Source organism: Sphingobacterium yanglingense (genome assembly GCF_004363245.1).
GTDB classification, from domain to species: Bacteria; Bacteroidota; Bacteroidia; order Sphingobacteriales; family Sphingobacteriaceae; genus Sphingobacterium; species Sphingobacterium yanglingense.
On record NZ_SNYV01000011.1, the window covers coordinates 230,687 to 288,357 of the forward strand.

General features: G+C 41.3%; 48 protein-coding genes (2 of these 48 running past the window's edge). 38 read left to right on the top strand and 10 right to left on the bottom strand.

Annotated elements, in window-relative coordinates:
• From CLV99_RS03130 to CLV99_RS03155, 6 genes are all read right to left on the bottom strand, one after another.
• On the bottom strand, positions 1 to 277 hold the 5' end (the start) of the coding sequence (locus CLV99_RS03130) for a TlpA family protein disulfide reductase (protein ID WP_162849997.1). The gene continues 836 nt to the left of window position 1, outside the view; only the first 277 of its 1,113 coding nucleotides appear in the window; it begins with the start codon at positions 275 to 277; its stop codon lies off the left edge, out of view.
• Positions 278 to 287: 10 nt separating this feature from the next.
• Complete coding sequence (locus CLV99_RS03135; RefSeq protein ID WP_133583029.1) at positions 288 to 1,706, bottom strand: RagB/SusD family nutrient uptake outer membrane protein; 1,419 nt, start codon at positions 1,704 to 1,706, stop codon at positions 288 to 290.
• Positions 1,707 to 1,710: 4 nt separating this feature from the next.
• Positions 1,711 to 5,214, bottom strand: a complete 3,504-nt coding sequence (locus CLV99_RS03140) for a SusC/RagA family TonB-linked outer membrane protein (protein WP_162849998.1) — start codon at positions 5,212 to 5,214, stop codon at positions 1,711 to 1,713.
• Between the two features lie 220 nt (positions 5,215 to 5,434).
• Positions 5,435 to 6,586, bottom strand: a complete 1,152-nt coding sequence (locus CLV99_RS03145) for a FecR family protein (protein WP_133583031.1) — start codon at positions 6,584 to 6,586, stop codon at positions 5,435 to 5,437.
• 118 nt (positions 6,587 to 6,704) lie between these two features.
• On the bottom strand, positions 6,705 to 7,295 hold the full coding sequence (locus CLV99_RS03150; RefSeq protein ID WP_133583032.1) for an RNA polymerase sigma factor: 591 nt from the start codon (positions 7,293 to 7,295) through the stop codon (positions 6,705 to 6,707).
• A 125-nt stretch (positions 7,296 to 7,420) separates the two neighbouring features.
• Positions 7,421 to 7,990: a helix-turn-helix domain-containing protein gene (locus CLV99_RS03155; protein ID WP_133583033.1), complete on the bottom strand. Its 570-nt coding sequence runs from the start codon at positions 7,988 to 7,990 to the stop codon at positions 7,421 to 7,423.
• A 646-nt stretch (positions 7,991 to 8,636) separates the two neighbouring features.
• Here CLV99_RS03155 and CLV99_RS03160 point away from each other — a divergent pair.
• From CLV99_RS03160 to CLV99_RS03170, 3 genes are read left to right on the top strand one after another with little or no spacing between them, the layout of a single operon-like run.
• Positions 8,637 to 12,044: a SusC/RagA family TonB-linked outer membrane protein gene (locus CLV99_RS03160; RefSeq protein WP_133583034.1), complete on the top strand. Its 3,408-nt coding sequence runs from the start codon at positions 8,637 to 8,639 to the stop codon at positions 12,042 to 12,044.
• 17 nt (positions 12,045 to 12,061) lie between these two features.
• Complete coding sequence (locus CLV99_RS03165; RefSeq protein ID WP_133583035.1) at positions 12,062 to 13,417, top strand: RagB/SusD family nutrient uptake outer membrane protein; 1,356 nt, start codon at positions 12,062 to 12,064, stop codon at positions 13,415 to 13,417.
• A 3-nt stretch (positions 13,418 to 13,420) separates the two neighbouring features.
• Positions 13,421 to 13,972 carry a TlpA family protein disulfide reductase gene (locus CLV99_RS03170; protein ID WP_133583036.1) on the top strand — a complete coding sequence of 184 codons (552 nt, stop codon included), beginning with the start codon at positions 13,421 to 13,423 and terminating at the stop codon, positions 13,970 to 13,972.
• Positions 13,973 to 14,029: 57 nt separating this feature from the next.
• On the opposite strand, the gene CLV99_RS03175 is transcribed toward CLV99_RS03170, so the two are convergent.
• From CLV99_RS03175 to CLV99_RS03185, 3 genes are all read right to left on the bottom strand, one after another.
• Positions 14,030 to 14,368: a hypothetical protein gene (locus tag CLV99_RS03175; RefSeq protein WP_133583037.1), complete on the bottom strand. Its 339-nt coding sequence runs from the start codon at positions 14,366 to 14,368 to the stop codon at positions 14,030 to 14,032.
• A gap of 10 nt (positions 14,369 to 14,378) precedes the next feature.
• On the bottom strand, positions 14,379 to 14,867 hold the full coding sequence (locus tag CLV99_RS03180) for a MauE/DoxX family redox-associated membrane protein (protein WP_133583038.1): 489 nt from the start codon (positions 14,865 to 14,867) through the stop codon (positions 14,379 to 14,381).
• A 228-nt stretch (positions 14,868 to 15,095) separates the two neighbouring features.
• Positions 15,096 to 16,097 carry a helix-turn-helix domain-containing protein gene (locus CLV99_RS03185; protein WP_133583039.1) on the bottom strand — a complete coding sequence of 334 codons (1,002 nt, stop codon included), beginning with the start codon at positions 16,095 to 16,097 and terminating at the stop codon, positions 15,096 to 15,098.
• A gap of 311 nt (positions 16,098 to 16,408) precedes the next feature.
• Between CLV99_RS03185 and CLV99_RS03190 the strand changes: the two genes are divergently transcribed.
• The 17 genes from CLV99_RS03190 (at position 16,409) to CLV99_RS03265 (ending at position 31,515) form a co-directional block, all read left to right on the top strand.
• A complete protein-coding gene (locus tag CLV99_RS03190) occupies positions 16,409 to 16,588 on the top strand; it encodes a hypothetical protein (RefSeq protein ID WP_133583040.1) in 180 nt (59 codons plus the stop codon).
• Complete coding sequence (locus tag CLV99_RS03195; RefSeq protein ID WP_133583041.1) at positions 16,585 to 17,607, top strand: lysophospholipid acyltransferase family protein; 1,023 nt, start codon at positions 16,585 to 16,587, stop codon at positions 17,605 to 17,607. Before CLV99_RS03190 ends, CLV99_RS03195 begins: the two co-directional genes overlap by 4 nt.
• A gap of 139 nt (positions 17,608 to 17,746) precedes the next feature.
• Entirely contained in the window at positions 17,747 to 18,796 is a 1,050-nt protein-coding gene (locus CLV99_RS03200) for a sensor histidine kinase (RefSeq protein ID WP_133583042.1), read from the top strand.
• A 30-nt stretch (positions 18,797 to 18,826) separates the two neighbouring features.
• Positions 18,827 to 19,546 (top strand): LytR/AlgR family response regulator transcription factor, encoded by a 720-nt coding sequence (locus CLV99_RS03205; protein ID WP_262708274.1) that lies wholly within the window; start codon positions 18,827 to 18,829, stop codon positions 19,544 to 19,546.
• A gap of 4 nt (positions 19,547 to 19,550) precedes the next feature.
• Positions 19,551 to 20,138: a hypothetical protein gene (locus CLV99_RS03210; protein WP_133583044.1), complete on the top strand. Its 588-nt coding sequence runs from the start codon at positions 19,551 to 19,553 to the stop codon at positions 20,136 to 20,138.
• A 30-nt stretch (positions 20,139 to 20,168) separates the two neighbouring features.
• Positions 20,169 to 20,486, top strand: coding sequence for a MerR family transcriptional regulator (locus CLV99_RS03215; RefSeq protein ID WP_133583045.1), 318 nt, complete (start codon positions 20,169 to 20,171; stop codon positions 20,484 to 20,486).
• Positions 20,487 to 20,504: 18 nt separating this feature from the next.
• The gene (locus CLV99_RS03220) at positions 20,505 to 20,711 is read left to right on the top strand and encodes a hypothetical protein (protein ID WP_133583046.1); all 207 of its coding nucleotides are present in this window, start codon (positions 20,505 to 20,507) and stop codon (positions 20,709 to 20,711) included.
• A 265-nt stretch (positions 20,712 to 20,976) separates the two neighbouring features.
• Entirely contained in the window at positions 20,977 to 21,618 is a 642-nt protein-coding gene (locus CLV99_RS03225) for a DUF6266 family protein (protein WP_133583047.1), read from the top strand.
• A gap of 74 nt (positions 21,619 to 21,692) precedes the next feature.
• On the top strand, positions 21,693 to 22,226 hold the full coding sequence (locus CLV99_RS03230; RefSeq protein ID WP_133583048.1) for a DUF6266 family protein: 534 nt from the start codon (positions 21,693 to 21,695) through the stop codon (positions 22,224 to 22,226).
• Positions 22,189 to 22,662 (top strand): DUF5675 family protein, encoded by a 474-nt coding sequence (locus CLV99_RS03235; RefSeq protein ID WP_246032686.1) that lies wholly within the window; start codon positions 22,189 to 22,191, stop codon positions 22,660 to 22,662. The genes CLV99_RS03230 and CLV99_RS03235 overlap by 38 nt, the downstream gene beginning before the upstream one ends.
• A gap of 152 nt (positions 22,663 to 22,814) precedes the next feature.
• The gene (locus CLV99_RS03240) at positions 22,815 to 22,994 is read left to right on the top strand and encodes a hypothetical protein (protein WP_133583049.1); all 180 of its coding nucleotides are present in this window, start codon (positions 22,815 to 22,817) and stop codon (positions 22,992 to 22,994) included.
• 89 nt (positions 22,995 to 23,083) lie between these two features.
• Positions 23,084 to 23,248 carry a hypothetical protein gene (locus CLV99_RS23120; protein ID WP_162849999.1) on the top strand — a complete coding sequence of 55 codons (165 nt, stop codon included), beginning with the start codon at positions 23,084 to 23,086 and terminating at the stop codon, positions 23,246 to 23,248.
• Positions 23,249 to 23,521: 273 nt separating this feature from the next.
• Entirely contained in the window at positions 23,522 to 24,124 is a 603-nt protein-coding gene (locus CLV99_RS03245) for an RNA polymerase sigma factor (protein ID WP_133583050.1), read from the top strand.
• A 69-nt stretch (positions 24,125 to 24,193) separates the two neighbouring features.
• On the top strand, positions 24,194 to 25,342 hold the full coding sequence (locus CLV99_RS03250; protein WP_133583051.1) for a FecR family protein: 1,149 nt from the start codon (positions 24,194 to 24,196) through the stop codon (positions 25,340 to 25,342).
• 222 nt (positions 25,343 to 25,564) lie between these two features.
• A complete protein-coding gene (locus CLV99_RS03255; RefSeq protein WP_162850000.1) occupies positions 25,565 to 28,831 on the top strand; it encodes a SusC/RagA family TonB-linked outer membrane protein in 3,267 nt (1,088 codons plus the stop codon).
• A 22-nt stretch (positions 28,832 to 28,853) separates the two neighbouring features.
• Positions 28,854 to 30,230, top strand: coding sequence for a RagB/SusD family nutrient uptake outer membrane protein (locus CLV99_RS03260; protein ID WP_162850001.1), 1,377 nt, complete (start codon positions 28,854 to 28,856; stop codon positions 30,228 to 30,230).
• Entirely contained in the window at positions 30,223 to 31,515 is a 1,293-nt protein-coding gene (locus CLV99_RS03265; RefSeq protein WP_133583054.1) for a redoxin family protein, read from the top strand. The genes CLV99_RS03260 and CLV99_RS03265 overlap by 8 nt, the downstream gene beginning before the upstream one ends.
• Before the next feature lie 87 nt (positions 31,516 to 31,602).
• Here the strand turns inward: CLV99_RS03265 and CLV99_RS03270 are convergent, their stop codons facing one another.
• Entirely contained in the window at positions 31,603 to 31,974 is a 372-nt protein-coding gene (locus CLV99_RS03270) for a hypothetical protein (RefSeq protein WP_121123215.1), read from the bottom strand.
• Positions 31,975 to 32,555: 581 nt separating this feature from the next.
• Here CLV99_RS03270 and CLV99_RS03275 point away from each other — a divergent pair.
• The 18 genes from CLV99_RS03275 to CLV99_RS03360 all read left to right on the top strand — a co-directional run.
• On the top strand, positions 32,556 to 33,155 hold the full coding sequence (locus tag CLV99_RS03275) for an RNA polymerase sigma factor (protein ID WP_133583055.1): 600 nt from the start codon (positions 32,556 to 32,558) through the stop codon (positions 33,153 to 33,155).
• Positions 33,156 to 33,222: 67 nt separating this feature from the next.
• Positions 33,223 to 34,374 carry a FecR domain-containing protein gene (locus tag CLV99_RS03280; protein WP_133583056.1) on the top strand — a complete coding sequence of 384 codons (1,152 nt, stop codon included), beginning with the start codon at positions 33,223 to 33,225 and terminating at the stop codon, positions 34,372 to 34,374.
• Positions 34,375 to 34,595: 221 nt separating this feature from the next.
• The gene (locus CLV99_RS03285) at positions 34,596 to 35,105 is read left to right on the top strand and encodes an STN and carboxypeptidase regulatory-like domain-containing protein (RefSeq protein ID WP_211348400.1); all 510 of its coding nucleotides are present in this window, start codon (positions 34,596 to 34,598) and stop codon (positions 35,103 to 35,105) included.
• A gap of 92 nt (positions 35,106 to 35,197) precedes the next feature.
• Positions 35,198 to 36,478 (top strand): TlpA family protein disulfide reductase, encoded by a 1,281-nt coding sequence (locus CLV99_RS03290; protein WP_162850002.1) that lies wholly within the window; start codon positions 35,198 to 35,200, stop codon positions 36,476 to 36,478.
• Positions 36,471 to 39,578 carry a SusC/RagA family TonB-linked outer membrane protein gene (locus tag CLV99_RS03295; RefSeq protein WP_133583059.1) on the top strand — a complete coding sequence of 1,036 codons (3,108 nt, stop codon included), beginning with the start codon at positions 36,471 to 36,473 and terminating at the stop codon, positions 39,576 to 39,578. Before CLV99_RS03290 ends, CLV99_RS03295 begins: the two co-directional genes overlap by 8 nt.
• A gap of 16 nt (positions 39,579 to 39,594) precedes the next feature.
• On the top strand, positions 39,595 to 40,929 hold the full coding sequence (locus tag CLV99_RS03300) for a RagB/SusD family nutrient uptake outer membrane protein (RefSeq protein ID WP_133583060.1): 1,335 nt from the start codon (positions 39,595 to 39,597) through the stop codon (positions 40,927 to 40,929).
• Between the two features lie 179 nt (positions 40,930 to 41,108).
• Complete coding sequence (locus tag CLV99_RS03305; protein ID WP_133583061.1) at positions 41,109 to 41,675, top strand: RNA polymerase sigma factor; 567 nt, start codon at positions 41,109 to 41,111, stop codon at positions 41,673 to 41,675.
• A gap of 85 nt (positions 41,676 to 41,760) precedes the next feature.
• Positions 41,761 to 42,882, top strand: coding sequence for a FecR family protein (locus CLV99_RS03310; RefSeq protein ID WP_133583062.1), 1,122 nt, complete (start codon positions 41,761 to 41,763; stop codon positions 42,880 to 42,882).
• A gap of 139 nt (positions 42,883 to 43,021) precedes the next feature.
• A complete protein-coding gene (locus CLV99_RS03315) occupies positions 43,022 to 43,618 on the top strand; it encodes a secretin and TonB N-terminal domain-containing protein (RefSeq protein ID WP_133583063.1) in 597 nt (198 codons plus the stop codon).
• Positions 43,619 to 43,747: 129 nt separating this feature from the next.
• The gene (locus tag CLV99_RS03320; RefSeq protein ID WP_133583064.1) at positions 43,748 to 45,088 is read left to right on the top strand and encodes a peroxiredoxin family protein; all 1,341 of its coding nucleotides are present in this window, start codon (positions 43,748 to 43,750) and stop codon (positions 45,086 to 45,088) included.
• Positions 45,085 to 48,132 carry a SusC/RagA family TonB-linked outer membrane protein gene (locus CLV99_RS03325; protein WP_133583065.1) on the top strand — a complete coding sequence of 1,016 codons (3,048 nt, stop codon included), beginning with the start codon at positions 45,085 to 45,087 and terminating at the stop codon, positions 48,130 to 48,132. Before CLV99_RS03320 ends, CLV99_RS03325 begins: the two co-directional genes overlap by 4 nt.
• 5 nt (positions 48,133 to 48,137) lie before the next feature.
• On the top strand, positions 48,138 to 49,493 hold the full coding sequence (locus CLV99_RS03330; RefSeq protein WP_133583066.1) for a RagB/SusD family nutrient uptake outer membrane protein: 1,356 nt from the start codon (positions 48,138 to 48,140) through the stop codon (positions 49,491 to 49,493).
• 633 nt (positions 49,494 to 50,126) lie between these two features.
• Positions 50,127 to 50,732: an RNA polymerase sigma factor gene (locus CLV99_RS03335; RefSeq protein ID WP_133583067.1), complete on the top strand. Its 606-nt coding sequence runs from the start codon at positions 50,127 to 50,129 to the stop codon at positions 50,730 to 50,732.
• A gap of 85 nt (positions 50,733 to 50,817) precedes the next feature.
• Positions 50,818 to 51,954, top strand: coding sequence for a FecR family protein (locus tag CLV99_RS03340; protein ID WP_133583068.1), 1,137 nt, complete (start codon positions 50,818 to 50,820; stop codon positions 51,952 to 51,954).
• A 140-nt stretch (positions 51,955 to 52,094) separates the two neighbouring features.
• A complete protein-coding gene (locus tag CLV99_RS03345; RefSeq protein ID WP_133583069.1) occupies positions 52,095 to 52,670 on the top strand; it encodes an STN and carboxypeptidase regulatory-like domain-containing protein in 576 nt (191 codons plus the stop codon).
• Between the two features lie 203 nt (positions 52,671 to 52,873).
• On the top strand, positions 52,874 to 54,040 hold the full coding sequence (locus CLV99_RS03350) for a TlpA family protein disulfide reductase (RefSeq protein ID WP_162850004.1): 1,167 nt from the start codon (positions 52,874 to 52,876) through the stop codon (positions 54,038 to 54,040).
• A gap of 65 nt (positions 54,041 to 54,105) precedes the next feature.
• Positions 54,106 to 57,204, top strand: coding sequence for a SusC/RagA family TonB-linked outer membrane protein (locus tag CLV99_RS03355; protein ID WP_162850005.1), 3,099 nt, complete (start codon positions 54,106 to 54,108; stop codon positions 57,202 to 57,204).
• Positions 57,205 to 57,247: 43 nt separating this feature from the next.
• A protein-coding gene (locus tag CLV99_RS03360) for a RagB/SusD family nutrient uptake outer membrane protein (RefSeq protein ID WP_162850006.1) crosses the window boundary here: on the top strand, positions 57,248 to 57,671 show its 5' portion. Its footprint extends 908 nt past the window's final position; only the first 424 of its 1,332 coding nucleotides appear in the window; the start codon lies at positions 57,248 to 57,250; the stop codon falls past the right edge of the window.

The following is a 57,671-nucleotide window of genomic DNA, read 5'->3' on the forward strand; positions in this document are numbered from 1 at the left end:
TGACTCCTACAAAAGTGACCTTTCCGTTGTACCGTTTCTGTAATTCCGTGAGATGAGGCATTGCTGCTTTACAGGGACCACACCATGTTGCCCAAAACTCCATAACATATACCTGTTGAGGATCAAAGTTATTAAATTGAGGACCTTTTAACCACTTTGAAAAGCGGATTTCAGGAGCGATATCACCGACACCTAGTTTACCATTGTTTTGGCCAAAAGTGGTATTTAAAAATAGTGTGCAGATTGACACTATTAAAAGCATTATTTTATTTGTCATTTTTGTTGTTTTAATAATTCTGGGTAAGTGTTTCATTAAATTGAGTCGCGCTCTGCGGGAATGGTAAAATCCATAATGGGGAATTCGGAGTTAATGTATACGTCTTTCCATTAATTGTCCTACGGATTGTTTCAGCATATGTACCTTCACTGTTCCATCTTTTTATGTTGACAAAATTTCTCCAGGTGAATAGGAACTCAATCCTGGATACCTTTTTGAGATGAGCCATAGCTTGTACTTCGTCACTCGCTGAGAGATGTACATAGACTGCAGGATCAATGCGCCGTACGCGGATTTTTTCAATTTCTGCCATACCCTCAGCTATCTTATTTGTCCTTATCAAACACTCCGATTTCATCATAACTAGATCTGAAACAGTCAATCCCGCACTGTTCGACTCGTATAACTGAGCTATCCAAGCAGGAATATTTTGTAGACCTACGTATAGAAATCCAAACTGATAATTGTAGACGTTAGTTCTATCTTTAATAATATTTCCAGGCTCGTAATAGTCACTGAGAATTTCATAGGTGGGCGTGAGTATTGAAGGGTCAAAGGTATTCGAAAAGGCATAAAATAGGTTATCTGGAGCTTTTAAGCCAGAGCGAGTTAAAGTTCTTTTCTCTAGTACAGGCTCAGCTAATAAGGGTCTATGATCTTCTAAAGTACTATTATACTTTAGCGCTTCATTTGTGGCTATGAGCGCTTCACTGTAGTTGCGCATAGATAGCAGTATCTTGGCCTTCACCGCATAAGCAAATCCTTTACCTACTCGCATACTGTTCTTGGGTTGGTCGGGCAACGTATTTAATGCCAAGGCAGCGTCTACATCTTCTAAGAGATTATCATACACCTCCTTGACGGTATTTTTAGTATTAACCTCTTCAAAGTTTATGTCTTTGACATAGGGGATGCCACCATCAGTGGCTGCAGTACTTGGATCATAGGCCTTAGCATACATATTGACCAAGAGGTAGTGCATGAAAGCCCTTAACACGTAAGCTTCAGCTTTCAGTTGTGTTAATAATTTTTGATCACCTTTTGCACTATTTGCATTCGTCAATACAATATTAGCGACCATGGCGATGTTTTTGTAAAGACCATCATAGCGACCATCGGTCGGGGTCAGTGCTGCCCGATCAGCAGTTTCATCATAGGTCAGCAATACCTTGTCCATAGTGACTACATTCGATGATATCACATTTGGGACATTGTAAGCCAGAAGATACATGTCATTTGCTATCAGTGAAAGACGATTCATATTAAATGTACTCCCAGAATACTGTACGTTGAGCAATTGGTCAAGATCCTCTACCCGATCCAATAGGTTCTGTCCCTTTGGTACAAAGTCCGTGTATTTTGCACAGCTGATAACTGTACTTAGTAGCAGTATGCTACATAAACTATATATATATAATCTTGTTTTCATTTTTTTAAAAATTAGCGTTAACACCAAATACAAATGAAGTCGGAATAGGTGAGCCACCTGTCTCCGGATCTATATGTACATCGTTCTGTTTTATCCATATTGATTTGGGGTTATTAAGTTGGAGACGTATCCTTAAGTTATTAGCTCTTACTTTCGAACTAATCTGTTGTGGGACTGTATAACCAAATACAATGTTTCTGATTTTTATGAAATCGGCCTTACGAATCAGATTGTCCGAATAATAGTATTGGTTAGTAGCAGGGATTTGATAGAATTCACCACTTCCCGGTACATCTGTATCTTTATTCGTAGGCGACCAACTTTCCAATAGATAGGATGGCAATGAACCATAATTAGGCATCTGATAGGGTAGTGGGACAGGTCTAGCTCTAAAATGATGCCCTCCATAATATATGGCATATATACCAATATCAAAGCCTTTGTATGAAAAATCGTTGTTAAATCCGATATTGACTTTAGGGTCTTCACTACCCGAGTATGCGATAGCTTCAGCCTCTGTAGGGCCGAGGGTTGTTTTTGTAGGAATACCAGCTGTATTAAACCACTGGGCCATACCCATATCATCCAATCCTGCGAAGCGGAAAGAAAATATTGAGTTTACCGGATATCCAACTTTGTAAGAGCCTCCCCCAGCCAATGTAATTGGATTTCTGGTCAATTCATCCACTTCGGTAATTTTGTTTTTATTCCATGCACCGGTGAGCTGAGACGTCCATCTAAATAAACTTTCTGATCTCATCCAATCATAACTAAGACTGAATTCAAGTCCTTTGTTTACCATGCTTGCATTGTTAATAATCATTGAATTGAAACCTTCTGAGGGGTCCATTCTTTTTACAGCAAATAGATCTGTTCCTTTCCGATGGTACCAGTCTAGTGTCCCTTTTAGACGGTTGTCAAATGTTGAAAAATCAACACCGACATTGGTTGTTGCCGTTTTTTCCCAGCGCAATTGATCATTAGGTGGGTTTGATACTGTAGCGTTCGGAAGTTGCGTCAGATTATTCGTTCCCGAGGTCGCGGCTAAGCGCGCTGTTACATTTTTAATATTCCCTGTTAAACCGTAAGATGTTCTAAGCTTTAAATAGTTAATCCAAGTGTGAGACTTTATAAAATCTTCATTGGATACGACCCAAGATGCCCCCATTGACCAAAGGGGTTTTCCTCGATAACGCTCGTCTCCACCAAAAAGGTCTGCATAATCCTTGCGCAGAGATCCAAATAGATTATATTTCTGTTTGAAGCTATAGGTGAGATTGGCATAACCTGAGGCAAATCGATGCATTTCGTCCCGCTCTAATCCCATAGTAGATAGTTCTTCAAAGAAGTGGTATTGTCTTGTTGGGTAGTTCATATTCCAGAATGTCCCCATGTTTCTGTTGAAAAGGTCATTAAAGTTCACATTGTTTGTAAACTGAGTCTGAAGCTGGTCATCATATCCCAACAAAATTCCATGTTGGCCATAATTACGAGTCTGACGTATCTCAAAACCTGCTAAAGCTATAATTCGGTGATCGTCTAGGCTACGATCATAATTAGCTTGCATACGAGCAGTGTAGTTAGGACTTCTTATCGCTGAGGTATTCAGTTTACCTCCTTTAGGCAGCATTGCACTATAGGTTCCGTCAGTTTTAGTGTACACATTTTGTAGCCAGCGCATGGTATAACTTTCCGCTTCCGAATACCCCGATATATCCGTTCGAATATCTTCATACTGAAACATAGGACTCAATATAAGTCCTTTTATAGGTCTGATATCCATGTTTACATAATAACGAGTATGAAGAGAAGAGGTGTTCTTAAAGTCACGTTCCAGTTCATCTAGATGATTAAAATCTGCCGAATACAGTCCTGGAATAGTCTCAAATATATTGTTGTATGCGTTAAATCTATTTGTAGTGTAATATGCCCGGCTACCATCATCGTTTAATAATCTATAGTATGACGGAACATTAAATGGAGTAGTTGCAAATTGGCTGTTATGTGCTCTGGTTTTTCCAATTACGCTATTCACACCATAATTGATATCAAGCCATTTATCAGGTGTATACGTACCTTTGTAATGAAGATTGATCCGTTTATCAAAAGCATTGATAATGCCTTGATTATTGGAAGTATAGTTGATGACTAAATTATTTTGTGTTCGTCCATTGTTGGTTCGCAAAGCCAGATTATACTGTTGCCCAATTCCCTTTAATAAAGCATGCTCCCGGTATTCTTTAGCAAAATCATTTTGCCTGTAGCTGTCTAAAATAGCGTCCAATTGTGTTTGTGAAATTTCATTTTTGGTTAACTGGTAATAGCCATACCGTATAGGCGATATGGGATTACCTGTGTTTATATCGCTTTCCAATTGATTTATGGGGTTAGCAACAGAGCCATTACCTCCCGAAAACCACCACTTATAATAGTTACTTTCCCATTCTACTTGTTGACTGGGGGTCATATAATTATTGTAGCTATAATCAGGTTTTTGCGTTAAAGTCAGGTTTGCGGCAGCTTCCACAACGGTTTTTCCTTTTTCCTGAGCATTTTTAGTAGTGACTACAATGACCCCATTAGAAGCTCGGGCACCATAGATCGCGGCGGCGGCTGCATCCTTCAGTACGCTTATACTCTCCACATCGTAAGGGTTCAGGTCGCTGACAGATCCTTCAATAGGGAGTCCATCGACAACGATCAATATATTTGCATTTGCATCTAGTGTGCTTACACCGCGTATGCTGGCTTTGCCCTGATACTGCACCAAACCGGGTACCACTCCTTCAAGATTTTCCATGATATTCACGGCGTTTCTTCTGCCAAGTTCTTTGCTACCTATAGTGGTCACCGATCCGGTTACGTTTTCTCGGCTTATTTTCTGATAGCCTGTATTTACAATGGTGATTTCCTCCAGGTTTTCCGTCAGTGGCTTCATGTGTATTATGAAATACTCTTTCTGCGCGAGTTGGCCGCTTGTGACAGCAGTTTCATTTATTTTATATCCAACATAAGTTATTTCCAGAATATCACCGACTTCCCGTCTTTCAAAGCGAAAAAATCCTTTGTTATCTGTAACGGATGCCAGAGTGCTGCCTTTCACTTTTACGGTAGCTCCAATAAGAGGAGTTCCTTTCTCATCGATGACAAGACCTGCTAATCCCTGTTGGCGAACGTTGTTATTACTATCCAAGTTTTTGGTGGACGAAGCCATTATACGTTTAGTTATCACAACAGATTTGCCCTCTAAGGTGAAGCTTAACCCATGTTCTTTCGAGATGAGTTTTAATACCTCTTGTAGGCTTACATTTCTGACTTGGATATTTATTTTTTTTGATACCGAGAGTGCCTCCTTGTCCAAAAGAAAATCAAAGCCTGTTTGTTGCCTTAGTTGTTTTACAACAGTCTCGAGAGTGGCATTTTTTTCCATTATAGTGACGTTCTGTCCATAAGAGCTTGCATAGCTGTGAACAAATAAAACTGTCATGAATAAAAAAGTAAGTTTCATAATTAATAACATTTTAGGGAGCCATGGTCTATAGCGCCGCAAGTGCATCAAAGCATTTTTTTTCATACTTTTGTTTTGGGGTTTAATGATTAGTAATAATTCAGATTAATTTATCAGAACAGGTGAATAAACTGATAGCGGTATTTAACCCTACTAGCCGTAAAGTGGTAGCACACTTTGCGGTTTTTTGCTGTCAGGAGTCAATTTAAATGCGTGTTTTCTAATTTTTCATATGGATAGTATTTATATTAGGTAAGACCCTTACTTTTCTGCCTTGTATTTCAAATTTGATCTTATTGGTTCTTTCCAGCTGCTTTAGAACAGATATTAGATCATTGGATCTAGAAACATAACCCCATAGACTTAATTCTCTAGGTACGTTTTCATCGTAGCTAATGTCTACATTATACCACCGACTTATGGACTGCATCACGTCTGCTAGCGTACCATCAAATTTGAAGAAACCATTTTTCCAGGCCAGTACGGCTTCTAGATCTTCCTTTCGCATAGTTAACTGCCCATTGTTGTTGACTGCCTGTTGGCCAGGAGATAATATTTTTTCACCCATCTTGGATTCTACCTTTACTTTGCCTTCTGCAAGCGTTGTTTTTATTAGGCCATGTTTTTCGCCATATGCATCGATATTAAAATGTGTGCCCAATACTTCAACCTTCTGCGATTCTGTTTCAACAATAAACGGTTTGGGTGATTTTGCAATTTCGAAATAGCCTTCACCCTTGAGTTTGACATTTCTATAATTTTCACGGCCTATATTAGAATCAAAACTTAAGCTAGAAGCAGAGTTTAACCATACTTTTGAACCATCGGGAAGTAGGATCTGATAGGTTTCTCCATTTGATGTAGCCAATATGTTATATCTTGAGGACAATTTGTTCGTATTATCTTGTATTATGCGGTATTCCAAAAAGCCATCTTTAGATTTTGAGATAGAGACACCTTCTTCTAGGGCAACTTGTCCAACATTTACATTCGTTAAGTTAATATTGGATCCATCAGCCAATGTCAGGGTCGCACCCGACTTACCTGGAGCTATAACGCTACCAGCATAATCTTGGACAGTATAAGTTTTAACAAAATTTTTGTAGACGTAAAGGCTCGAAATACCACACACAAAAAGTATAGCAGCTGCATAGGCAAACCATTTCGCTTTTCGTATCCTAGGCCGATAAATGTTTGGTTCTAAAGAAGTCCACATTTCAGATTTGATACGTTCATAGTTTTCCTCCTGGTTTTTATCCGTTGGAAATATGGTTTTATAGGCATACCATTCCTCAATAAGTCGTCGTTCCTTGGGGGTTGCTTTGCCCGAAAGGTATTTATGTATAATTTTTTTTACGTAATCTTTATCCATCTCACTTCATTACTTGGTTAGTAGTCCGATATACTATATATACAGATGAGAGGATGTTTGGGAGTAGATTAAATTAAATAAATTTTAATTTAATCTACTATTTTAGGTTATGAAAGGATTATTCTCTAATAAAGATTAGAAGAAGTAATCCATATGAACTGAATTTTGATAGTCTATCCCTTAATATCTTTAAAGCGTTTTGTACTTGCTTTTTCACTGTTGTTTCACTGATATTTAATCGTTCTGCAATTTCTTTATGGGATAGATCCTCAATTCTGCTAAGTTGAAATACTTCACGCATTTTCTCTGGAAGTTTAGCAATTTCTGAAGCTACCAACAGAAAGAGTTCTTTCTCATCAAGTTTTTCAGTAGTTTCATCCGTTATATTGTCGCTATAATTAGCTACTTCCGTCAAATAATCGCTCCTGGTATTTCCTTTTTTTATTAAATTAAGGACGCGACTTCTAGATGCAATGTAAAGATATCCAGATAGGTTTTGGTCCTCTTTGAGTTTGTCAGACTTTTCCCATACATACGTAAAGAGTTCTTGAATTATATCTTTCGATGCTTCTTCATCTCTGAGAACTTGATTCACTTTATAATAAAGTATCATCGCATATCTTTCATAAATCTGCGCAAAGGCTTCTCTATCACCTGTTTTTAAGAGAGAGACAAGGTCCCGATCAGCGAGATTTTTGTAATTATACATCTATTAGTGTTTATTAGTCGATAAAAATAAATTTTTTTTTATAAACGAAAGACAGATAGGATTAATAGCTAATACCAATCAAACTCAATATATAGAAATGGTTATGGACTCTAGAATTATCGTTTCTATTTTTCCGATTCCATAATCTTTTTCCCCTGTTCTGTAATGATGTAGTAGGAAAGGAAACCTTCTTCTGTGTTTTTTTGTCGCATTTTTAGCCAACCTGTCTCGACGCAGGCTTTTATCGATGCGGTCATTCTTGAACTTTTACGCTTTAGTCCTAAGTGAGAAAGGATTTCCGACTCTACCCTCTCTTCTTGGCAGAAAGGAAGAAGCTCTGATATACGTTTGATATCTTGGGCAGTAAGACCAAGCTGACTTATTATTTTCTTTTCAGTAAGCTCTTTTGTAATGTTATTGATTACATTCTCGGAAGGAGAAAATTCTTCTTTTAGTTTTAAGTGACCGTAAAGGTCTTTGTGCATTTGAGTTGGTTCAACGTTTATGGCTAAAGCTATTAATTGTAGTTCATATGATCTTAAATATGTTTTTTCATCATAGCACAATCTATTTATTCGTGTAATGCTAATGCCCACTTTCCTCGCCACGTCAGACTTGTTTACAGATCTTACTGCTAGATATTCACCAAATGCCGTTAATTTCTTTTGCTTAGCAACTTTCTTTTCTATAGACATGATTCTATTTGTGATATTTCTAAAAATATTTAAATAGAATGTTTTAATACATTTTGTTGTTTATTTGATACATAATGTGTAAATTTGATGAAATTAAGGTTTTGATATAAAGTAGTATACAATATGTAGATATTTTATCCGAAAGAAATTGTGGGGAAAAGTAGGACATTCGAACACAATGAGTAGGAAAGGACTTTGTCTTGTGCTATCTTTGCATAGTCATAAGACGGGTCATCCTGCTTGCTCTGTGTTCGGCTGTCGAAAGACAGTGGCTGTCCTACGCCTTCTCGGCAGAGCAAGCAAAAGGGTGGCTTTTTTTATGCCCGCTTTTATGTTCTGCTGATTTCTCCCCGAAATAGAAATATAAAAGCAATGAAAACAAAAAGAGAACAGTACAAAAACATCATTAAAGGTCCGGAGTAGCTTCGTTAACCTTAGTCATCTAGCATGACTTTTCTATTCTTGTGATGTGTATTATATACCGATTATACAAACTTAAATTACCTTCTTAGCACATCCGAGATAATCATTTAATCAATTTTTTATTAAAACGTGTGGCCTGATCAAGGATCAGGTACCTGTAGATTGTTGATAAAAGAGACGCTCTGATCCGCCCTCATTAGGCCACACCTAATGAACCAAAAAAATGAGACAATTTTTTAGGGGTGGGAGAGGACTGCCCTTTGGGAAAGGTGAACAAGTTAACGTGTTAACGAGTTATCAAGACCGTTCTGGTCGCCCAATAGAAGAAAGTAAAAGTAGATTGCGAGATAGACTGCTTCTACCGCTAGGGCGGTATTCCCGAAGTAAATTCGGGACACTGCGCAGTGACGTATTGTTAATAGTATTCTGTGTGTTGTTTAGTAGCCTTTTGGCTCCTCCTGCTCTCGGGCAGGAGGCCAAAGGCCTAACTCAAACCTTGCTTCGTGGTGAGATCCGCTCGGCTGCCGATGGGCAGGCTATCGAAGGAGTTTCGGTCTCTGTAGATAAGAAGCATACGCGCACGGATAAGCAGGGGAGGTTTACGATCAGCGTAGATAAGCCTACAGGGGTATTACTAATAAAACACATCGGATACAAGGAGCAACGCGTTGCCTATGAGAATACGTCTACTACATTAAATATCGCCCTACAGACTGGTGAAAAACAGATCGAAGAAGTGGAAGTGGTATCTACCGGATACCAGAAGATACCAAAGGAACGAGCTACGGGGAGCTTTTCTCAACCAATAAAACAGATTTTTCAAAATCGTGTCACTCCTGATGTGTTAACTCGACTTAATGGAATCTCCAATGGTTTAATTTTTAATGCAAACTCATCTAATACCGTAAATGGAAAACTGGATATAAATATTAGAGGAAGAAATAGTATTAATACCGATGATCAACCATTAATCATTGTGGACAATTTTCCTTATCAAGGAGATATCGCATCTATAAATCCAAACGATGTCGCTGATGTAACTATATTAAAAGATGCATCGGCAGCATCTATTTGGGGGGCGCGGGCAGGTAATGGTGTAATTGTTATCACAACTAAGACTGGACAAAAGGACAGTAGGTCAAAGATAGGGTTTAATGCAAATAACTCTTTTTCGTCAAAGCCAGATTTGTATTACAATCCGTACTTCCTCTCTTCGAAGTCTTATATTGAAGTCGAGAAGTTTTTATTTGATAAAGGTAAATACCAATCGGCCCTTAATAATACTATTACATATCCTGTCGTTTCCCCTGCTGTTGAGATTATGAATAATGGACTTATCTCATCAAATGATTCACTACGGATGCTTGCTGAACTAAGTAATATGGATAGTAGAGATGGATTACTTAGGCATTTTTATCAGCCCTCTAGAGCGCAGCAATATGCTTTAAATATATCTGGTGGAAGTGGAAAGTCATCGTATTACGTATCTGTCGGTTTTGATAGAAAAGAGAGCGAAAAGAAATTTAATAGTAACAATCGTTCTACTATAAGCTCATATATAGAGCAAGATGTATTCAATTGGCTACGTGTCAAGAGTGGGGTTTATTTAATAAACACCAAAAAAAATGTAGACAATACCTTGAATTCCATTATCCAACGAAATGAAAGTAATTTTTCCTATATGTCTTTTGTAGACGCGTCTGGTACTCCACAGACTATTGATTATTACTATCGTAAGAGTTTTGTTGATGATGCAGTGAATCATAGTTTTGAAGACTGGTCATTTGTCCCTCTTGACGAATTAGGGCTAACAGAAAACCTGACGTTTGAAAACAATTCCCGCTTTTTTGCTGGAGCTGACTTTCGTCTTGGAAAAGGATTTGGTTTTGAGGCCAAATACCAGTTCCAAAAGTCTAAATCTGATGGACGCATACTGCATCCAGAGAATTCATTTTTTACAAGAGATTTGATTAATAGGTTTGCGGTAACCAATGATAATGGTGAAGTCGTAACGTACAATATTCCTAAAGGTGCCTACCTAGAGAAGCTCTTCAATGATCAGCAAGGGTATAATTTGAGGTTTCAATTGAATTATGATCGGACTTTTGGTGCTCACAAGATAAATGCGATAGGAGGGTTTGAACTTAATGAGCAGACAAACTCCAATGATTATTACGTTCATTTTGGCTACGATGATAATCTAGCAACTTCCATTCCTGTAAATTCAACCGGTTTTTTCAAAGTTAACCCTTCTGGTTATGCTTCAATACCTACTAATATGTTCTTGGGTGGCGGTATTGATCGTTTTCGTTCTACATTTGCTTTAGCATCGTATGTATACCATGATAAATATGTGTTTACAGCAAGTGCTAGGGCCGATGGCTCTAATTATTTTGGTATTAATGCTAACCAAAAGACTGTGCCACTATGGTCTATCGGTAGTAAGTGGAAACTAAGTGATGAAAGGTTTTACAATTTTGATGCTATCCCTAAACTTCATCTTGTGTTGAGTCATGGCTTCAGCGGTAACCTGGATAAAGGGTCTACCGGCATAAGTACTTTTTCATATGTCAGTTCTGCAAGATATAGTGGCCGCAATTACGCTAGTTTACGAACTGTCGGCAATCCAGATTTACGATGGGAAAAGTTAAGGCAAACTAAATTTGGACTCGAGTTTTCGGGTAAAGAAAATTGGATTACTGGTGTCATAGATTTCTGGCAGAAAGAAGGAATAGGACTAATCGGAAATGCTGTCTTTGCACCTAGTTCAGGAGTTACGAGTTATAGAGGGAATTATTCCAGTATGAAAAGTAACGGTTTGGATTTACAGTTAAATATGAATGCCAAGCATAATAGTGTTTCATGGACAGGAAATTTATTAATGAGTTTCGCTAGAGAAAAAGTGACTGATTATGATCTGCAGTTGAATAACAATCTAATTCTGTCATCAGATGGTCTCAATGGAAAAGGAATAATACCAATAAAAGGGAGACCTCTTTATAGTGTTTACGCTTTGCCTTTTGCTGGGCTAGATCCCGAAAATGGTGATCCAGTTGGGTATGTAGATGGTCTCAAAAGTAAGGATTATAACAGTATCATGAAAACAGAGATAGAAGATCTACAGTATTATGGTTCGGCTACGCCTACATCTTTTGGTAGCTTCATAAATACGATAAGCTGTTTTGGCTTTTCTCTATCCGCAACAATTTCATATAAAGCTGGATATTATTTTAGGCGGAATTCTATTCATTATACCAATCTATTAGGCGCAAATATTATCCCGCATCGGGATTATGATTTACGATGGAGGAAAAGTGGTGATGAACTACAAACAAATGTACCATCAATCCAGTATCCGATAATTCAAGGTCGAGAAGACTTTTATAGGTATTCGTCGGTTTTGATAGAGAAAGGAGATCATGTCCGGCTTCAGGATATCTTATTAGCTTATGATATACCAAACTTGAAGAGGTCAAAGTATGGCCACTTAAATGTCTATATGCAATTAAGCAATCTTGGTATACTTTGGAAGGCTACTAATACAGATTTAGATCCAGATTATATACCGTCACACGGTAATTCATATCCTACACCTTTACAGGTTTCTTTTGGGATCAAAGGACAATTTTAAACTTAGAATATATTATTATGAAAACTGATTTTTACTGGGCGGCTTTGCTGCTTTTAATGTTGGTTTGCTCTTGTAGTGAATCCTGGCTTGATGTAAAACCTTCCAAGTCATTAGTAGATGCGAGTTCTTTAAACGATTTACAAGCTATTTTAGATAACACATACGTAATGAACGATATGACTGGTTTACAGGAAATTTCTACAGGAGATTTTTTCTTAGAAAATGATGTCTGGAAAAACTTAGATCTTTATTCGGAACGGAATACTTATTTATGGTTAAAGGATATTTACAATACTGAGAAAATTAATTTTGACTGGACGACAACTTATGAAAAGATTCTACTTTCTAATATAGTACTTGAAAAAGTAGAAGCTTGGGAAAATAAAAATGGTGTAACCGATGAAAGCAAGAATATAAAAGGGCAGGCACTGTTTTTTAGAGCATTTGATTTTTTTAATCTTGCTCAGCTGTTTTGTATGCCTTATGGGATGGTAGAATATGAGAGTTATGGTCTTCCTTTACGTCTGAATGCAAACGTAAATGATCTAGCAAAAAGGAGTACAGTATCTGAAACGTATAACCAGGTGCTGACAGATTTGAAAAAGTCTTCAGGATTTCTATTAACTTCTGATGTTGATAAACTAAGACCTAACAAAGCCGCAGCATTTGGAATGCTCGCAAGAGTAACTTTGTCTATGCGAAAATACAATGAAGCTAAATTGTATACAGATTCTTGTATAAGGATACAGAAGGAATTGTTAGATTTTAATAATATACCTTTCAAATCAACGGGCTATTGTATTCCCTTGTTTAATAAGGAAGTGCTTTTTCACTCTGAGTTGGGATATTATAGAGCAACTTCTGGAGATAACTTAAATGTGGCTCCTGATCTTTATGCGTCTTATTCTATAAAAGATTTAAGGCGTAGTCTTTATTTTCGAGAGGCTGGAGACCTCGTGAAGTTTAGAGGAAGCTTCTCTGGTGGACGTCCGCTCTTTGGAGGAATAGCACTGGGTGAGGTTTATTTGACAAGGGCTGAATGTAGTGCAAGGTTGGGGATTCCTAATGAAGCTACTGAAGATCTTGGATACTTTATGCTGCATCGCTATACCGAGGTTGATATTCCTGCTAGTCTAGATGGAACTGATCTAATTGAGTTTATCAAAGAGGAAAGGCGAAAGGAACTTGCTTTTAGGGGGATTCGATGGACAGATATCAGGCGATATAACATGGAGGAAGCCCACGAACATGTTTTTCAGAGAAGAGAGATGGAAGGAGTTGGTTATGAAATTGAGCCGAATTCAAGTCGATACATGTTAACGATTCCTGAAAATGAACTTTTAATAAATAAAATACCTCAAAATCCAAGATAGCGTATGAACTTTCTAAGTAAAATAATAATAACCCTTTTTATGGGGTTTCACTCATTTGTGTATGGGCAATCTGAAAATTTTCCCTCAAAAGATACTATTGACTTTTCGAAATATAAACTAGAAGATGCAACAGGGAAAATTGTTCGAATCTCAGATTTTAAAGGTAAGGTTGTCTTTTTAGATTTTTGGTTTACGGGCTGTGCAGGCTGTAGTATGTTTTATGAACAAACATTTCGCAGGCTTAAAATGAAATACAATAATCAAGTAGTTTTCGTTTCTATATCGATAGACAAAGATAGGGAGAAGTGGCATCGAAGTGTAGCATCTGGAATCTATACCGATAGCTTAGCAGTCAATCTTTACACAAGAGGAGAAGAAGAAGAACACAAGTTGATACAAGACTTGGGTATTAGGTATTATCCAGCACTATTTATTCTAGATGAAAATCAAGTGTTTGTGAGTAAAGATGAAAATAATGAACTCAGAAAATTAGAAGGTAATAAAGCGGAGCAACGGCTGTTGGAGGCTTTATTACCTTCTGAAGAGAGAGATTAAAAAGTAATTTTATGAGCTGTCTTACATAAATAAAGACAGCTCGTGAATTAAAAGTGTTTAGTTACTTGGTATGTATGTGCCAAGGTCGTCAGCCGATACTTTCGCTCCATTTGGATGCATGCCATTTGTTGGAGTACCTGTATGTGTCCATTGAGCAGAACAAGCTTTTTCAGATCTTTCACATCTCCCGGATGTGTCATATACATAATCTAAGGGATTTGTACTTAATGGATTCCCTGATATGTTGAAAAACCGATGTTGCTGTTGGGTAGTTTCTTTTTTTTCTACAGGCTTATTGTCCTGTTTTTCAGTTGTAAATGCCGAACCAACAACAGCTAGTCCTAATAATAGTGCACCACCTAGCACTTTGACCTTGTTTTTAAATGAATTTTCCACGTCAATATATTTAATGGTATATAATAATGTTGTTTTTTTGTCGGATAGACCAGAGCCCTAAGATTAACCATAGTATATTAAAAGCTAAATGGGTGTTCCATCCCATACTTTCGATTACTCCACCACAACTACATAAGTGGTTAGGGACAAAGTACATCATGAGCGCCAGATATAGGGTGAAAATCCCTATGAGCATGGTGCTGCCCAATAATGCTCTTCTTTGAAAACGCGGTATTATCAGACCAATAGCCAATAAAATCTCCAACTGTACGACATCCCAGCCGATTGGCTGTGCATAGTTACCAATATAAGGGACATCTGCTATTCCTTTAATAAAGTTTTCCATATCCCACAACTTACTGGATGCAGTGTACATATAGAGTACGGCATAACCATATACGGTAAAATTATAAATAGGTATACTTAGGTGCGAACGATACCAAGTTGAAAACCTAATTGCCCGATTGATTTTTGCCTGCTTATTACTGTACGTTATCATGTTTCTCTTTACTTATGTTTAGCGTTATCGTGTTCGAAAGCATTCTGTGCTGCGTAGTGTCGCTCTGTCGATTGTCAGCTACAATTCTTTCGTGTCTCACGGACTGGCCGGAATAAGGCGTTTTTCATTTTTATCTTTTTCATTTCTTTTCTGTCATTGTCTACGTCAAAGTTAGGCCAAGATGAAAAGGTGCAACTGATAGAACACGGATTTTTGAACTGATAGCGATTAGGGCTTGGAGCGTTGTAGATATTGTGTCGCTGTCATACCTGATGCGTCTTTGAAAAAATGGTAAAAGGCTTCGGGCGAGTTGTACCGCAGTTCGTAAGCACAGTTCTTGGGGCTTACTCCCTTGTCAAGTTCTTTTTGTGCCCGTGTCAATAGTAAATCCGTACGGAGTTCGCGAAGGCATTTGCCAAAATGTTGCTTATGATAGCGGTTTACGGTGTCTAGATCTAGCTTTAGGTCATCGGCTAGCAGATTGATCTGCGTTTCCTGGCCCTTCTCCTCGATGTGCATGGCCAGTAGCTTGCGCGCCTGTATCGCTATCTTGAGATCATAGCTCATTTTGGTTTCCTCTTCGGATATCTTCTCGGCCGATAGGTCAATAAGATCGTGGATAATACCGAAGACGAAACTTTCATTTTTCAGTTTTCTTTTTTTTAAGCCACGGCACAGTGCATGTATGTACATCCAGGTGCGTTTACCAACCTTAAAATCTCTGCTTACCACCACTTCCTCCAGTTGTGTTCGCCTAGCCCTCAATAGGTCGTGCAAGAATACATAGGGCTTTTTGTTTTTCTTGCGAAATGTTTTGCTCTGGAAGTAATAGCCGAAGAGCTGGCTTTTTCCGGCCGGTATCTTTAGGCTATAATGACCCGGAGGAAGGTAGTAGTACATACCACGACCGCAGGCTTGTTGGCTGATCAGGTGGCCATTTGTATCGTATAGACGGATGGCTGCGCTGGCCTCAAGGACGTATAGTACATGGATGTCGTACAGCTTCACTTTGATCGGAATCGTACGCTCTTCATGGAATAGCGTGTCCAGACAGCTCAAAAACACTTCCAATGTATCAAACTCTTGTAGTATGGCCTCATCTGTACCGTGCTTCCAGTAGCTGGTTTGACTATCACGGAGTATCATGTTAGGCTTAAGGCGCTCCAGACAATTAATGCTCGCAACTTTGTCCAGGATATGCCGAAGTTTGGATGTCACGGATCGCTTCATAGTTCTTTAGGTTTAAACTTTGGTCTTTGCTGTTTAAAACCTACAAATAACACGGGTTTGTCTACCGCTGTCAAGTGACGGCGGTGACATCTGCCGTGCACTTTGACCTATACAGCGACCAATAATGCCGTCTATCTGAATAGTAAGGGGGTGACTTGTGGTGCAAAAAGAGATATAAAAACTATCGTTCGTGGATTTTTGATGGGCATTCGTGGATAAATTCTTTGAATCACGTAAGCCGTTGCTAGTTTGGCTTTAGATCTAAAAAACGGTTGAGCGCTCAACTTTTGGTTAATTAAAACTTTTAAGTAATGAACAAAGTAAAGTTAAATGCACAGCAAAGAGTGGTTGGAGCTATCATCAGAAAGACCACCGCGTACGGGGAAGGCTTATCCTTATCGTTGGGGTCAAGGCCTACATTGTTTATGGAGAGTGACGACATCTGCGACGTGATTCTGCCGGGGATGGATCCGATACCTATGGATCGATGAGCATGCAGATCGGCAATAAAGGTTTGGGCTATGGGTCCAAACCTTTAACAGAAGCAATAGACTGGGATAATCCCAAGAACCTGAACAGCTATACGATGATGTCTGCCAATTTATTTAATTTCTTGCCCAATATGCCACCCCATAGGCATCTGTCATTGTACCAACAGTATAAAGGACAGCAGTACCTGAATGGAAATGATATCCACCTATTCGAAGGGGACTACCCATTGCCCATAGATGGTCTACAGGATTTTGTAGATAGGATATCGAGGGAGAAGGGGATTATTGCTACCTACCATTTTGGACCGTTTCAATTGATCAATTATATCCTGATCAATGCGAATATCCCTTATGTGCTATTGGTGGGGCCGCAGTCGCTCAAAGAATGGCAGTATAGATACCCCGCATTGATGAAGCGTATGGAGCAGGCTGCGGAAAATAACCGCTTTCAGCTACTGAATGCGCAGCAGCCGTCTTCCTTGCGCAAAATGTATCGCCTATTGGATGAAGGATACCAGCTGTTGCTATACATTGACGGCATGGAGGGCATCGACTTATCGGTGCCGGAGCGCAGCATTCAGGTGAGTTACCTAGGCCAGGAGATCCGTGTGGCAAAGGGGGCAGCAACTTTAGCCAGCTATTATCAACTGCCTATATATCCCGTGCTCTTGCGTCGTGGTGCCGACAGCATAGCCGTCGAGATGGATAAACCGATCTATGCTGCGCTCTTTAAAGATAGACATACTTTTATACAAAGTGCTTCCGATCGGCTTTTCGCTTTTCTAGGCAGGTTTGTCCTGCACTGGCCCGAGCAATGGACCAACTGGAATATGCTGCATCGGTTTTTGGCTGCAGAGCAACCAGTTGGAAACAATGCCTTCTTAGACGGTTTGGAATTGCACGAGTGCTACGGTTTGCTCCAATTAGAGTCGTCGGGCTATCTATTGGAGAAGTGGAGTTATAAACTTTATCCAATGGTGATAGAAGAGTTTAATGTATTAAAACGTAGTTGGTTATAGGAATTTTATTTGGGTTTATTTTGGTTATTTGTTATCTTCTGATTTTATACCTAACCAAATCTTACGAAATACTCATGTTTGGCGAAGCACAAACCCCATGAGTATTCCATATGACAGATAAAAGTCAAATTATTTACATATGAAACTTAAATACCTGTGGGCGAATAGTCTCCGTTTGCAAAAGCAGATTATGCCTTTCTATATCCTGCTGACGCTTGTAATGAATTATATGGCGAATGATCAAAACAATGTCATGTACCAGCTTATACATCTGGGCTTATTGTGGTTCTTTTTGAATGTCTTATTGTTGGTGTATCACTATACGGTGGAGACCGCAAATAAACTATTGAAATTCGCAATCATCCTTGCCTCTACGGCGGTGTCTTTACTCTTGGTAATCTGGATTTTGTACCTCATAGCGCCTGAGTCAAGAGCCTTTTTGTACTGGGAAGATAATGTGACAGTCCCTCTACGCACGGTGCTGTTAATATTTAATAGGTATTTGGGCATTATGATTTTTGCTGGCTTTATCTATTACCATATACGTTACAAAAATGCACAGGAAGAATTATGGCGAGAGAAAGAAGCAAAGTATCAGCAAGAGATAGCTGCGAGGGATCTTGAGATAGGCTTTCTATCGGCACAGATGAATCCACACTTTTTACATAATACGTTAAACAATATGGTAGGGGCAGCATATCCTGCAAATCCTGACCTAGCCACACAATTGACCAATTTGTCTTATTTGGTACGTTACAAACTCGAGAGTACGAAAAGCGAGAACGCGATCATGGATGAGGCAAAAGAAATAGAAGCACTAAACGCCTACTTAGAGATTATGAAATGGCAACAACCGCATGCGGATATTCGATTCACTACAGAGGGGCAGGCGCTGGGACAGCGGATTGTACCCGCGGTACTGCTGGATCTGGTAGAGAATATGTTTACGCATGGTATGTACCGAAAGGGGATAGATCCTATTATCATCCAACGTAAGCTGGCTGAAGGTCATGTTGTCTATTATCTGAAAAACAAAATAGATCCACAGTCGCAGCGAAAGAAACGGCAGGGGATCGGATTGATCAACTGCAGGCGTCGTTTGGAATTGCTCTTTGCCAATAAGTACAAGCTCAATACCTGGGCAGATGACGGAAACTGCTTTAATGTAGATTTAATTATTTATCAATAACGGGATACGGAAAAAATACGAACCTTTATACTGGATGACGAAGCAATGGCGATAGCCATCGTACAGCAACATGCGGAGCTCCGAGACGATCTATTGATCGTGGGGACTGCTACTGATCCGTTGGATGCATTGGATATGATCCCCGATCTGGATGTCAAACTCATATTTGTAGACATGACGATGGAAGGAATGAGTGGGCCGGAGTTTATAAAATTGCTAGGTCCATCTTACCACTATATCTGTTGTTCGGCATATAATGATTATGTAGACCAGACATCAATGCTGAATGTACCGAACTATATCCTCAAGCCTTTTAAGCCAGAGGAATTCAAGATCAACGTGGACCTCCGGTTGGCATCGATTCGCGATCAGGAGCTGGCGCAGAAGATCCGAGAGGACGAGATTAAAATGAAAGAAGGAGGCTTGTGCGTGTATTTCCGTAACGATAAAGTGTCTAAGTACATCCCATTTTATACGATAGAGGTATTGAAAGGCGATTCGGACGAAACCCTGTTTTATTGTACGGATGGTATTTATAAGGTGGCTGGCCGGTTGAGTGATTTTGAAGCTGAGCTTCCGCCGGGCCGGTTTGTCCGTACCCATCGCTCGCATATTGTGGCTAGAGAGAAAATAGATAAATATCAAAGCCCTGGCACACTCATCCTTGTTGATGGATGTCAGTTGCCCGAGGCGCCACTATCGCCAACTTATAAAGATCAGGTCTTGAAGGACCTTAATTTACTAAAATAGAACTATGAACCATTTGACAAACCATCACTATAAATTCATGCAGCTACGTAAGCAATGGCAGGAATTAGAACTCTTGTCTATAGCCGACGGAGATGCTATTGTTCAGATTTTTGAGACGGGTATTAGGTATTTGGAGGACTTTAAAAAACACCTCGAAGACGAGGTGAAATTGTTGAATGAGCGGCATCAAATGAACCTTTATTTTACAACGGTCGCGACTGATGGGCCTGTACAGTTGCATTTTCTTAAGGATCAGTTTGTTTTTTTGAAAGACTGGTTTGTGGATTTCGAAAAGGTCGTTTTCCCGTTTGCTGATCGATGTCAGCTAAATCTCTCTGTTAGGGAAGTGTTGTATCTGATTCGCCTGCTAAGGGATGCTGGGCTGCTGGAAAAAGAAGAGTTAAAATATACCTATCGTTTTCTAGGGAATAATTTTAGAACCGCCCAGCAAAAGCTGCTCTCGGTCGAAAGTCTGCGTAAAAAGTATAGCCAGCTGGACAAAAGGGTAATGCACAATACAACGGCCTTATTGGCGCGTCTGGCAGAACTCAATAAAGCGTATTTATTGGCTGCAAAGGCAGGTACAGTATAAAATGGATTACTAATTTTTAATTATATAATTATGAACGAACATGCAAATTTTGGTAGGGGAAAGCTTCCGCCAGGAGGGGAGTTTTTATGGCGTATTATTCATGCAGAAATCGGTAAGATGCGCACAGATGTGACCCGGCTTCTGGACGCATGGGGTCTTCAGGTAAAGACTCCTGAGCCTGTACTGCGTGACAATAACTATGTCATGGGTAGAATAGGCGTAAGTAGCCGTACCCTAAGGCGTTTTATCCAAAGAGGTGAACTGAAGATTCACGAAACCGTTAACAAAATGAACTATTATTTGGATGCAGATGTCGAATCCTTACGAAGACGATACCGCGGCAATTGAAGACGCTGCTGATCGATTGTGAAAGCTACCTCGGATAATGATGGTAGCTTTCTTCTTTTACCTACCTGGTACTGCCTTAGTTCTGCCTTGGTTCTACCTTGGTTCTGCTTTTTCGTGATGCGGCTCCGATGGTTCTCCGATGCGGCTATGATGGCCATCGGAGCCGCATCGGAGCATCGTCAGGTTGGCATCGGAGCGCCATCGGACCAAGGCGGGCCACAGTAGGGTGTTGGGCAGGTCTTGGTAGGTACTTAGTGGGCACTTTTATGATGTTATTTTATCTTTTTTCTGCCCTGTTACTGCTATTCCGTACTGCCGATGTGGCCGGTATAGGCCAATCGGTCGGAGGATAGCGGCCAGATAGCGGACAACAGTTCTGCAGCTATAGTTTTCTGTTATTTAGCTTTTTATGTTTGTTGTGTCAGAGCGAAGATATACCGGTATGAATACTTTGACTTAACAGATTTATAAACATAAAATAGATAAAAAAATGGGAAGTATACGACAAGGGGCAAACGGAGGATTCAGCGGTAAGGCTGGGTCGGTAGTGGGTAGCAGCTGGAAAGGGGTAAATTATATCAAAGGGTTGCCCAAGAAAAGCAACAAACCGCCTACACAGGCCCAACTGGAAACGCAGGCCAAATTTAAACTGCTGATGCGGTTTTTGACTTCGGTCAATGTGTTCCTGCAGATTGGCTTTGGACAGAAGCAGAACAACAAGAGTACACCGGCCAATTCGGCCTTTCAGTTTAACCTCAAAAAGGTTATCACCGGAACTTATCCCAACTATGCATTGGATTATGCAAAGATGACTTTTTCCGATGGGGCACTGTATAATGCGGGTACTGTAACGAAGCTGTTTGACACGGACAAGATAACGGTTACCTGGGATACCGTTAGTTTGGAAAGGATAAAGAAGATGGAAGATGATGAGCTCTTCATCCTGGGGTATCATCCCGAACAGGATGAGTTTATGACTACCGATGATGTGCCGCAACGGCAGGATGGTACAGTGGATATGGCTGTGCCAGAGCATTTGCGTACGGGAACGATCCACCTTTGGTACTTTATGGCGGATAGGACAGGGGCTTTGGTCTCAAAGACTTCTTACCTTGGAGAGATTACGAACTAGGATCGTTCGTACAGCTTAAATAGTTTTAATCATAGGGTGGGGCTGCCGCTCCACTCTATAACAAACGATAGGTTATGCTTACTACACAAAAAAAGGAATCTATCGCGCAGCTTGAGGTAAGGCTACGCTTTAAAATGGCAACCCGATTAGTGAGATCGCTTATGCCTTTTTTTAAATTGGGTTATCAAGCTAGATGCAGACGCAAAAAGAAGCTAAAGCCACATAATGTGGCAGTTGCCCGGGTATTCAAAGAGGTAATTAAAGGCAACTATCCCGACCTGCTGATTGATTATTCAGCGCTGATGCTATCGGAAGGATCAGTCCATAATCTGTATAATAGTGCAATTTTGGTGACTACGGGCCAGATTGAGTTAACACACGCTTCAAGTCTGGATTATAGATGGAACTACTACGACGACAAAGTCATCTGGGTGCTATACTGCCCTACACTGGAAGAGAGTATTTCGGTAGAGGGTAAGCGGGAGGATCCAAGTTTTACGATGACTGTCCCTCCTCGGTTTGACGGTCTGGAGTGTCACCATTACCTAATGGTGTGCCGTCGGGATTACAGTGAATTTTCGAAGTCAAGTTACCTCGGCAGAAGTTAATAAACCAAAAGCTATGTTAGATATACATGTAGATCGGCAGGTGCATATCCTGCTGTTGCGGCGGAGCTATGCCGCCGACGGAACGAACGGCACACTAACGTATCGGGGCAAACACATCTGCCATACGATAGAACTGGCTGATAAGGCGAATGCCAAGCGTGTAAGCTGTATTCCCGAGGGACGCTACAAGCTGACGAGATACCATTCAAAGCGCTTTCCCAATGCTATTGGGGTTTCGCAGGTGCCTAACCGTTCGGGCATTCTCTTTCATGCCGCCAACGATGCACTTAGCGAATTGCAGGGCTGCATAGCACCGGTAACGACGCTAACAGGCGCTGGTCGAGGATCCGAGAGCAATAATGCCCTGAATGAGCTTAAAGCCTTGGTAAACTGCCTATGGGATATGGGCGGGGAAGTGTATTTGTTAGTCAAGTGAGGGAGTTATCTAGTTAACAAGTTATCGAGTTAACTAGTGAGGATGCGTAGTGAAACGAGGTCCCGATGAAAATCGAAAAAGGCCAGTCTTGATAACTAGATCACAGGATAACCCCGATGAAAAATCGGGACAGGCACGATAACAGTAAAAAAATGCACAAAATCATAAAAAAAATAAGCCAGGCGGTGCAGGTGTTGCTGCTGGCTCCGGTAAAGCTGCCTGGAAAGGCGCTGAATATTATCAAGTATGTAGCCGTAGGATTGGGTATTCTTGAGGCAATGACAAATGATAAAGGTGAGGATAGTGATGAAGTAAAGAGTAAAGAGAGTTAGAAAGAGGTTATCAAGTGAACGAGTTATCTAGTTAACAAGTAGTAAAACTCGATAACATGATCACATGATCATATGATAACAACAGAAAAATGAAAACAAACGAAATCCGTGCAGGTACCTTAGGTGGTACTTTATGTAGTCTTTGGGCGTCTATTACCCTCGGAGATCTATTGCAGACCGTGATCATGGCCGCATTGGGTACATTGGTGAGCTACGCGATGTCGCAGTGGTTGCAGAAGCGAGCGAAAAAGTGATGGCTTACAGCTTCCGGTCTACAGTCCACAGTCCACATAAAGCCTATAGCTTAAAGCCTAGGGCTTAAAACTTAAAATAAGCGTTAGCTGACATCAGAACAGGCCTCGAGGTGATCGGGGCCTGTAAACCTATCTTTAATCGGTCGGGACCGATCGTTTCTTTCGTTTATTTCGGCTTTTGATTATCGTGAAGTTTGACAGTAGCTGTTCTACGCATTTGTTATTCGCTGAATAAATAATTAGTTTTGGAGCTTTACAGCCAAAAACGAAATTATGGAGCAACAACCTCCTATTCATGAAATCAATCTCCTACAGCGTTTAAAAGCCGGGGATGAGGCGGCTTTTGATGAGGTATATACGAGCTATAGCAGACGTATTTATCTGAAGGTGAGTCGTATGGTCAAGGTGAGCGAAGAAGTAGAGGAACTTATTCAGGAGCTTTTTGTCCGGGTCTGGGAGCGCCGTGATCAGATTGATGTTCAGAAACCTTTTGCCGGCTATCTATACCGTATTGCTGAAAATATGGTCTATGATTTTTACCGTAAGTCTGCACGTAGCGAGCGCCATCGAAATGCTATTATGAACGTGTCTGTAGCTAGCTATGAGCATATCGAAAAGGACTTGTTCCAAAAAGAAACCGATGAGTTACTGGATAAAGCTATAGCCAGCTTACCTCCCCAATGCAGACAGGCTTTCATTCTTTGCAAGATAGAGGAGAAGAGTTATGAAGAGGCGGCAGCTATCATGGGTATATCACATCATACGGTACACCGCCATATCGTAAAAGCCTCGCAAAACCTCAAAATGTACTTGCAGCAACACAAAGATATTTCCTCCACTTTATTGTTGCTACTGGCACTCTCGGACATGCCATAATTTTTTTTTATTCCGACTAGCCGATATTTCTTTCTTACGCGTATACCCTATTAAAGACGTGTATGAATTATGGACGCTAACACAAACATTACCAATTTATATCACCGTTTCCTTGATCAGACGGCGACGCCCGAGGAGATAACTTTGTTACTGGCCTATTTTGACCAGTCATCAGAGGAAGACTTGATGGCGCTTATTCATGCGGAAATGGCGCAACCTACTACTGCCGATGTACCAGAGGTGGAGTTGGCATTGGCACGTATCCATACCCAGGTAAAATCACGAATCAAAAAACCAGTGTTAGAGGGTAAGCCTGTCAAGTTACGTAGGCTTTGGCTTCCGTATGCCGCCGCTATCTTGCTGGCTTTGACCTTTGGAGGTTACTGGTATATCTTTCGCGCGCCATCGGGCAAGCTACCTAGTTCGGCTTCCATTTCGAATGATATTACGCCAGGAGGCAACCGAGCCTACATTAGCCTATCTAATGGACAGCGTATAGCGTTGGATTCGACACAATCTGGCTTGTCCAGTCTAAATGGAAAGCATCGTTATGCCGATGGAGAAGAGCTTTTAGACGCTGCTGAGGCTGATTATGCGACTGTCAGTACGCCTTTGGGTGGGACATATGAAGTTACATTGCCCGATGGTACCAAGGCTTGGCTAAATGCGCAGTCTGCGGTTCGCTATCCCATTCGTTTTTCAGGTGATGAGCGGCAAGTGGAGATCACCGGTGAGGTCTATTTGGAAGTTGCGCGGGATAAATCACATCCTTTTATTGTTACTTGCGGGACACAACGGATCGAGGTGCTCGGTACCGCATTCAATGTGCGTACTTACGGGAATGCGATTATTACGACCCTGGTGCATGGTGAGATAGCACTGTCTAATCAAAGTACGCATGAACGAGTATTGCTTAAACCGGGAGATCAGGCATCGACAACTACAGGCAAGATAAAGATTACAGAGGTGAACCCTTCTGAGTATACCGCCTGGATGGGAGGGATTATCTATGCGAACGATTTAAGTCTGGTGGATTTTTGTCAGGAGTTGGAGCGCTGGTATGGCGTACATTTTGTGTTTCCGGCGGGGTATGATAATAAGGAGACGGCGCTGATCAGTGTCGATCGGCGGGAGATGCTCTCTACGGTATTGGCTGCACTAGAGAAGGCTTATTTAGTCAAGTTGACGCTAAAAGGAAAGGAGGTGCATGTTCAGTAGAGATTAAGGAGTTAAATACTTGTCAGCAAACAAAAAACCGCCCCATACTGCTACATAGGGACGGCCAAATGTTGAGTAAGTAACAGGATTTTATGAATACGATTAAATAATCAACACAAAACAAAAATAATGATTTCTAACCTTTATTACAAAGGTATGCGGGAGCATTGGCGATTGTGGCCAGTTTGCTCAGCACGTATGCTTTTTAAAATACTTTGCATAATGAAGTTGATCGCAATGTCTATACTCGTGCTGTGCACTTGTACATTTGCCAATGTAAACGCCCAGAAGGTAAGTCTTGCTGTCAAGAATGCCAGTTTTAAGGATGTGGCAATGCGCATTCAGAAACAGACGGGCTACTCCTTTATCATCAATAGCAGGCTGCTGAAAAGCGCCAGGCCAGTTAACCTCCAAGTGGACCAAGTGGAGCTAAAGACTGCACTGCAGGAGTTGTTCAAGAACCAACCGTTTGACTACGATACGGATGGTAAAGTCATTACGCTGGTAGAACGTAAGAAAAAAGTAAGTTCAGTGTCGGTGCAACCCACTGTAGTTGATGATGTTATTGAGCAAGAGTACGTATTGTCCGGTGCTGTTGTATCAGCAGTAGACGGTAAACCAATAGCGGGTGTATCGGTCAGCATAGCCGATGAAAAGGGTAGAGCATCCACCAAAGGTGATGGCTCCTTTACCATCGAAGTGAAAGCTAAGAAAGGCAAAATCTTATTCTCCCATCTTGGATATAATGCCCAGTCATTGAATTATACTGCAGGGGTATCATTCAATGTGCAATTGATACCTATGGATAATAGACTGGATGAAACCGTCGTTATCGGTTATGGAACCACTACCCGACGGTTCTCCACGGGTTCTGTCACCAAAGTCACTAGTAAGGATATTCAAAATCAACCAATCTCTAACCCAATGTTGGCACTTCAAGGGCTTGTACCAGGTTTGGAGGTTACGCCAAGCAGTGGAATCAGTGGGGCCGGGGTGGACCTTAAAGTGCGCGGAATCAGTTCGCTCACGCAGGGTAGTGAACCGCTAGTACTGCTCAATGGCAATCCCATTGCGACTAATGGGCAAAATATCGCCGAACTTTCGAATGCGACAAAGTCGGGATTAAGCTTATTCAACGCCATCAATCCAGCTGATATCGAAAGTATCGAGGTACTTAAAGATGCCGATGCCACAGCAATATATGGTAGTCGTGGTGCCAACGGCGTTATCCTCATTACGACAAAGAAAGCTTTTGCGGAAAAGGGACAGCTCAATTTTTCATCCAATATCGGAGTTTCCCGGGCGGGAAATATCATACCGCTGTTGGATACTAAGGGTTATCTCGCCATGCGCCGTGAAGCGTTTGCCAACAGTGGAGTGGCGCTGACGGAAGCAAATGCACCTGATCTGCTACTGGCAGATACCACGCGGTACACGGATTTTTCAAAATACCTTGTCGGTACCAATAACTTGACACAGGATTATAACCTCGGTTATGTGGCAGGTGGTGAGCTTACGTCCTTTCGTCTAAATGGTAATCTGCGACGCGAAGCATTTCAGTTTGACCGTTCAAAGTCTTCGGATCGGTATAACATCGGATTCAACGTCAACCACCGATCTGCAGACCGTCGGTTTACGCTAGACATGGCCGGTAACTTTGCGCAAAACAGTTCTAATCTGACGGTGTATGATCCGGCCTCGTACCTTTACTTGATGCCTCACTTGCAACTCCGCAATGATGATGGTTCGCTAAATTGGAAGATTGGCCCATACTCATTTTCAAGTCTCGGTTTTACAAATCCGCTCGCGCAGCTGGAAAATAGCTTCTCCGGGAAGTTCAAAAATCTATTTGCCAATATCGGCCTGCAATATCAGCTTTATCCGGATTTAAATCTTAAGATTACGGGCGGCTATTCTTTTGGTAACAACAATGAGAAAGCCCGCTATCCCTCGACAGGAATAGATCCATCGACCTCGAATTTGCCCTTTGCAAATTTTTCAAACGGGAGTAGATATAGCTGGATCGTAGAGCCGCAACTGGCCTATAATAAGCAGATTGGATTGCATAACCTCAGCTTTTTGTTGGGTAGTTCGATACAGCAGGACGGAAGTGAAAACACCTTGCTTGCAGGAACGAATTATAGCGATGACAACCTATTGGGAACCATTGCCGCTGCCGGAAAAGTATTGCCCAGCTATACGCAATCGCGGTACAAATATGCTGCCCTGTTTGCAAGGCTGGGATACCGGTACAATGCGCGCTATCTGATCAATATCGCTGCGCGTAGGGACGGTTCCTCACGCTTTGGCCCCGGTAAACAATTCGCAAATTTTTATTCAATCGGAGCGGGCTGGATATTCTCAGAGGAAAAATGGATGAAAGCGCACAGCGCCTGGCTATCCTACGGGAAACTGCGCGGCAGCTATGGCATCACCGGAAATGATCAGATCGGCAACTATAAATTTTTAGATACCTGGGCCTCGAATGCGCTGCTCTATAACGGGGTGGTGGGAATGGATCCCAGCATGTTGTACAATCCTGATTATGCCTGGGAAGCCAATAAAAAGCTGGAACTGGCAATGGATATGGGCTTTTGGAAAGACCGCATACTCCTTTCATTCGCTTACTACCGCAATCTGAGTGACAACCAGTTGATTGCTTACTCGCTGCCTTTCCAAGCGGGATTTAGTAGCGTAAACCAAAACTTAGATGCCGAAATTGAAAATAAAGGATTAGAAATTACCTTGGATGCGAACCTGATACAGGGCAGGCATTTCGGCTGGTCCACCAAATTCAATATATCGCGCTCTAGAAACAAATTGCTCAGCTTTCCGGGGCTTGAAAACTCGTCTTACGCCAATAAATATGTGATCGGCCATTCCATACGTACGCAAAAGTTTTACCGCTATACGGGCATCAATGCACAGACAGGCCTTTATGAAATTGAGGACAACAATGGGGATGGCAAATACACGATTCAGGATAGAACGGTGCTCGTCGATTATTCACCAGACTTTTTTGGTGGCTGGAACAATACCTTTTCGTATAAACGGTTGCGTATGGGGTTTCTGGTAGACTTTAAAAAGCAAAGGGGCAATAATGCGCAAGCAGCAAATCCAAATGCGCCGGGACTTGGTCTGGTTAATCATGCAACACTGGTGATGGATCGCTGGCGGCAAGAGGGAGATGTGGCCGATTATCAGCGTTTTATCGCATCGCGGACGGATAAGGGCTACAGCGCTTTTCAGAATTTTCTCAATTCGAATGGAAAAGTAACGGATGCCTCGTTCATTAAATTGCGCAATATATACCTCAGCTATAATCCCGATGTGGCTGCCCTGAAGTCAATAACGGCTTTGGAACTGTTCTGTCAGATTCAGAATCTATGGACCTACAGCCGGTATAAAGGCGGTGATCCGGAGATTCAGAATTACTTGACTACACCACCCATGCGCATCATGATGTTTGGCCTGAAAATCAGTTTATAAAATGAAATTAAATTTTAAAACGATGAGAAATAGCATACTACATATTTGTATCTCTAGCGTTATAGCAGCTAACCTCTTGTTGCAGTCTGCCTGCAACAAGCTGGTGCAGGTGGACACACCGGATCATCTGGTCGATTCGGAGGTACTCTTCCAGTCGAAAAAAGGTTATGAATCGGCGATGGCCGGTATCTTTATTCAGATGCGGGCACTCAACCTTTCAATGACCAATGGTGGGCTCTCTGTGTATATGGGGATGGCTTCCGATGAGCTGTCGCCGACACTCTTGGGTGGTAACTACGATGAATTCTCCCAAAACCAATTGTTAAGTTCCAATTCGGTGGTGAATAATTTTTGGGTATATGCCTATCGGAGCATATACCGCGCTAATCTGGTGATCGAAAATGCCGAGCGCGATCAGCTGCTTTCACCTACTGATCGGGATAATTTTTTGGGTCAGGCGCTCTTTGTGCGTGCATTTTTACATTTTTATCTGACTCAATTATTTGGCGATGTTCCCTATATCTCTTCATCCGATTATAAGGTCAATGCTACTAAAGGAAGAGATAATAGGGACTTCGTTATGAATTGGCTATTAGATGATTTAGAAAGGTCCGTAAAATTGCTACCTAAAGAGGCCAGTACAGACCGAACAGCTCCGAATTATTATACCGCACTTGCCTTGATGGCGAGGGTGAACCTTTACCTGGGAAATCATGAGCAAGCCATTGCAAATACGGATGAAATATTGAAGAATACCAGTTACATGTTAGAAGCGGATCTCAATCAGGTGTTTAAAATAAAATCCAGGGAGATCTTGTGGCAACTGGGCAACACAGTGAGCAATACGGCAGAGGGCGTAAGTTTTATTCCGTTCAACACCAGCACGAAACCCACGTATGTACTACGAGAAGATCTACTGCAAAGCTATGTAGCTACTGACTTACGAAAACAGTCGTGGATCAATTCCAATACGATTTCAGGAACGACTTATCACTATCCGGTGAAATACAAGAGCCGGCTGATGACTCCTATTGAAGAATACAATGTGGTCTTTCGATTGGCCGAAATTTATCTGATCCGTGCCGAATCATTATATGGAATGAAGCAATATGAGGAGGCGACAGCGGCTTTAAATGTGGTCCGAAAGCGGGCTGGTTTATCGGAATATCAATTTGCAAACGCTTCTTTACTTTGGGACGCAATCAAAGGGGAGCGCCAAAATGAGTTTTTTGCCGAATGGGGACATCGCTGGTTTGACCTGATTCGCTGGAATACCATTGACGCAGTACTCGGTAAAGCAAAACCGACATGGCAGCCTTATGCCATATATTTACCGATCCCCAGCAAAGAAATATTATTGAACACTTATCTAACACAAAATCCCGGCTATAATGAATAAACAGATTATTCTTCTCATGGCAATGGTCATCTTCATGAAGATGGCCGTTGCACAGACGCTACAAGTAGGCGATAAGCTGCCTGCATTGAAATTTAAAGAAGTATTGGCTCCAGATCAGGAAGTCGGCTTGGAACCGCATAACTATAAGCTAACTATTCTTGATTTTTGGGGGCATGGCTGCTCTTCATGCATTGAATCTTTTCCTAAAGTTGAAAAGCTACAGGCAATGTTTGGCGATTCCATACAGATTATCATGGTTAATAGGGAAAGCAAAGATTCGACAGAAAGCCTTTTCGCTAAGCGTGACTGGATTAAAAAACCTCAGGTAAAAATGATCTCGGGCGACACCTTATTACACAAGATGTTTGATGTACGGGCATTTCCACGTATTGTATGGTTAGATGAAGAGCTCAATGTAAAGTATATAGCGCATGCGATCTCAATGAACGCTGCAAATATCCGTAAATTCCTGAGAGGCGAGCATTTGAATTCAAAACCCGTTATACAAACCGACGTTAGGACCTCCTTGTTTGATAAGGCGTACGAATCTGACTTGCAGTCTTTCAGTTATCTAGCGTTAACTATTAACGGGCTTCGGTTTAGCGGCGGGGACTGGGGGACTGCCCGAAGTATCACAGCGCGGAATGTAACGGTACTTTATTTGATACAGTCCGCTTTTGGTGGCTCTGGCTCTGTGAACTGGCGGCTGCCCTGGAAGACTACCCTGAATGTGCGAAATCCCGATCTTTACCGTCGTCCCGAGCATCTCGAGAACCCCGAAGAATGGTATTACAAACATACGTATGTATATCATCTGCTGGTTCCCAAAGGAAGGGAGCGGGACAAATATGAATTTATGAAAAAAGACCTCGCCAACTACTTCTCCTTAAAATTCTCTTGGGATACCATTTCAATGGAAACCTTGGTGCTTAAACGCACTGGGAATAAAGATAAACTGAAATCGAAAGGCGGAAAGGGCTTTAGCACCTTTAGGCGCAGAAATGAATCTGCCAAAGGGAGCTTGTTTGCCGACGAAAAGAGAATCTTGAGAAATCAGCCCTTTGTCGCTTTTTTGAATACCGTAGGTGGAATGATAGAGGGTACCTTACAGAAACCTTTTGTAAATGACACGCATTACGACGGAAATGTTGATATGGAGTTTGACGGCATGACGCTGGATTTCTTTACGCTAGAGGGGTTGAACGAAGAGCTGGAACGCTACGGGTTAAAAGTAGTGCCGGAGATACGTCCGATAGAAACATTGGTCATTAGTGATCAGTATTAAGTAGATGAAAAGGAAAGCCCAGCGTAATAATATTTACGGCTGGGCTTTTACTGGGTGATGAGATGATCTTTATATTAACGGCATGTATTATTGTGCAGTTTTTCTGATACTATGCTCTTCATCCGGATTTGTTGGAAGCGGCGTATTCGGACTTTGTGGTGCTTCAAATCCAACGAGACACAATTCAGCTGTTTGATCCTCGCAGTCAGTGATTTGATTTGATCCTCCGGGCATTGATTCTGACTTCGTTTGTGGTGAAGTGTTCACTTGATTTCCGATGGTATTGTTGACCAAATCGGCCTCATACCAATACAAGGCTGGTTCTGCTTTTTCAACTGGTGTTACAGCTTTACTGTTTTCGGTACCTTCGGATGTGAGCGACCAAGCTGACAATCCGATTATCATAGCCATACCTAGTACAGCTACGATATTTTTTTTGATGTTGTGAATTAGGTTCATAACCTTAATTTTTAAAATTGATTCATTTATTATTTTCTTGCTATCCGTTCTGACCGATTTTCTGTGCGTTGCCGTCGGTAGGGGGATCTAGCTTCATACCTGTCTTTTGGCAGACTCGCCCTTCCTTCTGACAACCTGGCATCAGAATTCCGCTGTTGTGTTTTGTGTTATTATTTAGCTAATGCTTATGCCGTATTACAGTAATTTTTAAATCTGTTTCTAAGGGCCGTTTACTATTTCAATCAGCTGTTTTATCTTTTATTCGTCCTTATTGAGATAACTTTTTCTTCTCTCTTACTCTTGATAACTAGTTGATTATTAACGTTGTGCTTCTGTTTTTAACATCTTATACCAAAGTTCGGGAGTAAAAAGCAGGTCAACTTGGCCGAATCTGGAGTAAAGTATGCACTGATTTATAGATTGGGATTCCGAAATAAGCGTTAGCTAACATCAGAACGCGTTCCTCTAATGGGGAACGCGTATTTTTGCGCAGCGCTTTTACGGTTTTGCTTGAGAATTTGCAATTCTATAAAAGTTTTTCTTACTTCGCTAGCATACTAGCCGTAATTCCAATCTCGATTATGAATAATAAGCTTAAAGATACCGATGAAGAAGAGCTTTTGAACCAATTGCGACAGGGAGACCATGCTGCCTTTAGAGCTATATATGATCTGTATGCTGATACATTGGTGTATAAACTGCACAAACTGATCAAGATAGACACGATTGTAGAAGAATTGCACCAGGATACCTTTATGCGGTTATGGAATGCCCGAGAGCAGCTTCAGGAAAATACGCAGCTGAAGGCTTTTCTTTTTACCATTGCCCGAAACCTAGCTATCGATTTTTATCGTAAGGCTGCCAAAGACAAAGAACTACAGCGTAATCTCGCCCTACACATCCAGTTGGATTATGACCATATAGAACCGCTGCTTCAGCAGAAAGAGACGCTTTTGCTTTTAGAGGAACTGATATCAAAGTTGCCACCCCAGCGACAGAAGATATTCCGCCTGATTAAAATGGAAGGAAAATCCTACGAGGAGGCAGCCCGGCATTTTGATGTGTCGATGAGTACCATAAAAGATCATATGGCGAGATCCAGCCAGTTTTTAAAGCAACAATTAGCCCAAAATTATCCCCATATAACCTTCAGTCTACTGGCGTATATTATTTTTAATTAATTTTTTTTGTCGGCAGAGCCGAGAATATTTTTTTTTCCTTCGTTCGGTATAATAAAGAAGCATTGCTATGGCATATATCGACGACATATTCAGGCGCTATCAAGATAATACCTGTACAGAAGAGGAGCTGGCGTTTATCTTGCGTCATTTTGAACAGGAAGAGAATAGGACAGAAGTACAGGATCTTGTACAACGGGAATTGTTGAAAGATGAACCCCCAGAACTGCTTTCGTCCAGCTTACAGCGGATCGTATCAAGAAATAGGTCGGTGGTTTATGAAATATCTGAAGGTAGCGTCAATAAAATACCAAGCAGGAGAATGGTTCTGCTCAAATGGATGTCTATCGCTGCTTCCTTACTTCTAGTTGCCGGAATATCGACCTGGTTATATTATGGCAGTAACACAACACCTGTTGAAAAGCAACATGTGGCTGATATTGCTCCGGGGACCAATAGAGCTACGCTGACATTGATAGGAGGACAGTCGGTGATATTGAGCGAAGGACAGACCGAGCTGATAACGGGTGAAAATGGGCTAAGTTATGGCGATGGCACTCCTATACTAGAGAATACTTCGGTACAGATGGCCTCCTTAATTACACCTCGCGCGGGGCAATATCAGGTGAGACTACCGGATGGTAGCCGTGTCTGGCTGAATGCAGCCAGTACGCTGCAATATCCAACTCGTTTCTCGGGAGAGACTCGGCGGGTGGAGCTGAAAGGTGAGGCTTACTTTGAGGTGGCGAAACAGAAAACTCCTTTTATAGTTGCTACAGCAGGGCAGGAAATTACCGTGTTGGGTACGCACTTTAATGTGACGGCTTATCCGGAAGAAATGACCACTAAGACGACATTGGTCGAGGGAAAAGTACGCGTGTCGACCTCTTCTGGAGATATAAAAGAATTGTCCCCTGGCCTACAGGCCAATCTGGATAGAAATGGATTGCATGTTCAACAGGTCAATATCGATGATTATACGGCATGGCGCGAGGGTATCATTGTCTTGGAAAGACAACAATTGTCGCAGGTGTTACGACAGATCGAGCGTTGGTATGATATCGAGTTTGATATAGACGTAAATGTACAGTTGCCTTCTGAGACATTGTCGGGAGATGTGTACCGGGATCTGCCGTTGGCAGCATTGCTTCAGACTTTGTCACAACAGACGGGACTTCGTTTTGAACGTAAAGAGAGGAGGGTGATGGTAAAGGGAAGCTAGACAATATAGTGTGTTTGTCCCTGACATAAAAAAGCCGTAGGTGCTACTAACACCTGCGGCCGATGTCAGGTACAAAAAAATAAATCGCGAAATACATTTTTTATGAACTAACCTAACAAGACAAAGGTATGAATTTTAACCATCTTGCCAAGTCGTGCTATGCTCCAATGAGGGAGGCTAGAAGACTTGATAAAAGCATATCCATGACAATCTGGATTATTATGAAGCTTATCTTATTTTTTACATTGGCTCTGACATTGCAGGCATCTGCCGATGCACTTGGGCAACGTGTATCGCTATCTGCCAAGAATCAATCGCTAAAACAGGTGTTGAAAGAATTGCGGAAGCAAAGTCGGTATTCTTTTATTTATCAGGATAAGGATCTCGAATCTGTAAAGCGTATAAATCTAAAAGTCGATGAACAGGAAATCCTCGAGGTACTGCCTCGACTTTTTAATGACCTTCCGCTTACGTATACTGTAAATGGCAGAATAATTAGTATTCAGGAAAAGAAAGATCCTATACTGCCTAAAAGTAAAATCGAAATGACACAATACGAAGATCCAAAAACAAAGGATCTGATTATTGAGGGAAGGGTGATTGATGCAGAGACGAAGGAGCCTTTGGAAGGAGTTACTATTGAGTATTTGGATTTTGGAGTTATGACTCAAACCGATAAATTCGGTAGATATCGCCTTTTAATTCCGCAAAACAATGGAGGTAATAAATGAGAACATGTTTTAAGATTTTAATACTTCCTTTTCTTGTGTTATGCGTTAACGCTTTTTGTCTGTCGAGTTATGCTGGAGAAGGAAAATTTAATATGGAGGCAAGAGACAGCATTAATCCGCTCAAAATAGGGGATACAATACCTGAGTGGTTATGGGATCTTCCCTTAGAAGTAGCGGGTCACCCTGCTGCCAGAACCAAAATATCTCTCCAAGACTATCGAGGTGAAAAGTTGATTATTCTTGATTTTTGGGCTACATGGTGCGGTGCCTGTATCGCGATGATGGACAAAACCGATCAGCTTCAGAAAGCCAATGACAATACTATTCAGATTATCCCAATCACCTATGAGCCTGCATCAAAGGTAAACCAGTTTGTGAGCCGGCGTAGTCAAAATGATAGTAATAAAAACAAACTGTTTACGGTGTACAACGAAAGAATATTACAACAGATATTTACGCATAAACTTTTACCACATTATGTATGGATTAGCAGTTCTGGCGTCTATCTAGGTGCCTCAAATGGAGACCAGCTGACGCAAGAAAATCTATCAAAAGCGATAGATGGTACTGCCGCCTTTAATCAGAAGATTGATTATCGTATACCTTATCAAAAAACAAAAGGTTTTCTGCAGGCGACTAATGGCTTAGAAGATAGCGATGTAAAAAGCTATACCATATTCGGTGCTTATAAGCCTGGAATGCCTCCGGGAAGTCAGGCCGGTAAATTGGGGAATGGTATGAGTAGACTCACTTATACAAACGGCACATTGACATCTTTGCTAGCTATGGCTTACTCTAGATCTGATCTATACTTTGGCAGGAATAGAATCAAATTTTTGACGGAAGATAGTACACTCTATGTGGTTCCGGCTAATGAAGCCCCCCTAAAAGAGGAATGGAGGAAAAGAAACCTTTTTTCCTATGAGCGTGTTGGAAAAGTCTCTGTGAACGAGCTCCGAGAAGCTATGCAACAGGATTTAAAGCAGTATTTTCCAGCGCTGAATATAGAGATCAAACATATTGATCATTTGTGTTGGGTGATGAAGGGAAATACAAATAATCCAAAATTACGGACGAAAGGTGAGTCGCGGAAAAGCATTGTTGATAGGGATGGATGCTCTCTAGGGAATACTTCGTTGTTTGATCTGTACTTCTTTATGAACTTTTACCTGTACCAAACTTCTGAGATTCCATTTGAATGGGAGATCGAAGACGATTATCCCATAGATCTCGAATTTTTTACTGATATGACCGATATGGATGCAGTCAATGGTAAACTGGAGCCTTATGGGATTCAATTCGTATTGGAACGGCGTCCAGTTGAAATGGTTGTTGTGACTGATAAGAAAAAGAAAGGAACCAACGATGACTAAACTAATCAAATGGCTTTATATTTTTTTGATGATAATGACTATGTCGCCAAGTTTATTTTCCCAAGATAGGAAAGTTGTTGAGGGACAAGGGAAACTCGTCATTCGTCTTCTTGGATACAAGACTGATACGATATTAATAACCGATAGAAAATACCAAACAAAAAACATCTATCTCAAACCTGAAAGTAGAGAGATTGAGGAAATTCAAATCAATACGGGCTATCAGAAGCTGTCAAAGGAAAGATTGACCGGGGCAGTTAGTAAAGTGGATGAAGGTATTTTGAAAACTGTAGTTTCCACCTCCATTATAGACCGTCTAGCTAATAATGTTCCTGGACTGGTATTTAATAAAACAGGTGGTAATCCATCCAATCAGACACAGATAAGTATCCGTGGGCAAAGCACCTTGTTTTCGCGTCCTGATCCATTGATCGTACTCGATAACTTTCCGTATGATGGTGATCTGTCGAGCATCAATCCCGATGATATCGAATCCATCAGTGTTTTGAAGGATGCCGGGGCTGCATCTGTCTGGGGCGCCCGGGCAGCAAACGGCGTGATTGTGCTAACCTCCAAAAAAGGCAGTGCATCGTCTGGGCTGAAAATAGATTTGACTGCACAGGCAACAATTGGTGACAGACCGAACCTAAAATATGAACCGCGCATTTCATCCGCTGATTATATTAAGATCGAACGGGACCTGTTTGATAAAGGATTGTATAAAACGCAGGAGACAAGTGCCAATAAAACTGTATTGACGCCTGTGGTAGAATTACTGATTGCCAATCGGGATGGCTTGCTCGCTAAGGAAGATCTTGAGGCGCAGCTGCAAAGTCTTGGTCAGATTGACCTCGATAGCGAAATGAGCAAATATTATCAGCAGCAGTCGCTCAATCAGCATTATGCGTTGAGTATAAATAAGGCAATCACTGGGGGAAACTGGCTATTATCGCTGGGAGCGGACAAAAATAGGGAAAACTTGGTCAAAAATGGCTTTGAAAGATTAAATGGACGACTATTTATAGAGCAAAAATTTTGGAAAGATCGATTGACTTTTTTTGCCAATATCGCCCGAAATAATACAAATCTTTTTACACCGAATCCGGGAATGCTCTATATGACAAATCTAAAGCAGTTATACCCCTATGCGAGATTAAAAGATGATCAGGGGAATAATGCTGTGGTCAACAAGGATTACAGAAGCACTTATTTAAATAGTGTCATGCAGCAAAATATTGGCCTGTTGGATTGGTATTACCGACCGCTGGATGAAGTGGATCTCTGGGACAAAAAGCGTCAGGATAGGGAATACCGCATGGATTTTAATCTTGGCGTGAAGCTGACCGATGGTCTACTGCTTAATACTTCTTATCAATACGTAGACAGAAACCTCGAAGACTGGGACAATCAAAGCCTGAACTCTTATGGCGTCAGGAGCCTGATCAACCAGTTTACTACGGTATTGGATGACGGAAAAATCCTCCGGAATATTCCATTGGGCAATATATTGGATGTAGAGCGTCAGACCATGGCCACGCATCGCTTTAGGCTGCAGGCGACTATCGACAAAACGATGGCCAAGGTATTTAACATCCAATCGGTAGTAGGAGCAGAGGTAAACAGGACAGCAACGGCTGGTCTGCAAAATAGATTGTATGGCTATAATGCAGAGCGGGCAGGAATCAGCAGTGTGGATTATCTTACGCTTTTCCCAAGCTTTGTGAACCCCGCGGGTACCAATCTGATTCCATTCAAAGATGATGTCTCAAAGTTAACGGACCGTTTTGTTTCTTATTATCAAAATTCAAGCATATCCATTGCATCCAAATATGTGCTCACTGCAAGCACCCGATTTGATCAGAGTAATATTTTTGGTGTGCGTACCAATCAAAAGGGTGTACCGCTCTGGTCTGTTGGCCTGGCTTGGTCAATTAACAAAGAAAACTTTTTCAAGGCTGATCTATTCTCGCAATTGAAGCTAAGGACCACGTATGGTCTCAATGGTAATGTGAATAGGAACTTGAGTGCTTTCACTACGGCATCCTATATGGGCTTGGCTCCTTTTTCAAGATTGCCTTATGCTACGATCCAAAATCCCCCGAATGCTGAACTGCGATGGGAGAGGACGAAGGTGTTTAATGCGGGGATAGATTTTGGTTTCCTCAATAACCGAATTAATGGTTCATTCGATTATTTTCAGAAACGAGGTGTTGACCTGATTGGAGATGCGCCTTATCCCGCATCAAGCGGGGTGACCCGATATCGCGGTAATGTTGCGGCATCAAAAGGCCATGGCTATGAACTCCTGCTCAATGGACTTATCGTGGATCAAGCTTTTCGATGGAACAGCACTTTGATGTTGAGCCAGGCTAAAGATATCGTTAGTGATTATATGGATCTGACCATATCCGGTTTAAATATGATTCAAGGTACCAGCATAAATCCCCGTGTAGGTAAACCGCTGTATAGTATGTATAGTTTCGATACAGAGGGTTTGGATCCAGCGACAGGAGATCCCATCGGGATACTAAATGGCGAACAAAGTACTGACTGGAATGCGGTCATATCGAAAACTAAAATTGAAGATCTGCTCTATTATGGATCATCAAGACCAACGACAAATGCTTCTTTCCGAAATACCTTTAACTGGAAGAATTGGAACCTGACCACCAACATCAGTTACCGGGCGAACTATTTCTATCGGTTAAATTCGATTAGGTATACAAATAATAACCTATTGGATAATGGACTGGAGTCACGGCATAGCGATTATTTACGACGATGGATAAATCCTGGAGATGAGCAGCAGACCACAGTACCCAGTATTCCTACTGCTGCAAACTCGAATCGCGATAACCTCTATCTCTATGGTGAATCTCTGATCCGGCGTGCCGACCATATCCGTTGGGAAGATTTGGCAGTATCGTATCGTATGGCTATGGCTAAGGATTGGTTAAAGTCAGTTGAATTCTCTTTCTATGTCAATAATCTCGGTCTGATCTGGCGGAAGTCAAAGGAGAAAATAGATCCGGATTTTACTGGAGTTGGACAACGTCCTATGCCGCGGACATATTCTTTTGGCGTTCGGTTAGGTTTTTAAAATAGAAATATACACAATGAAAAAGATAACGATGTTAATGCTTTCCTTACTTGTCTTTTGCGCTTGTTCGAAGGGTTTTTTGGAAGAAAAGAGTAATCAAAAACTGCTGGTACCCAATACGCTGGAAGATTTTCAGCTGCTCTTGGATAATAATGGGATCATGAATAGGACTCCCGGACTGGGACAGATCGCGAGTGACGATTTTTATATTACAGCAGCTGGTTTTACAGGTTTGGACGAATTGAACAGATTAGCCTGTACCTGGCAATTACATAACACTAATGCGCTGGTCAGTTCGGATTGGAAAATGCCCTATGAACAAATTTTTTATAGCAATATTGTTCTTGATGGTTTGGTAACATTGGGTGATAATTCGGAGGCTGCATCACTGATTAGAGGACAGGCTTTGTTCTTTAGGGCATATGCGCTGTTTGGCCTGTTGCAGGAATTTGCGCCGATTTATACAGCGGAAAATAAGATCAAAGACGCGATCTCCGTACCACTTCAAAGCGATATAACCGCAGGTAGGCCCGTTTATAAGCTTGAGGATGCCTATGGTCAAGTCATCAATGATCTATTGGAAGCTGAAAAGAAGCTGCCTAGGAGCCAAGATATAAAAACAAGACCTTCGGCGTTGGCCGCATTATCCCTATTGGGGCGTGTTTATCTCGTTATGGGGGACTATGCTCAAGCTGAAATTTATCTGGAAAAGGCAAATAGAGACTACAGTAAACTGATCGACTACAATTCGCTTTCAGCTACTTCTAAAAGACCATTTCCAACAGATTATCCGTCGGGATCTGGCAATGAAGAATGGATTTTTTATAGCCCACTGGTAAACTATTTATTTCTCTCCTATAGTAATGCCGAAGTAAGGGTAGATAGTGATTTTGTTAATTCATACATTCCAAATGATTTACGTAAAGCACTTTATTTTCAGGACAATGGCAATAATGGGTATAGCTTTAAAGGGTCTTACAGCGGGTCTAAGTTAACGACAATGTTTGCCGGTCTGTCTACGGATGAAAACTATTTGAATTATGCGGAGGTACTTCTGCGAAATGGCAAGAAGGAGGCAGCAGTTGCGGTCATGAACAGGCTGCTCAAAACGAGGTTTAAAACTGATACTTATGTGGATATAAAAGCGGATGATGCCGCATTTACATTGGATTATATACTGTCCGAGAGACGTAAAAGTTTAATCGGGAAAGGATTGCGATGGGTAGATATGAGACGGCTGAATAATGATAATCAATATTTTATCAATGCTAGGAAGGAGATAAATGGCGAAATCTATGAATTGAAAATGAATGATGAACGGCTACAGTTTCAAATTCCTTATAATGAATGATAAGCGCTTTGCCATATTGATTCCATCAACAGTCGTCGTTACTGGAGGACTTGTCCAAAATCCTCGTTAAATAATAAAACGGGCTGTCTCAGATGAGATAGCCCGTTTTTATATCTCAGATCAGGAAATTTGTCATTCTCCTGATTTTTTCATTAATTAGCCTCGACTAACCCACAAAGATGACCATATCAAATGCTTTAGCGGAAAGAGAGTTGCTAATTCGCCTGAAAGAAGGCGATCATGATGCATTCACCATGCTGTATGGTACTCATCACGATACGCTATATTTATATGCATATCGATTGGTTGACGATGAAGATCTAGCTGCCGATTTTGTGCAGGAAGCATTCGTATACATTTGGGAAAAGCGAGCTTCCCTTTATATTGAAAGTTCATTTATCGCCTACCTATTCCGTACGGTAAAACACAAGTTTCTTAATCTAAAGGCACATTACAAAGTACGGGCAGACTTTGCAGATAATTTTCAACATTATCTGGATCAGGGGACTTACGTGGTTGATCGAGCTATGGAAGAAAAGGAGCTATTCCAGCAGTTGCAGGATGAATTAGCCCGACTTCCCCAAAAGATGGCTAAGATCTTTCGTTTACGCCAGCAGAATATCTCCGATACCGAGATTGCCGAGCAGTTGGGGATTTCCGAAAAGACTGTTAAAAATTTAATGAGCCAGACCCTAAAAAAGCTAGGACATACCTTCAAGAGACTCGTTCTTTTCCTTTTTGCCTAGCAGCATTTAGTTTTTTTTATTTTTTTCGGGAAAAACATATTCCTGAACTGCCTTTACTATAGACCACGCCTATACGCAATTGGATATGGAAAGAAATGCAAAGGAAATACTCGAAAAATATAAACAGGGAACCTGTACCGAAGAGGAAAGAAAGTTAGTAGAACATTATTTCAATAGGACTGTACAAGCTAGCCAAGAATGGCCTAAGTTGACAAAGATGCAGGCTTCCGCCGGTAAGGGGAAGACTATCCCGTCTACCCATCAAGCGACTGGTATATTGTCGAGACTATGGAAAAGGTACCGCATAGTTGCTGCAGCATGTTTCTTACTGCTGGCGGGCGGATTGAGCTATAACTATTTGTTTCTGAACGATGAGATGACCGAAGTACAGGCCGTAAACAATGATGCACTTCCTGGCGGCAACAAAGCAATTCTGGTGCTGTCCGACGGAAAACGTGTCAACGTAGATGATATAGGCACAGCTCCTTTAACGCTGGAGGGGGGCGTGACTGTGTACAGGTCTGAAGCTGGAGAGATAAGCTATAAAAGCACTACCGTCGCTAGCGGAGAATCGGTAAACTATAATCAGATCATTACGCCTAATGGGGGGATGTACAGTGTCGTGCTGCCAGACGGTACAAAGGTGCGGCTCAATGCAGGTACGCACCTACGGTATCCAAACCGTTTTATAGGCGATCAGCGTGTTGTCGAGTTGACAGGTGAAGCCTATTTCGACGTAAAATCAAATCCATCCAAGCCCTTTATCGTCAAGAGTATCGGGCAAGAAGTACAGGTCGTGGGTACCAGATTCAATATACAAGCTTACGATGGTCAAGCTAAAGTAAGGACAACATTGGCCGAAGGTAAGATCAATTTAAAGAATATAAGCAACGGTATGGTTAGATCGCTAGTACCCGGCGAGCAAGGCGAGGTAGATGGCAAGAGCTTGGTTGTAGAGCCTACAGATCTTACCGTGGCTATGGCCTGGCTGAACAATACGTTTGTTTTCAAAGGGAAGCCTATACGGGAGATCATGCTGGAACTGAGCCGTTGGTATGATGTGGAAGTTGATCTCGAGAATCTTCCTGATGAAACATTCTACGCCACGCTACCGCGTACGGTACGGCTATCCAAAGTGCTATCCGCACTAGAGGAAACGAGCAATTTAAAATTCACTATTCAAGGAAGGAGGGTCAAGGTACAGTAGAGATCAGTTTTTTACAAGAATACAATTGACCTAGTGGGCAAAAAACCGAAGGTACGGCTAATACCTCCGGTCTATGTCGGTCCATTTATTCTGAAACTCGTGCAAGTAATAGAATTTTTTAACCTAACATAACAAATGTATGAAAATCAATTTTCATATCAAGCAGGATTTTATACAGCGCGGTGCTGTGCGAATATCCTCACTTGATAGAACCGTGCTATTCAAAATTTTGATGACCATGAAACTAACCGTCCTGTTAATGACGATTTTTACGTTAAGTGTGCAAGCCACAGTCCATGGCCAGCGTGTCGACCTGAAGGTCAATAAGGTTCGTCTGGACAAAGTGTTTGACGAGATCTACACGCAAAGTGGCTATGCTTTTGTTTTTAATGCAAAGCAACTACGCGCTGCTAAACCTGTAACGGTCGAGCTTAAAGGTATGCCCGTAGAGCAAGCTATAAAAGCGATACTAGCCGACCAACCCTTTGATTATACCATTGATGAAAAGGTGATTACGATCAGGGAGAAGAAAATCGATCCAAAGAAAAGTAAGATCGAAATGACACAATACGAAGATCCGGAAACCAAGGATCTGATTATTGAGGGGACTGTATTGGATGAAGAAACCAAGGACCCGATAGAAGGCGTTACCGTAGAGTTGGACAAGCGAGGAGTCAAATTACGGACTCAGTCGGATACGCAGGGCCGATTCAGATTGGTCATTCCTAAACGTTAAGAAATAATTGCTCTTGTGCGATAGCAATTATTCGCATATGTTACCCCTGCGCAGGTAATTCAATGCCAACACAAATCGTCAGCGCCAACATGAACAAACTAAAAAATTAAAGAATAAAAGATTTATTCAATGAATATAAAACGAAAAAGCCGCATCAATAAGTGGCTTTACATCTGGTATAAAATATCTCCCTATATATCGAGCTTTATTATCTGGTTTGTCACGATGATAAATCCTGTCGATGCGCAAGAAGTAAGCTCGGTAAATACTATCAATAATGAAAGAAATATATCGCTCCAAATCGGAGATTCTTTACCTGAGTCGATATGGAAAATGCCTCTGGAGGTAATCCATCATGCTGAGGGAAGACATGTTGTCACACTCAATGATTATCGCGATAATGAGCTGATCATTCTGGATTTCTGGGCTACATGGTGTGGTGCCTGCATTGGATCAATACAAAAGTATGTTAAAACGGATGGGTATACTGATGCAGATATAGCATTCCTCGGTGTCACTTATCAGGACAAGGAAGAAGTCACTAAGTTCAACGAAAGATTTAAGCTCAACTTTCCAACAATAATCGGCGATACAGTGCTAAGAGCATATTTTCCCTATAGGATAATTCCGCATATCGTAGTCATCCAAAAGGGAAAAGTTTTGACTATTGCCCACTCTGAAATATTGTTACCTGAAAATGTCCAAAAATTGAAAGGGGGTAAATATGAAGAATATCTTGCAAAGAGCGATATCCTTAATTTTGATAAAACCAAAGTCATCCTGGACCAAAAAAGCAGTAGAATTAAAGATGCTATAAAATCCAGGACGGTTATAATGGGGCCTATAAGCGGACTTTCAGCGTTTGGATCTTATAAAAAGACTGATAGCACACAGAGGCTCTACCTAACAAATCATAGTCTGTTGTTTGCAATGTACAAGCTCCTTGATGTTTATTGGCATAACCGGATATTTTTAAAGATAAGTAATGAAGATCATTTCGACTACTTCGGTTTCGAAGATCAACAAAAATTTCCTTACACTGTATGGTTAACCAAATATGGCGTTGGCTTAGAATCTATCGCCCCATTGAACATACCAAAAAAGGAATTAAAGTGGAATGCATTGATCGCACTGCTCAATACAAATGGATATGACTTTGCAGTCGTTGAGAAAGAAGTTGAAACCAAACTGATATATCCAAAAGGAAATAAAAAGTTATATGCGCCAGCGGGCAATGTGACGATTGAGGAACTGTTGAAATCGCTGAACTACCAGCAAATGGATATGCGAAGGGTTCCAATCTATTTGTCCAGTAATTTAATCGATAAACAGGATCGGATTTCTATAGATCTCCGTAGAATAAGGGATGACCAATATTTACAGAACATATTGTCTAAATATGGGCTAAAAATCAAAAATCAGCACGCTAAACAATCAATTATAGAGGTAACAGAAAGGAGAAGCTTATGAAAACGACTTACTTAATATTCTTGCTTTTCATTTTTATCAAGACGGTGAACTGCCAGGCTCAGGTAAAAAAGACAAATATCACCGACGTAGATAGCTTGACCTTGACGCATATCAGATACAAAACTGTTAAGATTGCATTGAGTCAGCTGCTTAAAGACAGGTTTGTCACTTTGGTCAGCAAAGATAATATGCTCGAAACGGTTACAATTAATACAGGATATCAGAAAATAAATCAGCGTATATCCTCAGGCGCAGTCGATAAAATAGATCTCCGACGAAGCAGGGATGTACACGCTAGCAATATATTCCAGAAGTTAGAAGGCAATTCACCGATCCTATTCGATAAGACGGGCGACAGCAAACGGTCGATGACTATCCGTGGATTGAGCAGTATCAATAATACAAATCTTCCCCTCATCGTGCTCGATAATTTTCCCTACGAAGGTGATCCGAACTGGATCAATCCTGAAGATATCGACGATATCACAATATTAAAAGATGCTGCTGCATCGGCTATTTGGGGTACTCGTGCAGGGAACGGAGTTATAGTAATCACGACGAAAAAAGGGAAATATAATTCCCCGAATCGGGTCACAATAGCAAGCGGTGTGCAGGTTCAGAATAAACCGAACCTTTATTCGTTAAATCGGATTTCTTCTTCGGGTGTTGTAGATCTCGAAAACTTCCTGTTTGAAAAAGGCCGTTATGATAATCAAAATTCCTTCAACATGCCTTATCTTTCGCCTGTAGTAGAGCATTTAATAGCCATTAGAGAGGGGATAGGAGATAAAAAGGATCATGAGCAGGCTATAGCGAACTACAGAAAACTTGATGTCAGGGACGATTATAGTAAGTATATGTACCGAACGGCTGTCAACCAATATCAGAACTTAAGTATTGAAGGCGGTAGTAGGAATTTGCGTTACCAATTTTCTGCGCGGATGGACAACAATACCGGCACACTGGATGAAAAGCTGAAGAAGAATTTAATAAGGACGTTTATTGAGATTGAACTGCATCCAAAGATCAGGCTTTCAACTGACCTTCAATATGTAGACAATAATTTTAAAGAAGGAAGAACTGCTTATAGTCCATCAAACGGTAGACCATACCTCATGCTTGCAGACAACGATGGCAATCCAATTAGACAAGCTAAAAATAGGGTAGGATATCTTGACACTGTAGGGCAAGGGCTCTTAAATGACTGGTTCGAATACCCGCTTATAGAATACAAAAAAAAGCATTCTATACTCGCATCAAATATGGTACTGGCAAATGTGACAGCTGATATCAAACTCTTGAAGGGCCTGAATCTGCAGGGGAACTATGGTTTTCAGTTTGTATCCACCCGGGATAAGCAACGTTATGATGAGGATAGTTACATGGTCAGAAATCTGATCAATTCCTATGCTGCGGTAGACTATGCTAAACGAACCGTAACATCGGCAATTCCTACTGGCGGTATTCTGGATCAGTCTGATCAGATACAAAAGACGCATAATGTGAGATTTGGTGTAAACTATGAAAAGAGGTGGCGGGGTTTGTTGTTTACAGCTTTACTAGGAACGGAGTGGAGACAGGCAAATGCCGAGAGTGCGCAATACAGATTCTATGGATTTGATCCCGACACGTATACTGTTTCAAAAGTAGATTACCGAAACCCATACACTCACTTTATTGATAAATCGACCATTTATGTTCCATATTTAGATGATAAGCACCTTAAAATAAATCGTTCAAGATCTCAATATGCAAATGCATCGGTCTCTTATAACGGAAGATATGTCCTGACAGGAAGTGTTAGGCGGGACGCTTCAAATCTATTTGGTGTAAAAACGAATGAAAGGTGGCAGCCGCTATGGTCTATCGGCTACAAATGGAATCTTTCGGAAGAGCGTTTCTTTAAGATTGCATGGATAGATGCGCTGAGCTTACGCGGATCATATGGTATCAGTGGAAATGTGGATCAATCGCGCTCAGCCATTACAACTATTCGCTACACAAACCCGGACCGTTATACCAATTTACCACAGGCCATTATTTCACAGTACAGCAACCCTGATCTAAGGTGGGAAAAAAATACAATATGGAATACTGGAATTGATTTTTCATTTATGTCGGGTAAGATCAATGGTTCTCTGGACTATTACAAAAAATGGGGAACTGACCTTTTTGGCAGGTATCCCGTGGATTATACGGCTATACCAAACAAGGGCGTACTTCGGAATATTGCCGCAATGAAAGGCAATGGTGTTGACCTGAAACTCAATGGAAATATTCCATTTGGAAATCGTGTTTTCTTTACGCCCCAGTTTATGATCAATTTCAATACCGATAAAGTTACCGATTATTATTATGAGGGCAATTATGCTTATGAGTTTTTAAGTTATGGTACTTCAGTAACGGGACAGGTAGGCTATCCGGTATATTCTATTCTCACATATAAGTGGAATGGGCTGGACGCTAACGGAAATCCTGTCGGGGAACTGGATGGTCAGCGTTCGATCGATTATCCAAACATCAAATTGCAGGATAAATCTGTACTCGAATACAAAGGTACTGTAGTTCCGCGCTATTCGGGTTATTTTAACCCCGGTATGTCTCTCGGAAACGTTGATGTCTCCGCCAGTTTTCTATATAAATTAGGCCATATATTTAGGCGGACGCCAGTAGGATATAATGAACTGATTGCCATGGGTGGATTAGGTGATGGTAGCGGAGATTTTGACCGTAGATGGAAAGTGAGCGGTGACGAAAACAAAACAGATATACCTTCTTTTATTTACCCTGTTGATACTGAGCGCAGCTCTTTCTATCAAAGTTCTTCCATTTTAGTTGAAGATGCAAGCCATATACGTTTACAGAATCTTTCTGTAGGATATAAATTCAGGATCAATAAAACTGTTGCTGGAAGGCTATTCTGCAATGCCACTAATCTTGGAATTATTTGGAGAAAGAACAATAAAGGAATTGATCCCGATTACCTTTCACAATTCAGGCCTAAGAAACAGATTTCTCTAGGCATTAATTTGACTTATAATTAGAAAAAATGAAAACGTTCAACTATTTTTTATATCTATTGATCATTCTTCAGATTTCATGTAAAAATTTCTTGGATGAAAAACCTGATGCCAGTCTAAAAGAAGCCAATAGCCTCGAAGACCTTGATGCGCTATTGAACAATACTAAGGTCATGAATTATTATAGCATGGGACTTGGCGAGGCTTCTGCTGATAATTATTACGTCGACAAATCTAGCTGGGAAGCATTTGATCAGCACGAAAGACAGTTGTATACATGGGGAGAAGAAATCTTCTACCAGTTTTATCTCAATCCTTGGCTGGATCATTATAAGACCATATATTACAGCAATCATGTATTAGCCAAATTGGATAAGATCGCTTCTGAGAAGAAAATAGAGGGGCGTGCAAAGGAGCTTAGGGGAAAGGCATTGTTCTTTAGGGCATTTGGTCACTATAAGTTGCTTTCCCTCTTTTCTAAAGCCTATGATATAGAAGCTTCTAAAACTGATCTTGGCATCCCTTTAAGGCTGAGTGATGATTTTAACATACCTTCCGAAAGGGGAACAGTTGAGGCATGTTATCAACAGATACTAAAGGATCTTCATGAAGCAGAAAGTTTATTGCCATTGAAATCAGATAATATTCACTTACCGTCAAGGATATCAGCTTATGTGTTACTTTCATGGATTTATCAGGCACGAGCTGAATTTGATCAATCAATTCTGTATGCACAGGAAGCACTTGAAATCGATAGCAAACTTAAAGATTATAAAGACTATTCACAGGAAGCCAGATATCCGTTTTTTGGTTTTGATGACGAAATCGTTTATATAGTGGCCGGAGGAGGAATCTATAACATGCTTGGAAAGTCCTATTGTAAAATTGATACACTATTATATTCTTCATATGACATACATGATCTTAGAAAGAAGCTGTTTTTTGAAAGAAATAAAGATGGATCTTATAATTTCAAGGGGTCTTACGTCGGTTCCCGAGGACTTTTTATGGGACTTACAGTAGCGGATGCCTACCTCAATCTGTCGGAAGGATTAATACGGCTGAATAAAACAGAGGAGGGCCTGAGATTTCTTGAAATTTTCCAACGTCATCGTTATGATGAGACTTATAACCCGCCGCTTGCGTCCATGTCGCAAGAGAGCGCCTTAAAACTAGTTTTGGAAGAGAGACGAAAGGAATTTATCATGCGGGATTCCCGATGGGGGGATATCAAACGGTTAAATAAGATTGATGATGGGTTGATTATTCCTGCTCGCAAGTTAGGTGACAGCGAGTTTTCGCTTAAGAGAAATGATAACAGATATGCGTTGCCATTACCTGCTGAAATCATTGAACTGACAGGCATGCCCCAAAACCCAAGATAATGTGTGTCAAGAGCTATGCATGTCCGCATAGTGCAACTGTAGTGAGATGAGGACAGACCCCTCGAGTACTGTCTATAGACTCTTAATCAAACCACCTTTTAGTTGCTTTGATTAAGAGTCAAGGTAATGAGCGTTAAAGTAAAAGGCTTTGTCAGAAGAGTCAGGTGTGTATGAAGAAGACGACGAACAGGAACCATTTATGAGGCGCCGATAGGGGTATATGATGTCAAAACCGAGGCTCTTTATCACCGAGGGACAAGCGAAAGAGATACCTTTTTAATGCTTTTGTGGCATCCGCACATTGGAAGATGGGTGCAACACCCTCGGTTAGATAACAGGAGCCGTATGACGAAAGAGTGTCACGTATGGTTCTGTAAGAGGCTTGGGGTGAAAGTCCCCTTGCCTACTTGACGAAGAATTTTGACAGAAGTTAGCAATTATTTGTTCCGCTTCGTGGTGTTTTTGGAGTACAACCGAATTCTTTACTTTTTATAAGATGAATTTGGTCGTGCTCCACTTTCTTTAAATCATTATTCCTATCCATTTATTTTTCCCTAACCAGTATTTGCAAATAGCTTCATTTTCCGTAGTTTTGGGCAGACCATAAATGTCCAAAACTACTAGCCGATCTGAATGAAACCTGTTGTCACAGATATTGTAAGTCAAGAAGACGAACTGTTGTCGCAATTGCGTGGTGGCGATTATGCGGCTTACCATCAGCTTTACGATCGCTATGCTCCCATGATTATGGCACGGATCCGTCGATTGGTATTGGACCGGGAAGTTGCGGAGGAATTGCACCAGGAGGTATTCTTGCAGATATGGACCGAACGTAGAAAACTGCCCGCCGATGTGCCATTCAAGGCTATTTTACTGCATCGGGCAAAACTGCAAGCCTATAAATATTACCATAAAGCATCGCAAGATCGCGAGATGCGCGCACATCTGATGTCAGTCGCGACCGAGCTTTACGATCAACTGGAAGAGCAGATTAATTTTCAGGAAACGAATGCATCTTTCATGGCAGCTATAGCCAAGCTACCTGAGCAACGTCGTAAAGTATTTGTACGGATTAAACTGGAAGGACGATCGTATGAAGAGGCGGCGGAAGAGTTTGGCGTATCCATATCGACGATAAAAGACCATATGACCCGTGCGCTTAAATTCCTGCGAACGGAACTGACCCAAGACAACCCATCTCTTCTTTTTTTCCTCTTGGCGGCTACGCTTTTCAGGTAGTTTAAAAATATTTCAAAAAATAATTGTCCCGCGAGCCGTACTTTTTTCTGTTTGTCCACACTGTATAGGTAAAAGAGAAAAATATATGTCAGACATACAGGAGATATATAGTAGGTTTTTAGCTCGCCAGTGTACAGCCGAAGAGGTAGAGCTATTAATGGCGCATTTTGAAGATAAGGAAAATGCGGCAGCGATACAGGAGCTGATACAGGCTGAAATAGACCGAACCCATGATGTGGAAATCGAACAGAAAGATATAGCGGCAGCGCATCAAAACTGGGTTGCATTGAATACCCGTATCCATCAGCAGGGGCGCATACGTAAACTACAACGTTACTGGGTATCCGTCGTAGCGGGTTTATTGTTGATAGCATTAGGTGCGACATTTTATTATAAAGTGAATGTGCCTTCGGATGGTGCTGCGATAGTAGCTGCAAATAAGATTGTTCCCGGGACCAATAGAGCCACAGTAACCCTTGCCGATGGAAGTATAGTCGATCTGAGTGATGGACATACAGGAGTCGTGGTCAGCGATAACCTGACCTATGAGGATGGTTCTGCCATTTCGGGTGCAACTACATCGGCCACATTAACTACACCTCGTGGTGGTCAGTATCGCATTACATTGGCCGATGGTACCAAAGTATGGCTCAATGCGGCTTCGTCTTTACAATATCCAGCCCGTTTTGATGGAGATACGCGCGAGGTTACGCTTAGAGGAGAAGCTTATTTTGAGGTCGCGCACAACGGCCGCCAACGATTTATTGTGAATAGTGGCGAGCAACGAACAGTAGTAAAAGGTACTAAATTTAATATCAGTGCCTATCCGGATGATCATCAGATAGCCACTACTTTGTTGGAGGGATCGGTAGCTATCCAACTGAGCCAAGGAACTAAGGATGATGAACTGTTGTTAAAACCAGACCAAGAAGCAGTAGTGAAAGATGGTAAGATGAGCAAAAGATCGGTGGATGCCAATGAAGCGATGGCCTGGTCACAGGGCAAATTTATGTTTACCGATGCGCCACTACCTGTCATTATGCGGCAGATAGCGCGCTGGTACGATGTAGATGTCACCTACCTACAACCTGTTGATGATGTCACTTTTACAGGTTCAATATCCCGCTTTGATAATATACAGGATGTGCTACGTAAGTTGGCGCTGACTGACCGTATAAAATTTGAAACACAGGAAAGGAGGATCATGGTGAAGCGCGAATAAAGACCTGATAACAGCCCCTTTGTAAGCTTAAAGAAAAACCGAATTCTGTTCGTACCAGAATCCGGTTTCATAAAAGGGCCTGTACAACAAAAAATAAGTTGACAACTAACATTTTTATTTAAACCCTAATAATCAAAGATATGAATTTTTATCATCATGTCGTGGGAATTTTATCGTCTATCCCACGGCAGACACGCTGGAGGATTTTTATGCGCGTACAGCTTATACTCATTTCGATATTTATATTATTGGCCCAGTTGCAGGCTACCGACCTGAGGGCGCAGCGTGTGACCCTGCATGTCAAGGGACAAAACTTACAACAGGTACTTAAAGAAGTCCGCAAGCAGACGGGATATGATTTTGTGTACAGTCCAGAGACACTGAATGCAAATGCCCAGCCGGTCACTATTGCAGCAAACAACACGCCCGTTGCAGATCTCTTAAAACAGCTCTTCGCTGCGCAGTCCAGACTGCAATATACCGTCGATCAGAATACGGTGGTTGTGAGGGTGAAAAAGGAACCCAATCCCACCGGAACAATTGAAATGCGACGGTACCAGGATGCGGAAACCAAAGAATGGATTATTGAGGGGAGGGTGATCGATATAGAGACAAAAGAGCCTATTGAAGGGGTGACGATTCGATTGAAGGAGGATAATTTAACTACACAATCAGATAGAAATGGAAATTTCCGAATCATATATCTACGAAAATAGTAGTGCTGGACTTAATCTTATTAATAATGAAATATATTTTTACATATTCATATAGTACTTTTTTGAAAGGTGTTTTTTCTAAAAATCATAGGATGGTAATTTCCCTTTCTATGAATATCATCTTTCAATTAATATCTTGTTTGTTATCCCCTTTGTACGGGCAGAATTTAAAAGGTAACAAAGATTTCAAAACAAACGTTATTATGCGTTTGGAAATAGGTGACACTATACCGCAAGAATTATGGAATCTCCCATTAGAAATAATAAATCCTACAGCCCAAAATACCAATGGTACATTGGAAGACTATAAAAATCAGAAGCTATTGATTCTAGATTTTTGGAATACCTGGTGTAAAAGCTGTATTAAGCTATTTCCGAAAGTTGACTCTTTAAACGATGAATTTAATGGTAGGCTATCTATCGTCCCAGTAAGTAACGATCCCTCCAAAAAGGTAATTCCCTGGATGCGCGATAAAGAGATCGTATTAAAATCTACGAACGTTCTCGGAGACAATGATACTACGGGAATAGGCGCATATTTCCCTAGGAAGATTCTCCCCCATGTCGTTGTCATAGCTGATAATAAGGTAAAAGCAATCACTTTTCCGGAATATATCAACAGGAAGAATTTAAATGATATGCTAAATGGTCGCGACGTGCTGATAAAAATGAAATACGACGACCTTGATTTTAACCCGAGGTATCCATTATTTGTAAATGATCTTAATGGCCCTGAAAACAACTTTAAAAGTCGATCCATGTTTTCCGGATTATTAGACGGAATACCTTCTATGTACTTATTGTCACACGATAGCTTGAGAAACCGGATTATCCTAAAGATGATAAATAATGTTTTTCTCAATACCTGGGTGGCTGTATATCCGGAAGCAGCTATGTATGCTAATAACCAGATTATTTATCCTTCTAATCAACAAAGATTGATGGATTCGGTGGTCACCTATGAACTGATCTTTCCTGCCGATGCAGAGGACAGGCTTCGTGCCAAGGTAAAATCTGACCTAGAGTCTTATTTTGGGTGGACAGCAGATACCGTCACTAGGGAAATACCCACACTTGTTTTTACTACAACAAAACATTCTAAAAAACAAACTAATTCAGAGTTTGTTTTTGCTCATCCTGTCGTACTTGAAAAGCAACGCATGTCACTTCGGGGACTAATCTTTAGCATCAATATGGATGGGAAACGGGGGATTTATGCGACTCCGGCGAAAGAGAATGTTCTTTTTGATGAAAAAAAACAGCTACAGTTTACATCGCTCAAAGAGATGAATCGATGGCTTAAAAAATATGATGTTGTTGGTGATATTGAAATGAATTCAGTTAAGCAATTAATTATTAAAAAAATATGATGTTTTGCAGAAAGGCAATTATTTTACTTTTTCTTTTTATAATACTCCCGTTCTTGATAATAACTGTGAGTGGTCAGGAAGGGAGTCCCGTAAGTAAAAGTGAAATTATAGATAATGTAGGTGGAAGGGATACGGTAAAAAACCTTGAATTTAGTGCCATTGGGTACGAGAATAGAACAATAAGAATACAAGACAGTGAAAAGTATTTAACTGTTCAATTGGTACCAAAGGTATATTCGTTAGAAGAAACTACTGTTTCTACAGGCTATCAGATTAAACCGCGCGAACGCGTGACAGGGTCGTTTGAACTTGTTGGGCGCAGTCAGATAGATCGCAGGATCCATCAGAATGTACTGGAACAGCTGAACGGTCGTGTGGCATCGATACGTTTTGATGTACCCAATGTCTCTTCAAACGTGACGCCGAAAATGAATATACGTGGGCGTAATACGATCTTTTCCAACGATCAGCCCTTGTATATATTGGATAATATGGCTTATGATGGCGATATTACCCTGATCAATTCCAATGATATTGAGAGTATTACAGTGTTGAAAGATGCTGCGGCCTCTTCCATTTGGGGGGCGAGGGCTGGGAATGGTGTTGTGGTCATTCGAACCAAAGCAGGAAAAGAAAATGATCGTCCTACAGTCAGTTTCAATAGCTCTTTGGCCTATGCACCAAAGCCAGATCTTTCTCGGTTAAAACGCATATCAAGCTCAGATTTTATTGATTTTGAAACGATGCTGTTCAACAAAGGATACTACGATAGTCAATTGACTCGGCCATATCCAGTCGCACAGACGCCTGTTGTTGAAACATTGGTTCTCCTACGTAATGGACTGATTGATGCCCAGACTGCATCTTCCCGGATAGATAGGTTAAGGACAATAGACGTGCGTGATGATGTCGAAAGGTATCTTTATACCAATAAATTGGTTCAGCAATATGGTATAAATATTAGGGGTGGCAATTCTGCACTCCGCTATTTCCTTTCGGCCAATTATGACCATAACAAGGAGGATAAGGTCAAGAATTCCAATAATCGCTTTTCCATTCGTTCTAATACGAGCTACCAATTGGGTAAAAAGTTGGAATTGACGAGTAATACTGTGTTTAGCCAAAAGACCCTAACCAATTTATATCCATCGACATTAAATGACTTAACAAGTTTCTCGCTGGGATCGGGTAAATTTTTATATCCCTATGCGGAGTTGGCCGCTGAGGATGGTGCTTACTTGTCATTACCCAATGGTCTTCGCGATACATTTAAGGAAAGTGCGATGGAGAAAGGGCTCTTGGATTGGACGTTCACACCTTTGGATGAGATTTATCACAATACAAGCAGTGCTACAAATAAGTCTACCGAGTATTTATTTAATCCTTCGCTGTTGTATCGTCCCATCGAGGGCGTATCTCTTGTTGCCAACTACCAGTATCAAAAACAGGTCGGTAATCAGCAAACGCTACGGGATCGAAATTCATATGATGTACGCAATTTGATCAACCGCTTTGCGCAGGTCAGTGCAACAGGCGTGGTCTCATTCCCAATTCCTGTAGGACATATTTTACAGACCGAGGCAGGTGAGCAAAGGAGCCAGCAGGGGCGGGTACAGGCTAACTTTGAGCGTAGTGTTGCTACAAACCATCATATCGATGCTATGCTGGGGATGGAAGTGCGCGAGAATCGGATTATTGACCATAGTAATATTGCCTATGGTTATGCAGAGCGCGGTCTAGTAAGTGTGCCTGTGGATTATGTGACGCGTTATAAATATTACGATGCAAGCGGGAGTGGGAATATTCCTTATGGTGTAGGTATGACCTCCACGACGACTCGATTCTTCTCGTATTTTGGCAATCTAGCGTATACCTTTAAAGGGAGGTACAGTCTTTCGGGTAGTGCTCGGGTCGATCAATCCAACTTGTTTGGTGTTAAGACGAATAATCGAAAGGTACCGTTATGGTCAATGGGCGGGTTGTGGCATATTCATCAGGAGGACTGGTTCAAAACGGATTGGATAGATAAATTGAGCCTAAGGTCCACGTTTGGCTATAGCGGGAATGTTGGCGATGCGGTTGGAATCACAACCATTACGCTTTCGAATGCTTACCTCACCAATGCCGCACGGGCCGATGTGCAGAATCCGCCCAATGAATCCCTCCGTTGGGAAAAAAATAGACTGCTCAATTTTGGACTGGACTTTGGATTTTTAAAAAATCGACTTTCGGGATCGCTGGAGTATTATGCAAAACGGAATACCGATCTATTGAGCAACAGCGATATCGACCCTACCACAGGGCTGGGAAACCTGTCGGGCAAAAGTGTCTTTCTTGGAAATGTTGCTACTACTACCGGAAATGGTGTGGATTTGACCTTAAATACGGTCAATATCCGGCAACCGAAATTTGCTTGGGAAAGTGCAATAGTCTTTAGTGTCAACCACTCCAAAGTGCAAGAATATTATAGCCAGTCTACAACTGCGCAGAGTTACATCAATTCCAATAATTCCGTAACGCCACTGATTGGGTATCCAGTATATACAGTGTTCGGTTATCAATGGGCGGGATTGGATCCCGAAAATGGAATGCCACGGGGATATCTCGACGGAGAAATTTCTAACGAGTATAGCAAAATAATGAATGCACCTGTCGGGACATTAGCCTATTATGGACCAGCAAAAGCGACGGTGTTTGGTGCTTTGACGAATACATTGCGTTACGGCGATCTTTCACTGACTTTTAATCTTGGCTATCGGTTTGGAAGTTATTTCAAACGCTCAAGTATATCTTATGCTATGATGGCAACAAGTTGGGCGGGGCATGCTGACTATGCCGATCGATGGCAGCAATCTGGTGATGAGAAAAGGACGGATGTACCTGCACTGGTCTATCCATTCAATGGAAATGCGACTTCTTTCTATATCGGTAGCTCGGCGTTGGTGGAGAAAGCAGATTATATTGCATTGCATGATGTTTATCTAGACTACAGCGTCCGACCTGAACTCCTAAAAAGATATGGCATAAAGTCGCTCGTGTTGAAGGGCTATGTGTCAAATCTGGGGTACTTATGGCTAGCCAATTCAAGAGGCTTGGATCCCTTTTATGAGAATACGGTCAGACCTCAAAAAAGCTTTACCCTGGGGCTAAATCTAACTTTTTAACTTAATTAGAACAATGAAAAAATATCATATTAAATGCCAGATCATGCTAATCTTTTTGCTTGTAGCATTGGTGGGCTGTAGCAAAGGTTTCTTTGAAGAAATCAATAATAACGGGCTTGTTGTTCCTGAAACAATAGAAGATATGCAGGCTTTAATGGATAATACCGTGGTGATGAATGGTGCAACAGTAAGCGGCGGTGCACCGCTGCCTATGCTAGGAGAGTCGTCTACCGATGATTTTTATTTTCCCGATGACCGGGTGAACAGATTTCAACAGGTATTAAGAGACTTGTATCTTTGGACACCTGAATATATGGATGACGAACAGACAGTACTGAACTGGATGTTGCCCTATAAGACAGTCATGTATAGCAATATAGTATTGGATAATCTTAAGAAAATTGTCCCGCAGCATACAGTAGCGGCCAATAATGTCGAGGGAACCGCTCTTTTCTTTCGTGCCTACA

Coding starts and splice junctions, on each gene's coding strand:
- CLV99_RS03255 (WP_162850000.1), top strand. CDS start 25,565: ATGAAGTTGATCGCAATGTCTATACTCGTGCTGTGCACTTGTACATTT.
- CLV99_RS03320 (WP_133583064.1), top strand. CDS start 43,748: ATGAATATAAAACGAAAAAGCCGCATCAATAAGTGGCTTTACATCTGG.
- CLV99_RS03135 (WP_133583029.1), bottom strand. CDS start 1,706: ATGAAAACAAGATTATATATATATAGTTTATGTAGCATACTGCTACTA.
- CLV99_RS03150 (WP_133583032.1), bottom strand. CDS start 7,295: ATGTATAATTACAAAAATCTCGCTGATCGGGACCTTGTCTCTCTCTTA.
- CLV99_RS03250 (WP_133583051.1), top strand. CDS start 24,194: ATGGACGCTAACACAAACATTACCAATTTATATCACCGTTTCCTTGAT.
- CLV99_RS03350 (WP_162850004.1), top strand. CDS start 52,874: ATGCGTTTGGAAATAGGTGACACTATACCGCAAGAATTATGGAATCTC.
- CLV99_RS03190 (WP_133583040.1), top strand. CDS start 16,409: ATGAACAAAGTAAAGTTAAATGCACAGCAAAGAGTGGTTGGAGCTATC.
- CLV99_RS03335 (WP_133583067.1), top strand. CDS start 50,127: ATGAAACCTGTTGTCACAGATATTGTAAGTCAAGAAGACGAACTGTTG.
- CLV99_RS03290 (WP_162850002.1), top strand. CDS start 35,198: ATGGAGGCAAGAGACAGCATTAATCCGCTCAAAATAGGGGATACAATA.
- CLV99_RS03185 (WP_133583039.1), bottom strand. CDS start 16,097: ATGAAGCGATCCGTGACATCCAAACTTCGGCATATCCTGGACAAAGTT.
- CLV99_RS03160 (WP_133583034.1), top strand. CDS start 8,637: ATGAGACAATTTTTTAGGGGTGGGAGAGGACTGCCCTTTGGGAAAGGT.
- CLV99_RS03145 (WP_133583031.1), bottom strand. CDS start 6,586: ATGGATAAAGATTACGTAAAAAAAATTATACATAAATACCTTTCGGGC.
- CLV99_RS03300 (WP_133583060.1), top strand. CDS start 39,595: ATGAAAAAGATAACGATGTTAATGCTTTCCTTACTTGTCTTTTGCGCT.
- CLV99_RS03240 (WP_133583049.1), top strand. CDS start 22,815: ATGCACAAAATCATAAAAAAAATAAGCCAGGCGGTGCAGGTGTTGCTG.
- CLV99_RS03155 (WP_133583033.1), bottom strand. CDS start 7,990: ATGTCTATAGAAAAGAAAGTTGCTAAGCAAAAGAAATTAACGGCATTT.
- CLV99_RS03340 (WP_133583068.1), top strand. CDS start 50,818: ATGTCAGACATACAGGAGATATATAGTAGGTTTTTAGCTCGCCAGTGT.
- CLV99_RS03200 (WP_133583042.1), top strand. CDS start 17,747: ATGAAACTTAAATACCTGTGGGCGAATAGTCTCCGTTTGCAAAAGCAG.
- CLV99_RS03305 (WP_133583061.1), top strand. CDS start 41,109: ATGACCATATCAAATGCTTTAGCGGAAAGAGAGTTGCTAATTCGCCTG.
- CLV99_RS03285 (WP_211348400.1), top strand. CDS start 34,596: ATGAAGCTTATCTTATTTTTTACATTGGCTCTGACATTGCAGGCATCT.
- CLV99_RS03295 (WP_133583059.1), top strand. CDS start 36,471: ATGACTAAACTAATCAAATGGCTTTATATTTTTTTGATGATAATGACT.
- CLV99_RS03310 (WP_133583062.1), top strand. CDS start 41,761: ATGGAAAGAAATGCAAAGGAAATACTCGAAAAATATAAACAGGGAACC.
- CLV99_RS03330 (WP_133583066.1), top strand. CDS start 48,138: ATGAAAACGTTCAACTATTTTTTATATCTATTGATCATTCTTCAGATT.
- CLV99_RS23120 (WP_162849999.1), top strand. CDS start 23,084: ATGAAAACAAACGAAATCCGTGCAGGTACCTTAGGTGGTACTTTATGT.
- CLV99_RS03180 (WP_133583038.1), bottom strand. CDS start 14,867: ATGATAACGTACAGTAATAAGCAGGCAAAAATCAATCGGGCAATTAGG.
- CLV99_RS03345 (WP_133583069.1), top strand. CDS start 52,095: ATGAATTTTTATCATCATGTCGTGGGAATTTTATCGTCTATCCCACGG.
- CLV99_RS03165 (WP_133583035.1), top strand. CDS start 12,062: ATGAAAACTGATTTTTACTGGGCGGCTTTGCTGCTTTTAATGTTGGTT.
- CLV99_RS03140 (WP_162849998.1), bottom strand. CDS start 5,214: ATGAAACTTACTTTTTTATTCATGACAGTTTTATTTGTTCACAGCTAT.
- CLV99_RS03210 (WP_133583044.1), top strand. CDS start 19,551: ATGAACCATTTGACAAACCATCACTATAAATTCATGCAGCTACGTAAG.
- CLV99_RS03270 (WP_121123215.1), bottom strand. CDS start 31,974: ATGAACCTAATTCACAACATCAAAAAAAATATCGTAGCTGTACTAGGT.
- CLV99_RS03230 (WP_133583048.1), top strand. CDS start 21,693: ATGCTTACTACACAAAAAAAGGAATCTATCGCGCAGCTTGAGGTAAGG.
- CLV99_RS03325 (WP_133583065.1), top strand. CDS start 45,085: ATGAAAACGACTTACTTAATATTCTTGCTTTTCATTTTTATCAAGACG.
- CLV99_RS03265 (WP_133583054.1), top strand. CDS start 30,223: ATGAATAAACAGATTATTCTTCTCATGGCAATGGTCATCTTCATGAAG.
- CLV99_RS03280 (WP_133583056.1), top strand. CDS start 33,223: ATGGCATATATCGACGACATATTCAGGCGCTATCAAGATAATACCTGT.
- CLV99_RS03260 (WP_162850001.1), top strand. CDS start 28,854: ATGAGAAATAGCATACTACATATTTGTATCTCTAGCGTTATAGCAGCT.
- CLV99_RS03245 (WP_133583050.1), top strand. CDS start 23,522: ATGGAGCAACAACCTCCTATTCATGAAATCAATCTCCTACAGCGTTTA.
- CLV99_RS03215 (WP_133583045.1), top strand. CDS start 20,169: ATGAACGAACATGCAAATTTTGGTAGGGGAAAGCTTCCGCCAGGAGGG.
- CLV99_RS03275 (WP_133583055.1), top strand. CDS start 32,556: ATGAATAATAAGCTTAAAGATACCGATGAAGAAGAGCTTTTGAACCAA.
- CLV99_RS03315 (WP_133583063.1), top strand. CDS start 43,022: ATGAAAATCAATTTTCATATCAAGCAGGATTTTATACAGCGCGGTGCT.
- CLV99_RS03195 (WP_133583041.1), top strand. CDS start 16,585: ATGAGCATGCAGATCGGCAATAAAGGTTTGGGCTATGGGTCCAAACCT.
- CLV99_RS03225 (WP_133583047.1), top strand. CDS start 20,977: ATGGGAAGTATACGACAAGGGGCAAACGGAGGATTCAGCGGTAAGGCT.
- CLV99_RS03170 (WP_133583036.1), top strand. CDS start 13,421: ATGAACTTTCTAAGTAAAATAATAATAACCCTTTTTATGGGGTTTCAC.